This window comes from Acetoanaerobium pronyense (assembly GCF_017874355.1).
Taxonomy (GTDB): Bacteria; Bacillota; Clostridia; order Peptostreptococcales; family Filifactoraceae; genus Acetoanaerobium; species Acetoanaerobium pronyense.
Map to the genome: position 1 here is coordinate 1 of NZ_JAGGLI010000020.1, position 53,155 is coordinate 53,155.

General features: G+C 35.3%; 67 protein-coding genes and 1 pseudogene. 62 read left to right on the top strand and 6 right to left on the bottom strand.

What is annotated here, in order from left to right:
• The 33 genes from J2Z35_RS09005 to rplQ all read left to right on the top strand — a co-directional run.
• Positions 1-579: EF-Tu C-terminal domain-related protein (locus J2Z35_RS09005; protein WP_245330826.1), on the top strand; the 579-nt coding region annotated here is incomplete at its 5' end.
• A 361-nt stretch (positions 580-940) separates the two neighbouring features.
• Entirely contained in the window at positions 941-1,252 is a 312-nt protein-coding gene (gene rpsJ / locus J2Z35_RS09010) for a 30S ribosomal protein S10 (protein WP_013362411.1), read from the top strand.
• Positions 1,253-1,347: 95 nt separating this feature from the next.
• Entirely contained in the window at positions 1,348-1,974 is a 627-nt protein-coding gene (gene rplC, locus J2Z35_RS09015) for a 50S ribosomal protein L3 (RefSeq protein WP_209661074.1), read from the top strand.
• A gap of 27 nt (positions 1,975-2,001) precedes the next feature.
• A complete protein-coding gene (gene rplD / locus J2Z35_RS09020) occupies positions 2,002-2,625 on the top strand; it encodes a 50S ribosomal protein L4 (protein WP_209661075.1) in 624 nt (207 codons plus the stop codon).
• Positions 2,625-2,909, top strand: coding sequence for a 50S ribosomal protein L23 (gene rplW, locus J2Z35_RS09025; protein ID WP_209661076.1), 285 nt, complete (start codon positions 2,625-2,627; stop codon positions 2,907-2,909). Before rplD ends, rplW begins: the two co-directional genes overlap by 1 nt.
• Before the next feature lie 20 nt (positions 2,910-2,929).
• Positions 2,930-3,760, top strand: coding sequence for a 50S ribosomal protein L2 (gene rplB / locus J2Z35_RS09030; RefSeq protein ID WP_209661077.1), 831 nt, complete (start codon positions 2,930-2,932; stop codon positions 3,758-3,760).
• A 26-nt stretch (positions 3,761-3,786) separates the two neighbouring features.
• On the top strand, positions 3,787-4,068 hold the full coding sequence (gene rpsS / locus J2Z35_RS09035) for a 30S ribosomal protein S19 (protein WP_209661078.1): 282 nt from the start codon (positions 3,787-3,789) through the stop codon (positions 4,066-4,068).
• Between the two features lie 32 nt (positions 4,069-4,100).
• Complete coding sequence (gene rplV / locus J2Z35_RS09040) at positions 4,101-4,433, top strand: 50S ribosomal protein L22 (protein WP_209661079.1); 333 nt, start codon at positions 4,101-4,103, stop codon at positions 4,431-4,433.
• 21 nt (positions 4,434-4,454) lie between these two features.
• Entirely contained in the window at positions 4,455-5,240 is a 786-nt protein-coding gene (gene rpsC / locus J2Z35_RS09045) for a 30S ribosomal protein S3 (RefSeq protein WP_209661080.1), read from the top strand.
• A 27-nt stretch (positions 5,241-5,267) separates the two neighbouring features.
• Positions 5,268-5,711, top strand: coding sequence for a 50S ribosomal protein L16 (gene rplP, locus J2Z35_RS09050; RefSeq protein ID WP_209661081.1), 444 nt, complete (start codon positions 5,268-5,270; stop codon positions 5,709-5,711).
• A complete protein-coding gene (rpmC, locus tag J2Z35_RS09055) occupies positions 5,701-5,898 on the top strand; it encodes a 50S ribosomal protein L29 (RefSeq protein WP_209661082.1) in 198 nt (65 codons plus the stop codon). Before rplP ends, rpmC begins: the two co-directional genes overlap by 11 nt.
• 23 nt (positions 5,899-5,921) lie before the next feature.
• Complete coding sequence (rpsQ, locus tag J2Z35_RS09060; RefSeq protein WP_209661083.1) at positions 5,922-6,182, top strand: 30S ribosomal protein S17; 261 nt, start codon at positions 5,922-5,924, stop codon at positions 6,180-6,182.
• A 28-nt stretch (positions 6,183-6,210) separates the two neighbouring features.
• On the top strand, positions 6,211-6,579 hold the full coding sequence (rplN, locus tag J2Z35_RS09065) for a 50S ribosomal protein L14 (protein WP_209661084.1): 369 nt from the start codon (positions 6,211-6,213) through the stop codon (positions 6,577-6,579).
• A 19-nt stretch (positions 6,580-6,598) separates the two neighbouring features.
• Entirely contained in the window at positions 6,599-6,907 is a 309-nt protein-coding gene (rplX, locus tag J2Z35_RS09070; RefSeq protein WP_209661085.1) for a 50S ribosomal protein L24, read from the top strand.
• Positions 6,908-6,933: 26 nt separating this feature from the next.
• Entirely contained in the window at positions 6,934-7,476 is a 543-nt protein-coding gene (gene rplE / locus J2Z35_RS09075; protein WP_209661086.1) for a 50S ribosomal protein L5, read from the top strand.
• 16 nt (positions 7,477-7,492) lie between these two features.
• On the top strand, positions 7,493-7,678 hold the full coding sequence (locus tag J2Z35_RS09080) for a type Z 30S ribosomal protein S14 (RefSeq protein WP_209661087.1): 186 nt from the start codon (positions 7,493-7,495) through the stop codon (positions 7,676-7,678).
• A gap of 22 nt (positions 7,679-7,700) precedes the next feature.
• Positions 7,701-8,099: a 30S ribosomal protein S8 gene (gene rpsH, locus J2Z35_RS09085; RefSeq protein WP_209661088.1), complete on the top strand. Its 399-nt coding sequence runs from the start codon at positions 7,701-7,703 to the stop codon at positions 8,097-8,099.
• Positions 8,100-8,124: 25 nt separating this feature from the next.
• A complete protein-coding gene (gene rplF, locus J2Z35_RS09090) occupies positions 8,125-8,667 on the top strand; it encodes a 50S ribosomal protein L6 (protein ID WP_209661089.1) in 543 nt (180 codons plus the stop codon).
• A gap of 20 nt (positions 8,668-8,687) precedes the next feature.
• Positions 8,688-9,056, top strand: coding sequence for a 50S ribosomal protein L18 (gene rplR / locus J2Z35_RS09095; RefSeq protein ID WP_209661090.1), 369 nt, complete (start codon positions 8,688-8,690; stop codon positions 9,054-9,056).
• A gap of 17 nt (positions 9,057-9,073) precedes the next feature.
• Positions 9,074-9,580, top strand: a complete 507-nt coding sequence (gene rpsE / locus J2Z35_RS09100; protein WP_209661091.1) for a 30S ribosomal protein S5 — start codon at positions 9,074-9,076, stop codon at positions 9,578-9,580.
• 12 nt (positions 9,581-9,592) lie between these two features.
• On the top strand, positions 9,593-9,772 hold the full coding sequence (rpmD, locus tag J2Z35_RS09105; protein WP_209661092.1) for a 50S ribosomal protein L30: 180 nt from the start codon (positions 9,593-9,595) through the stop codon (positions 9,770-9,772).
• A gap of 20 nt (positions 9,773-9,792) precedes the next feature.
• On the top strand, positions 9,793-10,239 hold the full coding sequence (gene rplO, locus J2Z35_RS09110; RefSeq protein ID WP_209661093.1) for a 50S ribosomal protein L15: 447 nt from the start codon (positions 9,793-9,795) through the stop codon (positions 10,237-10,239).
• The gene (gene secY, locus J2Z35_RS09115; RefSeq protein WP_209661094.1) at positions 10,239-11,513 is read left to right on the top strand and encodes a preprotein translocase subunit SecY; all 1,275 of its coding nucleotides are present in this window, start codon (positions 10,239-10,241) and stop codon (positions 11,511-11,513) included. The genes rplO and secY overlap by 1 nt, the downstream gene beginning before the upstream one ends.
• 59 nt (positions 11,514-11,572) lie before the next feature.
• Entirely contained in the window at positions 11,573-12,223 is a 651-nt protein-coding gene (locus tag J2Z35_RS09120) for an adenylate kinase (RefSeq protein WP_209661095.1), read from the top strand.
• Complete coding sequence (gene map, locus J2Z35_RS09125; RefSeq protein ID WP_209661096.1) at positions 12,223-12,972, top strand: type I methionyl aminopeptidase; 750 nt, start codon at positions 12,223-12,225, stop codon at positions 12,970-12,972. The genes J2Z35_RS09120 and map overlap by 1 nt, the downstream gene beginning before the upstream one ends.
• A gap of 21 nt (positions 12,973-12,993) precedes the next feature.
• Positions 12,994-13,281 carry a KOW domain-containing RNA-binding protein gene (locus J2Z35_RS09130; RefSeq protein ID WP_245330827.1) on the top strand — a complete coding sequence of 96 codons (288 nt, stop codon included), beginning with the start codon at positions 12,994-12,996 and terminating at the stop codon, positions 13,279-13,281.
• Between the two features lies 1 nt (position 13,282).
• Positions 13,283-13,501 carry a translation initiation factor IF-1 gene (gene infA / locus J2Z35_RS09135; protein WP_209661098.1) on the top strand — a complete coding sequence of 73 codons (219 nt, stop codon included), beginning with the start codon at positions 13,283-13,285 and terminating at the stop codon, positions 13,499-13,501.
• Between the two features lie 17 nt (positions 13,502-13,518).
• Positions 13,519-13,632: a 50S ribosomal protein L36 gene (gene rpmJ / locus J2Z35_RS09140; protein ID WP_162324979.1), complete on the top strand. Its 114-nt coding sequence runs from the start codon at positions 13,519-13,521 to the stop codon at positions 13,630-13,632.
• Between the two features lie 110 nt (positions 13,633-13,742).
• Positions 13,743-14,111: a 30S ribosomal protein S13 gene (gene rpsM, locus J2Z35_RS09145; protein ID WP_209661099.1), complete on the top strand. Its 369-nt coding sequence runs from the start codon at positions 13,743-13,745 to the stop codon at positions 14,109-14,111.
• Between the two features lie 24 nt (positions 14,112-14,135).
• Entirely contained in the window at positions 14,136-14,534 is a 399-nt protein-coding gene (rpsK, locus tag J2Z35_RS09150) for a 30S ribosomal protein S11 (protein WP_209661100.1), read from the top strand.
• A 19-nt stretch (positions 14,535-14,553) separates the two neighbouring features.
• Positions 14,554-15,177: a 30S ribosomal protein S4 gene (gene rpsD, locus J2Z35_RS09155; RefSeq protein ID WP_209661101.1), complete on the top strand. Its 624-nt coding sequence runs from the start codon at positions 14,554-14,556 to the stop codon at positions 15,175-15,177.
• A gap of 63 nt (positions 15,178-15,240) precedes the next feature.
• Positions 15,241-16,182: a DNA-directed RNA polymerase subunit alpha gene (locus tag J2Z35_RS09160; RefSeq protein WP_209661102.1), complete on the top strand. Its 942-nt coding sequence runs from the start codon at positions 15,241-15,243 to the stop codon at positions 16,180-16,182.
• A 19-nt stretch (positions 16,183-16,201) separates the two neighbouring features.
• Entirely contained in the window at positions 16,202-16,543 is a 342-nt protein-coding gene (gene rplQ / locus J2Z35_RS09165) for a 50S ribosomal protein L17 (protein ID WP_209661103.1), read from the top strand.
• A gap of 303 nt (positions 16,544-16,846) precedes the next feature.
• Here the strand turns inward: rplQ and J2Z35_RS09170 are convergent, their stop codons facing one another.
• Entirely contained in the window at positions 16,847-17,734 is an 888-nt protein-coding gene (locus J2Z35_RS09170; protein WP_209661104.1) for a YARHG domain-containing protein, read from the bottom strand.
• Between the two features lie 265 nt (positions 17,735-17,999).
• On the opposite strand from J2Z35_RS09170, the gene J2Z35_RS09175 reads away from it, so the two are divergent.
• The 16 genes and pseudogenes from J2Z35_RS09175 (at position 18,000) to rsmI (ending at position 31,080) form a co-directional block, all read left to right on the top strand.
• Positions 18,000-18,830 (top strand): energy-coupling factor transporter ATPase, encoded by an 831-nt coding sequence (locus J2Z35_RS09175; RefSeq protein WP_209661105.1) that lies wholly within the window; start codon positions 18,000-18,002, stop codon positions 18,828-18,830.
• Positions 18,821-19,684, top strand: coding sequence for an energy-coupling factor transporter ATPase (locus tag J2Z35_RS09180; RefSeq protein WP_209661106.1), 864 nt, complete (start codon positions 18,821-18,823; stop codon positions 19,682-19,684). Before J2Z35_RS09175 ends, J2Z35_RS09180 begins: the two co-directional genes overlap by 10 nt.
• Entirely contained in the window at positions 19,677-20,480 is an 804-nt protein-coding gene (locus tag J2Z35_RS09185) for an energy-coupling factor transporter transmembrane component T family protein (protein ID WP_209661107.1), read from the top strand. Before J2Z35_RS09180 ends, J2Z35_RS09185 begins: the two co-directional genes overlap by 8 nt.
• A 4-nt stretch (positions 20,481-20,484) precedes the next feature.
• On the top strand, positions 20,485-21,252 hold the full coding sequence (truA, locus tag J2Z35_RS09190; protein ID WP_209661108.1) for a tRNA pseudouridine(38-40) synthase TruA: 768 nt from the start codon (positions 20,485-20,487) through the stop codon (positions 21,250-21,252).
• A gap of 223 nt (positions 21,253-21,475) precedes the next feature.
• Positions 21,476-21,904: a 50S ribosomal protein L13 gene (gene rplM, locus J2Z35_RS09195; protein WP_209661109.1), complete on the top strand. Its 429-nt coding sequence runs from the start codon at positions 21,476-21,478 to the stop codon at positions 21,902-21,904.
• Between the two features lie 25 nt (positions 21,905-21,929).
• Positions 21,930-22,322 carry a 30S ribosomal protein S9 gene (rpsI, locus tag J2Z35_RS09200; protein ID WP_209661110.1) on the top strand — a complete coding sequence of 131 codons (393 nt, stop codon included), beginning with the start codon at positions 21,930-21,932 and terminating at the stop codon, positions 22,320-22,322.
• A 132-nt stretch (positions 22,323-22,454) separates the two neighbouring features.
• Positions 22,455-22,937, top strand: a complete 483-nt coding sequence (locus J2Z35_RS09205; protein ID WP_209661111.1) for a MarR family winged helix-turn-helix transcriptional regulator — start codon at positions 22,455-22,457, stop codon at positions 22,935-22,937.
• Between the two features lie 84 nt (positions 22,938-23,021).
• Entirely contained in the window at positions 23,022-24,182 is a 1,161-nt protein-coding gene (locus J2Z35_RS09210) for an ArsA family ATPase (RefSeq protein ID WP_209661112.1), read from the top strand.
• Between the two features lie 45 nt (positions 24,183-24,227).
• Positions 24,228-25,397 (top strand): ArsA family ATPase, encoded by a 1,170-nt coding sequence (locus J2Z35_RS09215; RefSeq protein WP_209661113.1) that lies wholly within the window; start codon positions 24,228-24,230, stop codon positions 25,395-25,397.
• A gap of 74 nt (positions 25,398-25,471) precedes the next feature.
• Positions 25,472-26,182, top strand: coding sequence for a dTMP kinase (locus J2Z35_RS09220; protein ID WP_209661114.1), 711 nt, complete (start codon positions 25,472-25,474; stop codon positions 26,180-26,182).
• Positions 26,172-26,984 carry a DNA polymerase III subunit delta' gene (locus tag J2Z35_RS09225; RefSeq protein WP_209661115.1) on the top strand — a complete coding sequence of 271 codons (813 nt, stop codon included), beginning with the start codon at positions 26,172-26,174 and terminating at the stop codon, positions 26,982-26,984. The genes J2Z35_RS09220 and J2Z35_RS09225 overlap by 11 nt, the downstream gene beginning before the upstream one ends.
• On the top strand, positions 26,981-27,856 hold the full coding sequence (locus tag J2Z35_RS09230) for a PSP1 domain-containing protein (RefSeq protein WP_209661116.1): 876 nt from the start codon (positions 26,981-26,983) through the stop codon (positions 27,854-27,856). The genes J2Z35_RS09225 and J2Z35_RS09230 overlap by 4 nt, the downstream gene beginning before the upstream one ends.
• A gap of 157 nt (positions 27,857-28,013) precedes the next feature.
• Positions 28,014-28,169 (top strand): annotated as a pseudogene (locus J2Z35_RS09235) (IS607 family transposase); the annotation flags it as partial.
• On the top strand, positions 28,138-29,331 hold the full coding sequence (locus tag J2Z35_RS09240; RefSeq protein ID WP_334300525.1) for an RNA-guided endonuclease InsQ/TnpB family protein: 1,194 nt from the start codon (positions 28,138-28,140) through the stop codon (positions 29,329-29,331). The pseudogene J2Z35_RS09235 and the gene J2Z35_RS09240, both read left to right, overlap by 32 nt.
• A gap of 167 nt (positions 29,332-29,498) precedes the next feature.
• Positions 29,499-30,248: a tRNA1(Val) (adenine(37)-N6)-methyltransferase gene (locus tag J2Z35_RS09245; RefSeq protein WP_209661118.1), complete on the top strand. Its 750-nt coding sequence runs from the start codon at positions 29,499-29,501 to the stop codon at positions 30,246-30,248.
• Complete coding sequence (gene rsmI, locus J2Z35_RS09250) at positions 30,232-31,080, top strand: 16S rRNA (cytidine(1402)-2'-O)-methyltransferase (protein ID WP_209661119.1); 849 nt, start codon at positions 30,232-30,234, stop codon at positions 31,078-31,080. Before J2Z35_RS09245 ends, rsmI begins: the two co-directional genes overlap by 17 nt.
• A gap of 25 nt (positions 31,081-31,105) precedes the next feature.
• On the opposite strand, the gene J2Z35_RS09255 is transcribed toward rsmI, so the two are convergent.
• Complete coding sequence (locus tag J2Z35_RS09255; RefSeq protein WP_209661120.1) at positions 31,106-31,348, bottom strand: AbrB/MazE/SpoVT family DNA-binding domain-containing protein; 243 nt, start codon at positions 31,346-31,348, stop codon at positions 31,106-31,108.
• Positions 31,349-31,495: 147 nt separating this feature from the next.
• On the opposite strand from J2Z35_RS09255, the gene J2Z35_RS14685 reads away from it, so the two are divergent.
• Positions 31,496-32,914 (top strand): HD domain-containing protein, encoded by a 1,419-nt coding sequence (locus J2Z35_RS14685; RefSeq protein ID WP_209661121.1) that lies wholly within the window; start codon positions 31,496-31,498, stop codon positions 32,912-32,914.
• A gap of 49 nt (positions 32,915-32,963) precedes the next feature.
• Here the strand turns inward: J2Z35_RS14685 and J2Z35_RS09265 are convergent, their stop codons facing one another.
• Complete coding sequence (locus J2Z35_RS09265; protein WP_209661122.1) at positions 32,964-34,406, bottom strand: nicotinate phosphoribosyltransferase; 1,443 nt, start codon at positions 34,404-34,406, stop codon at positions 32,964-32,966.
• 201 nt (positions 34,407-34,607) lie between these two features.
• Here J2Z35_RS09265 and metG point away from each other — a divergent pair, with 201 nt between their 5' ends.
• The gene (metG, locus tag J2Z35_RS09270; protein WP_209661123.1) at positions 34,608-36,569 is read left to right on the top strand and encodes a methionine--tRNA ligase; all 1,962 of its coding nucleotides are present in this window, start codon (positions 34,608-34,610) and stop codon (positions 36,567-36,569) included.
• The gene (locus J2Z35_RS09275; protein WP_209661124.1) at positions 36,570-37,340 is read left to right on the top strand and encodes a TatD family hydrolase; all 771 of its coding nucleotides are present in this window, start codon (positions 36,570-36,572) and stop codon (positions 37,338-37,340) included.
• Between the two features lie 82 nt (positions 37,341-37,422).
• Here J2Z35_RS09275 and J2Z35_RS09280 read toward each other — a convergent pair whose 3' ends face one another.
• Both J2Z35_RS09280 and J2Z35_RS09285 read right to left on the bottom strand, forming a co-directional pair.
• The gene (locus tag J2Z35_RS09280) at positions 37,423-38,262 is read right to left on the bottom strand and encodes a hypothetical protein (protein ID WP_209661125.1); all 840 of its coding nucleotides are present in this window, start codon (positions 38,260-38,262) and stop codon (positions 37,423-37,425) included.
• Positions 38,263-38,312: 50 nt separating this feature from the next.
• A complete protein-coding gene (locus J2Z35_RS09285; RefSeq protein WP_209661126.1) occupies positions 38,313-38,792 on the bottom strand; it encodes a hypothetical protein in 480 nt (159 codons plus the stop codon).
• A gap of 219 nt (positions 38,793-39,011) precedes the next feature.
• On the opposite strand from J2Z35_RS09285, the gene rnmV reads away from it, so the two are divergent.
• Positions 39,012-39,557, top strand: coding sequence for a ribonuclease M5 (rnmV, locus tag J2Z35_RS09290; RefSeq protein WP_209661137.1), 546 nt, complete (start codon positions 39,012-39,014; stop codon positions 39,555-39,557).
• Entirely contained in the window at positions 39,550-40,428 is an 879-nt protein-coding gene (gene rsmA / locus J2Z35_RS09295; RefSeq protein ID WP_209661127.1) for a 16S rRNA (adenine(1518)-N(6)/adenine(1519)-N(6))-dimethyltransferase RsmA, read from the top strand. Before rnmV ends, rsmA begins: the two co-directional genes overlap by 8 nt.
• A 16-nt stretch (positions 40,429-40,444) precedes the next feature.
• Here the strand turns inward: rsmA and murC are convergent, their stop codons facing one another.
• Positions 40,445-41,827 carry a UDP-N-acetylmuramate--L-alanine ligase gene (gene murC, locus J2Z35_RS09300; RefSeq protein WP_209661128.1) on the bottom strand — a complete coding sequence of 461 codons (1,383 nt, stop codon included), beginning with the start codon at positions 41,825-41,827 and terminating at the stop codon, positions 40,445-40,447.
• A 189-nt stretch (positions 41,828-42,016) separates the two neighbouring features.
• Between murC and purR the strand changes: the two genes are divergently transcribed.
• From purR to J2Z35_RS09340, 8 genes are all read left to right on the top strand, one after another.
• The gene (gene purR, locus J2Z35_RS09305) at positions 42,017-42,844 is read left to right on the top strand and encodes a pur operon repressor (RefSeq protein WP_209661129.1); all 828 of its coding nucleotides are present in this window, start codon (positions 42,017-42,019) and stop codon (positions 42,842-42,844) included.
• A gap of 81 nt (positions 42,845-42,925) precedes the next feature.
• Positions 42,926-43,228: a septation regulator SpoVG gene (gene spoVG / locus J2Z35_RS09310; RefSeq protein WP_209661130.1), complete on the top strand. Its 303-nt coding sequence runs from the start codon at positions 42,926-42,928 to the stop codon at positions 43,226-43,228.
• A 186-nt stretch (positions 43,229-43,414) separates the two neighbouring features.
• Entirely contained in the window at positions 43,415-44,779 is a 1,365-nt protein-coding gene (gene glmU / locus J2Z35_RS09315; protein WP_209661131.1) for a bifunctional UDP-N-acetylglucosamine diphosphorylase/glucosamine-1-phosphate N-acetyltransferase GlmU, read from the top strand.
• An 18-nt stretch (positions 44,780-44,797) separates the two neighbouring features.
• Positions 44,798-45,757, top strand: a complete 960-nt coding sequence (locus J2Z35_RS09320; protein WP_209661132.1) for a ribose-phosphate diphosphokinase — start codon at positions 44,798-44,800, stop codon at positions 45,755-45,757.
• Between the two features lie 78 nt (positions 45,758-45,835).
• On the top strand, positions 45,836-46,396 hold the full coding sequence (gene pth / locus J2Z35_RS09325; RefSeq protein WP_209661133.1) for an aminoacyl-tRNA hydrolase: 561 nt from the start codon (positions 45,836-45,838) through the stop codon (positions 46,394-46,396).
• 21 nt (positions 46,397-46,417) lie between these two features.
• Entirely contained in the window at positions 46,418-49,813 is a 3,396-nt protein-coding gene (gene mfd, locus J2Z35_RS09330; protein WP_209661134.1) for a transcription-repair coupling factor, read from the top strand.
• A gap of 35 nt (positions 49,814-49,848) precedes the next feature.
• Entirely contained in the window at positions 49,849-50,850 is a 1,002-nt protein-coding gene (locus J2Z35_RS09335) for a peptidylprolyl isomerase (RefSeq protein ID WP_209661135.1), read from the top strand.
• A 194-nt stretch (positions 50,851-51,044) separates the two neighbouring features.
• Positions 51,045-52,634 (top strand): putative polysaccharide biosynthesis protein, encoded by a 1,590-nt coding sequence (locus J2Z35_RS09340; protein ID WP_209661136.1) that lies wholly within the window; start codon positions 51,045-51,047, stop codon positions 52,632-52,634.
• Positions 52,635-53,155: the final 521 nt, after the last annotated feature.

The window sequence follows — 53,155 nt, forward strand, 5'->3', positions numbered from 1 at the left end:
GAAAGAGATATAGACAAGCCATTCCTAATGCCTGTAGAGGACGTATTCTCAATCACAGGAAGAGGAACAGTTGCAACAGGAAGAGTAGAAAGAGGGATCGTTAAGGTTCAAGACGAAGTAGAAATCGTAGGACTTATAGACGAGCCAAGAAAAGTAGTAGTAACTGGAGTAGAGATGTTCAGAAAGTTACTAGATCAAGCGCAAGCTGGAGATAACGTTGGGGTACTTCTAAGAGGAGTAACGAGAGACGATATCGAAAGAGGACAAGTATTAGCGAAAGCTGGAACTATAAAGCCAAGAACTAAGTTCACAGCCGAAGTATACGTACTGAAAAAAGAAGAAGGTGGAAGACATACTCCATTCTTCAAAGGATATAGACCACAGTTTTACTTCAGAACAACTGACGTAACAGGAGACATCCAGCTTCCAGAAGGAGTAGAGATGGTAATGCCTGGAGATAACATCTCAATAACAGTAGAACTAATCACACCAATTGCGATGGAAGAAGGACTAAGATTCGCAATAAGAGAAGGTGGAAGAACAGTAGGTTCTGGAGTAGTTGCTACAATAGTAGAGTAATTTCTAGAAAATACTAAGACTTAATAATTTTATGACAGCTAAGACCGGCAGATAATTTCCTGCCGGTTTTTTATTTATGTTGTCTGATTATTTAAACTTTGAAAAAACCTTGAAAAAACTTAAAAAAAAGCTTGTATTAGTCTATCTATTGATATAAAATATAGTAGTGTGTTTTTAAGGATGCGATGATGTAAAAGGTTGCTGAGGAAACTTAGGTAATTTTTACGGAGTATGTCAACATCTTGAATGGGGCGACTAGACACTGAGGTAAGACTGTTTTTTTTAATCATGCACACGATACACCCGGAACAGTTTTCAGTGGTCGAGTCGTACGAATATCGTACGATAAGGAGGTAAAGAAATGTCAAAAAATCAAAAGATCAGAATCAGACTTAAGTCTTATGATCACAGAATCCTAGATATGTCAGCAGAAAAAATTGTTGAAACTGCAAAAGGGACTGGAGCTTCAGTTTCGGGACCGATTCCTCTTCCAACAGAGAAGCAGATAATCACTATACTAAGAGCTGTACACAAATATAAGGATTCTAGAGAGCAGTTCGAAATCAGAACTCACAAGAGACTGATAGATATCAGCAATCCTAGCTCGAAAACAGTTGATTCTCTAATGAGACTTGACCTGCCAGCAGGCGTTGATATCGAAATCAAACTTTAGTAGCTCACAGAAGTTAAGGTATTTAATATAGATTGATACCTTATCTTAGTATGATTGCAGATGCAATCCGCTGTAAGATTAATGGAGGTGTACTTATGAAAGGAATATTAGGAAGAAAAGTAGGGATGACGCAGGTTTTCGCTGAAGATGGAAGAATAGTTCCAGTTACAGTAATTCAAGCAGGCCCTATGGTAGTAACTCAAATCAAAAACAAAGAAACTGATGGTTATGAATCAGTTCAGGTTGCTTTTGGAGATGCAAAAGAAAAGAGAGTAAACAAGCCTCTTAGAGGACATTTTGCAAAAGCAGGAGTAGGCTTCAAGAAATTTGTAAGAGAATTTAAAGTTGAAGATATAGCTTCTTACAGCCTGGCTCAAGAAATCAAAGTTGATGTATTTGAAGCGGGAGAAAAAATAGACGTAACAGGAACATCAAAAGGTAAAGGGTTCCAAGGACCTATAAAGAGACATAATCAAAGTAGAGGACCAATGACTCACGGTTCAAGATACCACAGAGGACCAGGATCAATGGGAGCTGCTTCAGACCCTTCAAGAGTATTTAAAGGGAAGAAACTTGCTGGACACATGGGTGCAGAAAGAGTAACTATCCAAAATCTTGAAGTAGTTAAAGTAGATGCAGAAAAGAACATCATCCTAGTTAAGGGAGCTGTTCCAGGACCTAAAAAAGGCCTAGTTGTTATCAAAAAGGCTATAAAAGGTTAATAAAGAGATAGGAAAGGAGGAACAATAATGCCTAAAGTTGACGTATTAAATATAAACGGACAAAAGGTTGATGAAATAGAACTTTCAGAAAGCATATTCGGAATCGAAGTAAGCGAAAGTGCAGTATATGAAGTTATAAAGAATCACCTTGCAAATAAAAGACAAGGAACTCAGTCAGCTAAGACCAGATCAGAGGTAAGAGGTGGAGGAAGAAAGCCTTGGAGACAAAAAGGAACTGGTAGAGCGAGACATGGAAGTATAAGATCTCCTCAATGGATAGGCGGAGGAGTTGTATTCGCACCAAAGCCAAGAGATTATAGCTACAGCATACCAAAGAAAGTAAAGAGACTTGCTATGAAGAGTGTACTTACATCTAAGGTAAATGAAGGAAAAATCATAGTTGTGGATACTATCGAAATGGAAACTCCAAAGACTAAAGATTTTATAAAAATGCTTTCTGCTGTAAACGCAGGTAAGAAATCACTTGTAGTAACAGCTGAAAACAGCCCAGTAGTTGTAAAATCAGGAAGAAATATCCCTGGAGTAAAGGTTGCGTTTGCTAACGTTATAAACGTATACGATATAATGAATCATGAATCATTCATCATAACAAAAGATGCAGTTAAAAAAGTAGAGGAGGTGTACGCATAATGCTAGCTCAAGATATCATAAAAAAACCTGTAATAACAGAACAAAGTATGGAAGCAGCTGCAGACAAGAAGTACACTTTCGTTGTTGCTAAAACTGCTAACAAAACACAAATAAAGCAAGCTGTAGAACAAATATTCTCTGTTAAAGTAGCAAAAGTGAATACACTTAACTACGATGGAAAGAAAAAGAGAATGGGTAAGCACGTAGGGAAAACTTCTTCTTATAAAAAAGCAGTTGTTACCCTTACTGAAGGAAGCAAAGAAATAGAATTCTTTGGAGTTTAAGTAAAAAGGAGGGAAACTAAATGGCTATCAAAAAGTTTAGACCAATTACTCCAAGCTTAAGACATATGACTGTTCTTAAGTCTGACGAGATAACAAAGCAAGAGCCAGAAAAATCTCTTCTTGCTACTCTTAAGAAGAATGCAGGAAGAAACTCTCGTGGTTCGATAACAGTTCGTCACAGAGGTGGCGGAAACAAAAGAAAGTATAGAATAATAGATTTCAAAAGAGATAAGGACCAAATACCTGCAAAGGTTGCTGGAATCGAATATGACCCAAACAGATCTGCAAACATAGCGCTTCTTAATTATGCTGATGGAGAAAAAAGATATATTCTTGCTCCAAACGGACTTAAAGTAGGAGATGTTATATTTTCTGGAGAAGGTTCTGATATTAAAGTAGGTAACTGCCTAAAGCTTAAAAATATGCCAGTAGGTACAGTTATTCACAATATCGAGCTTAAAGAAGGAAAAGGCGGACAGATGGTAAGATCTGCTGGTGTATCTGCTCAGCTTATGGCTAAAGAAGGAAAGAATGCTCTTGTAAGACTACCTTCTGGAGAGACTAGATACGTAAACATAAACTGCAAAGCTACAATCGGACAGGTTGGAAACCTTGAGCACGAAAACGTGACAATAGGTAAAGCTGGTAGAAAAAGACATATGGGTATCAGACCTACAGTAAGAGGTTCTGTAATGAACCCTAACGACCATCCACATGGTGGTGGAGAAGGTAGATCTCCAATAGGAAGACCTTCACCAGTAACACCATGGGGTAAGCCGGCACTTGGATACAAGACAAGAAAGAAGAATAAAGCTTCTAATAAGATGATTGTTTCTAAGAGAAAGAAATAGTAAGCCTTGAAAGGAGGATTTCATAGATGGGAAGATCAGCTAAGAAGGGGCCTTTTGTACATAAAGGACTTTTCAGAAAAATAGAAGAAATGAACAAAGCCAACGAAAAGAAAGTAATCAAGGCTTGGTCAAGATCGTCAACTATATTCCCAGAGTTTGTGGGACATACAATAGCACTTCATGACGGAAGAAAACATGTTCCAGTATATGTTACTGAAGACATGGTTGGACATAAGCTAGGTGAGTTTGTTCCGACAAGAACATTTAAAGGTCATAAGGACGACGACAGATCGACAAAGAGGAAATAATTCCTTGATTAATGGAAGGAGGGCAAAAGCAAATGGAAGCTAAAGCAATAGTTAAATACGTAAGGACTTCTCCTAGAAAAGCTGGTTACATCTGTTCTCTAATCAGAGGAAAGAATGTTGACGAAGCTCTTGCGATATTGAAATTTATGCCAAACAAAAGTGCGGATATAATAGCAAAAGTTGTAAAATCAGCAGCAGCTAACGCTGAAAACAACATGAACATGGACAGCAAAAAACTCTATGTGTCTGAAGTTTATGCAAACCAAGGACCAACTCTTAAAAGATTTATGCCTAGAGCCCAAGGTAGAGCGACAAGCATAAGAAAAAGAACGAGTCATATAGGAGTTGTAGTTAGAGAAAGATAATAAGAGATAGGAGGGAAAAGAATGGGTCAAAAAGTAAACCCACATGGTTTTAGAGTAGGAATTAACAAAGACTGGGATTCGAAATGGTTTGCTAACAAGGGAGACTTCGCAGCTTTCCTACACGAAGACGCTATAATCAGAAAGCATCTAAAAAAGAAACTTAACCTTTCTGGCGTTCCTAAGATAGAAATCGAAAGATCAGGAAACAAGGTTAAGCTTAACATACACACTGCAAAGCCTGGAATGGTTATCGGAAAAGGTGGACAAGGTATAGAGGAAATCAAAGCTGATGTTCAAAAGATGACTGACAAGCAGGTATTTGTAAACATTATAGAAGTAAGAAACCCAGAAAAGGACGCTCAGCTTGTGGCTGAAAACATAGCACTAGCTCTTGAGAGAAGAGTTGCATTTAGAAGAGCTATGAAGCAAGCTATGCAAAGAGCTATGAGATCTGGAGCTAAAGGTATCAAGGTTTCTACATCAGGAAGACTTGGTGGAGCTGAGATGGCAAGAACTGAAGGATACTCTGAAGGAAACGTGCCACTACACACACTAAGAGCTGACATAGACTACGGTTTCGCAGAAGCTGATACTACTTATGGAAAGCTTGGAATCAAGGTTTGGATTTGTAAGGGAGAAATACTTCCAACAAGACAAGGACCTAAAAGAGAATTAGAAGGATTTTCAGCTTCTAGAGAAGACAAGAAAAAGCCAAAAAGAAGAGAATATGATTCAAATAGAAGAAATGATAGAGGACAAGGGAACGGAAGAAACTTTCAAAGAGCTTCAAGACCTTCAAGTAATTAGTCCTAGCTAAAGGAAGGAGGAATAAATATGTTAATGCCAAAAAGAGTAAAGCGTCGTAGAGTTCATAGAGGCAGCATGGCGGGTAAAGCTCAAAAAGGTAACACAATAACGTACGGAGATTATGCACTTGTGGCTATGGAGCCAGCGTGGATAACGTCAAACCAGATAGAATCTGCCCGTATAGCCATCAATAGATCGGTAAGAAGAGGCGGTAAAGTTTGGATTAAAATTTTCCCTCATAAGCCTGTAACTAAAAAACCAGCTGAGACTCGTATGGGTGCCGGTAAAGGTTCACCAGAATATTGGGTAGCAGTAGTTAAGCCAGGTAGAGTAATGTTTGAAATGTCAGGTGTTTCTGAAGAAAAAGCAAGAGAAGCGATGAGACTTGCTATGCACAAACTGCCTATCAAATGTAAGTTTATAAAGCGTGAGGAGATTGAAGTAAAGGGTGGTGAAGCTGATGAAAGCTAAAGAGTTAAGAGATATGACAAGTGCAGAGCTTGGAACAAAATTAACCGAACTTAAAGGTGAACTCTTTAACCTTCGATTCCAGCTGGCTACAGGACAGCTAGACAATCCAGTTAAATTGAGATTTGTAAGAAAAGATATAGCACGTGTTAAGACCATCCTTAACGAAAAAGCGAAGGCTGGAGCATAGGCCTTTTGGAAAGGAGGATATAAATGAAAAGAGATACTAGCAGAAAAACTAGAATTGGTTATGTTACATCAGATAAAATGGACAAGACAGTAGTAGTATCAATAGTTGAACTAGTTCGTCACCCTCTTTACGGAAAAGCTGTAAAGAAAACTGTAAAGTTTAAAGCTCATGATGAAGAAAACACATGCAAAACAGGTGACAGAGTAAAGATAATGGAAACTCGTCCTCTTTCTAAAGATAAAAGATGGAGAGTTGTTGAAGTAGTAGAAAGAGCTGCTGAATAATCTGTAAAGGCAGAGAGGAGGTATTGCAATGATACAACAAGAGAGTCGTCTTAGAGTTGCTGACAACTCTGGTGCCAAAGAGATACTTTGCATAAGAGTTCTTGGAGGATCTAAGAGAAGATCTGGAAATATAGGAGACATAATCGTAGCTACGGTTAAAAGTGCAACACCAGGTGGCGTTGTTAAAAAAGGTAAAGTTGTAAAAGCTGTTATAGTTCGTTCTAAGCATGGTCTTAGAAGAAAAGACGGAAGCTATGTTAAATTCGATGAAAATGCTGCTGTAATCATAAAAGACGATAAGACTCCACAAGGTACAAGAATATTTGGACCAGTTGCTAGAGAGCTTAGAGACAAGCAGTTTATGAAGATAGTTTCACTAGCACCGGAAGTTCTATAATTGAGGAGGTGTCATAGGAGTGCGTATTAAAAGTGGAGATACCGTTGTAGTAATTAGCGGAAAAGATAAAGGAAAAAAAGGTAGAGTGCTTGAAGTTTACAACGCAAAGGACAGAGTTCTTGTAGAAGGCGTAAACATGGCTACAAAACACCAAAAGCCTAACCAAAAAAACCCACAAGGTGGAATAATTCATATGGAACAATCAATCCACGTATCTAATGTTATGATTTTCGACGCTAAGGCTGGAAAAGGTGTTAGAGTTGGAATGAAGAAGTTAGAAAACGGAGAGAAAGTTCGTATTTCTAAAAAATCAGGAGAGCAAATATAAAATAAAGTTTGAAAGGAGGCAGAAACATGGCTTCAAGACTAAAAGTTAAGTACAATGAAGAAATAATAAAAGCGCTAATGGAAAAGTTCAATTACAGTAATGTAATGGAAGTTCCAAGACTTGATAAAGTTGTAATAAACATGGGGATTGGAGAAGCAAAAGATAACGCTAAAGTATTAGACGTAGCAATATCTGAGCTTGAAATCATAGCAGGACAAAAACCAGTTACTACTAAATCAAGAAAATCAGTTGCTAACTTTAAAATCAGAGAAAATATGCCAATAGGAGCTAAAGTTACTCTAAGAGACGAGAGAATGTATCACTTTGTTGATAAATTCGTTAACATAGCACTTCCAAGAGTTCGTGACTTCAGAGGAGTAAGCAAAGATTCTTTTGATGGAAGAGGAAACTATGCACTAGGAATTAAAGAGCAACTTATTTTCCCTGAGATAGAGTATGACAAGATAGACAAGGTTAGAGGTATGGATATCATATTTGTAACTACTGCAAAAACAGATGAAGAGGCTAGAGAGTTATTAACACTTATAGGAATGCCTTTCAGCAAGTAGTGAAGGAGGGAAAATCATGGCAAAAAAAGCAATGGTTCTTAAGCAACAAAAGAAACAAAAGTATCAAACAAGAGAATACACAAGATGCAATCTTTGTGGAAGACCTCACGCGGTACTTAGAAAGTTCGGAATTTGCCGTATATGCTTCAGAGAATTGGCATACAAAGGACAAATACCAGGAGTAAGAAAAGCTTCTTGGTAATAATGGAAGGAGGTAAAATATCATGACAATGACAGATCCAATTGCAGATATGCTGACACGTGTAAGAAACGCTAGCTCGGTTCACCATGACACGGTTGACGTACCTGCTTCAAATATAAAGAAGGAACTTGCTAGAATTCTTTTAGAAGAAGGTTACATTAAAGGTTATGATGTAATAGAAGATGGAAAGCAAGGACTTATAAGAATACAACTAAAATACGGAAAAACTGGCGAGAAGGTAATTACTGGAATCAAGAAAATATCTAAGCCAGGAATGAGAGTATATGCTGATAAAACTAATGTACCTAAGGTTCTTAACGGAATAGGTATATCTGTAATATCAACTTCTAAAGGAATTTTAACAGATAAGCAAGCTAGAGAGCTTGGCGTAGGTGGAGAAGTAATCTGCTACGTATGGTAAACTTGTGCAAAGGAGGTGCCTATAAATGTCAAGAATAGGACGTAAACCAATCACTGTTCCAAGTGGTGTGGAAATAAATGTTGATGAAAAAAATCTTGTTACTGTTAAAGGACCAAAAGGAACATTAACAGAGCAAATATCTCAAGATCTTACAATAACTCAAGAAGGCGAAGAGCTAACAGTTACTAGACCAACTGACAACAAGAAGCACAGATCTCTTCATGGTCTTTCAAGAACACTTATTAACAATATGATATTAGGCGTTACTGAAGGATATACAAAAAAACTTGAGGTTGTAGGTGTAGGTTACAGAGCTCAAAAACAAGGAAAGAAACTTGTACTGAACTTAGGTTTCTCTCATCCAGTAGAGATGGAAGATCCAGAAGGTCTTGAAATAGAAGTACCTACTCAAACAGAAATATTAGTAAAAGGTATCAACAAGCAGCTAGTAGGAAACTACGCAGCGAAGATAAGAGCTTGGAGAGAGCCAGAGCCATACAAAGGAAAAGGAATTAGATACTCAGGAGAGTATGTAAGACGTAAAGAAGGTAAGACTGGTAAGAAATAGATAGGAAAGGAGTGATATAAGTGTTCAAAAAGGTAGATAAAAATGCGAACCGTATTGCTAGGCACAAAAGAGTGCGTAAATCAGTAACAGGAACTCCTGAAAGACCAAGATTTAACGTGTTTAGAAGCACTAACAATATATATGTTCAAATAATAGATGATGTAAATAGAGTTACCCTTGTATCAGCTTCATCTCTTGATAAAGACATCAAAGGAAACGCATCCAACACTGGAAACAAAGAAACTGCAAAAAAAGTTGGAGAGTTAGCTGCTAAGAGAGCTCTTGAAAAAGGTATCGAAAATGTTGTATTCGACAGAGGTGGATACATCTATCACGGTAGAATTCAAGAACTAGCTGATGGAGCAAGAGAAGCTGGACTTAAATTTTAGTAAAAGGAGGGGATAAGATGCTTAAAAAGCCAATAGATTTTAGACAACTGGACTTAGAAGAAAAAGTTGTTGATATAAGAAGAGTTACCAAGGTTGTAAAAGGTGGTAGAAACTTCAGATTTGCAGCACTTGTAGTTGTTGGAGACAGAAACGGACACGTTGGAATGGGAACTGGAAAAGCTATGGAAGTTCCAGACGCTATAAGAAAAGCTGTTGAAGATGCAAAGAAAAACCTTATCAAGGTTCCAATGGTTGGAACTACAGTTCCTCACCAGATACAAGGTAGATTCGGAGCAGGAAACGTACTTATAATGCCAGCTAAAGAAGGTACTGGAGTTATAGCAGGAGGACCTGTTCGTTCAGTTCTTGAGCTTGCTGGACTTAAAGACGTTCGTTCTAAGTCACTTGGAACAAACAACGCAAGAAATATGGTTAATGCAACCATCCAAGGTCTTGCTTCACTTAGAAAAATTGAAGACGTAGCAAGCCTAAGAGGTAAAAAAGTAGAAGATCTTTTAGGTTAGGAGGCGAAACAAATGGCGAACTTAAGAATAACACTTGCAAAGAGTGTAATAGCAACTAAGCCAAATCAGAGAAAAACTGTTGCGGCTCTAGGCCTTACAAAGAGACAACAAACAGTTGAAAAGCCTGATAACCCTCAAATAAGAGGTATGATAGAAGTTGTAAAACATCTTGTGCAAGTAGAAGAAGTTTAAGAAAGAAGGAGGTGCAACACATGAAACTACATGAGCTTAAACCGGCAAAAGGAGCAGTAAAAGAGAAAAAAAGAATCGGTAGAGGTACTGCGACAGGACAAGGAAAGACAGCTGGTAGAGGACAAGACGGCCAATGGTCTCGTTCAGGTGGCGGAGTAAGACCTGGATTCGAGGGAGGTCAGATGCCTCTTTACAGAAGACTTCCAAAAAGAGGATTCAACAACTTTGAATTCGAAAAGAGATACTCTATCGTAAATATAGAGAAGCTAAACATCTTTGAAGACGGAACGGAAATCACTCCTGAACTTCTTAAAGAAACAGGTGTTGTGAGAAAAATAGAAAAAGATGGTATAAAGATACTTGGAAACGGCAGCATTGAAAAGAAACTTACAATAAAAGCAAATAAGTTCACTAAATCAGCTGCAGAAAAGATAGAAGCCGCTGGAGGAAAGGCCGAGGTGATCTAATGTTCAAGACCATACAGAATGCATTTAAGATACCTGATCTTAGGAAGAAAATAATCTTCACATCTTTAATGCTAGTGGTATTTAGAATAGGAACAGCGATCCCCGTGCCGGGAATAAATGTAGACATTATAAAGCAGATGGTAGAACAACAGGCAGGAATACTGTCTTTTTATGACATAGTGGCTGGTGGAGCTTTCAGTAACTTCACTATATTTGCCCTAAGCATAACGCCATATATTACGTCGTCAATCGTAATACAGCTTTTAACAGTAGGAATACCTGCTCTTGAGGATATGCAAAAATCCGGAGAAGAAGGCAGAAAAAAAATCCTACAGTATACTAGATATCTTACAGTTATACTTGCACTTGTGCAGGCTACAGCTATAAGTATCGGATTCTTTAATCAGGCTCTTGTATCTAGGTCTCCACTAAACATGATAAGTGTTGTTCTTACATTAACAGCAGGAACTGCATTTCTGATGTGGCTTGGAGAGCAGATTACTGAAAAAGGAATTGGAAACGGAATATCACTTATAATATTTGCAGGTATAGTTTCAAGACTTCCTGGAGCTACAATCCAGACTTTCAGATTAATGGGATCTGGAGAAATTAATCCACTACAAGTTATTGTTTTCCTTGTGATTTCGCTTCTTATAATAGTTGGAGTAATAATAGTTCTTCAAGGGGTAAGAAAAATACCAGTACAATATGCAAAGCGAGTTGTTGGAAGAAAAACTTATGGAGGACAGTCAACGCACATCCCTCTAAAAGTAAACCAAGCTGGAGTTATACCTGTAATATTTGCAACTTCGATGCTTGCTTTCCCTCAAACACTTACGATATTCATTACAAACCCAAGCTATCAAGCTTTTGTAGCTAGATGGTTTACACCAGCAGGAAGTCCAGGAGTGTATATATACACAGCATTAGAGTTTCTTATGATAATATTCTTCACATACTTCTATGTATCTATTACTTTTAATCCAGATGAAGTTGCGGACAATATGAAAAACTCAAGTGGATTTATTCCAGGAATCAGACCTGGAAAACAAACAGCTGAGTATTTATCTACAGTACTTAATAGACTGACACTTGCAGGGGCTATTTTCCTTGCTCTAATAGCATCCCTTCCAACACTAATATATAGTGTGACTAATGTTCCATTTAGATTTGGTGGAACTGCACTACTTATAGTAGTAGGGGTAGCCATAGAAACTATGAAGCAAATTGAAGCTCAAATGGTGATGAGACACTATCAAGGCTTTTTGAAATAAAACCTTGCTTTATTCATAATAACACCCTTAATTAAGGGGTAACCCTAGGAGATGAAAATATGAATCTAATACTTTTAGGACCTCCAGGGGCTGGAAAAGGAACACAAGCTTCTGGGATTGTTGATAAATACAATGTACCTCATATTTCAACAGGGGACATATTCAGAAAAAATATCAAAGAAAATACAGAGCTTGGCAAAAAAGCTAAGGAATATCTGGATAGCGGAAAACTAGTTCCAGATGAGCTAGTTGTTGCTATAGTTGAAGATAGACTTAAAGAAGACGATACAAAAAAAGGATTTTTGCTTGATGGATTTCCAAGAACAGTATTTCAAGCTGAAGCATTGGATAAATTCCTTCAAAGTATAGATTCCAAGATAGATGCAGTAGTTAATATAGAGGTAGATAAAGGCATTTTAGTTGGAAGAGCTGTAGGAAGAAGAATCTGCAAAAACTGCGGAGCTACCTTCCACATAGAGTTTAATCCGCCGAAAAAATCAGATATATGTGATGTATGCGGTGGAGAGCTTTATCAGAGATCTGACGATAATGAAGAAACTGTATCAAAGAGAATAGAAGTATATCTTAATGAAACGCAGCCTCTTATAGACTACTACAAAGGACAAAACATATTGCTTACTATAGATGGTGAGCAGGACATAAAAAAGGTGTTCCAAGACATTGTAGAGGCCTTGGGAAGTGAACTTTAATGATTATAATTAAATCGAAAAATGAAGTGGAGCTCTTAAAGGATGCTGGAAAAATTGTAGCAGAGACTCATGAGATATTAAAAGATGCTATAAAAGAAGGCATTAGTACCTATGAGCTAGACCAAATAGCCGAAAAAAATATAACCAAATATGGTGCGACACCATCTTTCAAAGGATATGGAGGCTTCCCTGGCAGTATATGCGCATCTCCAAATGAAGTAGTAGTCCATGGCATACCGTCAAAGGACATAATACTAAAAAACGGAGATATAATAAGCTTGGATATAGGAGCATATTATAAAGGATATCATGGAGACTCAGCCAAGACTCATGGAGTTGGTCACATTTCTCAAGAGAACATGAAGCTTATAGAAGTTACAAGACAAAGTTTTTATGAGGGACTTAAATGTGCGGTTGTAGGAAACAGATTATCCGATATATCTCACGCTATACAAGCTTATGCAGAAAGCTACGGTTATTCAATAGTTAGAGATTTCGTAGGACATGGCATAGGTAAGGAACTTCACGAAGATCCTCAAATACCTAACTATGGACCTCCAAATAGAGGTCCTAGGCTCCAAGAAGGCATGGTACTAGCAATAGAACCTATGGTAAATCAAGGCACATATAAAGTGAAGGTATTAAATGACGGCTGGACAGCTATCACGTTAGACAGAAGAAATTCGGCTCATTATGAGCACACCGTTGCCATCACAAGTGAAGCGCCTCTGCTTTTAACTCAGCTATAGATTATGAGGGGAGGAGCAGCCTTGCACAGCAAAGTAAATATAGGTCAAGTAGTAAAAAGCCTTTCAGGAAGAGATAAAGACAGATTCTTTCTGATATTAGATATCAAGGACTGCGATATGGTCCAGATAGTAGATGGAGAACTACGCAAACTCCAAAACCCGAAACTAAAAAAGTTAAAACATCTAATGATACTCAACAAAGTCTCGGAAAATATGGATAAAATAAATTACAACGACTTGCAAAGCCAAAACGCCTTTATAAGAAAAGAACTTGAGAGACTAGGATGCGGAAATAAAAAGGAGGTTTAATATGTCAAGAAAGGACATGATAGAACTGGAAGGGACGATAATCGACGCCCTACCTAATGCTATGTTTAAAGTTAAACTGGAGAACGATCATGAGATTATAGCTCATATATCAGGTAAGCTTAGAATGCACTTCATAAGAATACTTCCAGGTGACAAGGTAACGGTAGAACTTTCTCCTTATGATTTAACAAAAGGGAGAATTACTTGGCGAAAGAAGTAGCCTAAGGAGGGATTAAGATGAAAGTAAGGCCATCTGTAAAGCCTATTTGCGAAAAATGCAAAATAATTAAAAGAAAAGGCAAAATAATGGTTATCTGCGAAAATCCTAAGCATAAGCAGAAGCAAGGCTAAGGAATTATTTTGAAAAGATAGCTATTGTTTGGTATAATATAGAGTTGTTAATATTAATGGTTTCAAAAATTGAAACTACGCTTAAATTTTAAAGCAGGAGGTGTAAATACATGGCTCGTATTGCCGGTGTAGACTTACCAAGAGAAAAAAGAGTTGTTATTGGTCTAACATATATATTCGGAATAGGTAAAAACACTTCTGAAAGAATCCTAGAATCTACAGGAATCAGTCCTGAAACAAGAATCAAGGACCTTACAGAGGAAGAAGTTAACCTACTAAGAAAAGAAATAGACAACTATAACGTAGAGGGTGACCTTAGAAGAGAAATTTCCCTTAACATAAAAAGACTAAGAGATATCAGATGCTACAGAGGAATCAGACATCAAAAAGGTCTTCCAGTTAGAGGTCAAAAGACTAAGACTAACGCTAGAACAAGAAAAGGTCCTAAGAGAACAGTTGGACGTAAGAAGAAGAAATAATTTTTGAGGTAAGGAGGGAAAATAATGGCTAAGCCTAAAAAGAAGGTAACTCGTGTAAAAAGAAGAGAACGTAAAAATATAGAAAAAGGCCAGGCTCATATACAGTCGACTTTCAACAACACAATCATTACTCTTACTGATGTTCAAGGAAATGCTATTTCTTGGGCAAGTGCTGGACAGCTTGGATTTAAAGGTTCAAGAAAGTCTACTCCATTTGCTGCGCAAATGGCTGCAGAGCAAGCTTCAAAAGGAGCTATGGAACACGGTTTAAGAGCAGTAGAAGTATTTGTTAAAGGACCTGGGGCAGGTAGAGAAGCAGCTATAAGAGCTCTTCAAGCAACTGGACTTGATGTAACTATGATTAAAGATGTTACTCCAATTCCACACAATGGTTGTAGACCGCCAAAGAGAAGAAGGGTTTAATATAGGGAGGTGTAAATAAGTGGCAAGATATACAGATGCATCATGCAGACTTTGCCGTAGAGAAGGAATGAAATTATTCCTTAAGGGAGATAGATGCTACACAGAAAAATGTGGTATTTCTAAAAGACCTTATGCTCCAGGGCAACATGGTCAAGGAAGAAAAAAAGTTTCTAACTACGGAGAGCAATTAAGAGAAAAACAAAAAGTTAAGAGAATATATGGAGTACTTGAGACTCAATTTAGAAATACATTTGAAAGAGCAGAAAACATGCCTGGAATAGCAGGGGAAAACCTACTTAACCTTCTAGAGAGAAGACTAGACAACACTGTTTACAGAATGGGACTTGCTCAATCTAGAAAAGAAGCTAGACAGCTTGTAAGACACGGTCACTTTAACATAAACGGACATAAGGCTAATATCCCTTCAATGCTTGTACATGTTGGAGATGTAATCACAGTAAAAGAAACATCTAGATCATCAGCTAAAATCAAAGCACTTGTAGAGAACCATACTCGTGTTACTCCAAAGTGGATTGATGTAAACCTTGAATCAATGAGTGCTAAAGTGGTTGCAAACCCTACAAGAGAAGACGTTGACCTAGAAATAGCAGAACACCTTATAGTAGAGCTTTACTCTAAGTAATACCACGTTGGATTAGTACCCTCGGTGATCATTTTATTATTATTGTACAAGGAGGGTTTATAAGTGATAGAAATAGAAAAGCCAAGTATAGAAGTGTTAGAACTAAAAGACAGCTATGGCAAATTTGTAGTTGAACCCCTGGAAAGAGGATTCGGTATTACAGTAGGAAACTCTCTTAGAAGAGTCCTTCTATCTTCTTTACCAGGAGTTGCAGTTACATCTATAAAGGTAGACGGCGTTCTTCACGAATTTTCAACAATACCTGGTGTTAAAGAGGACGTAACTGAGATTATACTTACACTTAAAGAACTTTCCATGAAAATGGATTCTGACGGGTCTAGAACTCTAAGAATAGAACATAGTGGAGAAGGTGTAATTACTGCTGGGGATATAATTTGCCCTCCAGATATAGAAATCCTAAACAAAGATCTTCATATTGCAACTCTTTCAGAGGATGCAAAGCTTTATATGGAAATCAATGTAGATAAAGGAAGAGGTTACGTTTCTGCTGAAAATAATAAAACAGAAGATATGCCGATTGGTGTGATTCCTGTGGATTCCATTTATACTCCAGTGCAAAAAGTCAGCTACAATGTTGAAAGCACAAGAGTTGGAGTAAGAACAGACTTTGAGAAATTAATTCTTGAAGTGTGGACAGATGGAAGCATAGGAGCTCAAGAGGGAATCTCTCTAGGGGCCAAAATACTTGTAGAACATCTTAACCTGTTTATCAACCTTACAGACCATCTTGGCGAAGTAGAGCTTATGGTGGAAAAGGAAGAAGATAAAAAGGAAAAGGCTCTAGAAATGACGATTGAAGAACTTGACCTTTCGGTTAGATCATACAACTGTCTTAAGAGAGCAGGTATAAATACGGTAGAAGAACTGACTGAGAAAACAGAAGACGACATGATGAAAGTTAGAAACCTAGGAAAGAAATCCCTAGAAGAAGTAATTCAAAAGCTGGAAGAACTTGGATTTGGTCTTAAACCAAGTGAAGACTAGGGAAAAGGAGGGATAAATAATGGCAACTTACAGAAAGTTGGGAAGAGTATCTTCGCATAGAAATCTTATGCTAAGAAACCTTGCCACTGATATTCTTAAGCATGGAAAAGTTACTACAACTGAAATGAAAGCCAAAGAAGCTAAGAGAATGGTAGAGAAGATGATAACTCTTGGAAAAAGAGGAGACCTTCATGCTAGAAGACAAGCTATGGCTTACCTTATGGATGAAACAGTAGTGAAGAACCTATTTGATGAAATCGCTCCGAAATATAGCGAGAGAAAAGGTGGATACACTAGAGTTTTAAAGCTTGGCCCAAGACGTGGTGACGCAGCACCAATGGCTATTGTTGAGCTAGTATAAGTCTGGAGGGAATTAGGCAACAGCTTAATTCCCATTTTGCATGGAATAAATAAGGGGTAAAAGCTCCCCTTTTTTATTTTACAAAAAAGAGCCTAGCTGATAAATATTTTTATCTGACTAGGCTCTTTATATTTGTATAGATTAAAACCAATTATATCTATTTGAATATAGTTATCTTTGCGATAAGTAAACCCATGCTTATAATAAGAAGCACAAAAGAAAGTATAAAGAGAGATTTGTATAGTATTTTCATTGCTACACCCCCGGTTTGGTCTATAATATAAGACATAAATTAGTATTAGATTACTGATTTCTAAGACGTCTTTCTTGTGAAGCTAAGAATGCTAGATTTCGGTTTTCAAGATCTGAGAAGTTATTTACAACATCAGAAGCATCTCTTAGACTCTCGTCTGGAACATACCACTCCTGCTGATCAAAATATCTTTGATTTGCTCCACTTCCAAAATAATAACCATGTCTTGCATACATCTCATTAATAGCAAGTCTTATATCCTGACTGCTCATGCCTTCAATATCACTTAGAGTAAGCTCCTTAGAATGACTTGGAAGTATATAATTTGGTTCATTTTCATTATGGACATTTTCGTCAACTATTGGTTCATCTGAAGGTAGTTCATCAGTTTCCTCATCAGAATTAGAAGGAGTATCTATGCTCTCATCTGCCGAAGGTTCCTCTGCTATAGGACTTTCACCTGTATTTTTTTGGAAAAAGTTAGGCATAGAAAAATTTGGTAAACTAATGCTTTCAAAATTTACAAATGAAAAAACTAAAACTCCAATCAAAACAATAGCTACAGGTATTATTATTTTTAGCTTTCCTTGAATTTTCTTTTTTTGAATCCTATCATAAATATCTAAAAGTCGTTTATATTCATTTATTCCAACATGAACCTCAAGATAGCTTCTGTGCTTTTCAAATAGCTCTACAAAGGCATCAGTGTCCTTGTCCTTTGAGTAAGTGTCTTTAATCTTCCTATATAATGATATTGCATAATGCTTGTTTAAAAGAACCTGATGGTGCATATCAGCATTTTGCTGTAGATATGTCCTGTTTTCATCTATAAGCTCAAGAGCCCTGTCAAAGTCTTCTGACTTGATATAAGTTTCTATTTCCTTAAATATCTCTTCCACTTTTCTCTCTACACTAGTAGATGGGATATCACTATTCATAATCCTCACCTCTTTTCTATTTCCTTAAATAATATATTACACTTTAAAAGGCAGGTATACAAGTTCAGTTTCATTACAAATTGTGACAAAATAAGGAAAAATAAATATCTCAATAAGGGTTGTTCAAAAGAAATAAATTATATGGTAATATAGGTTTTAGGCAATTTAATAATAAGCAATAAAGGTATGATTTAGAGGCTTTTATAACCTTTAATTACAAAGATTAATCATATTTAAATACACGGTATTTAGTAGGGAGATATATATGGATAAAATGATAAGGATTGAAAATCTTACATTCGAATATACAGACGGAGACAGAGTAGTAAAGGCTATTGACAATGTCTCTCTAGATATAAAAAAGGGAGAGTTTGTAGCCATAATAGGCCATAACGGTTCGGGAAAATCCACCCTTGCAAAACATCTAAACGCCATACTGATTCCCACATCAGGAAAAGTATTCGTAGCAGATATGGATACATCAGATATTGAAAATACTTGGGCTATAAGACAAGTAGCAGGAATGGTATTTCAAAACCCAGACAATCAGCTTGTTGCAACAGTGGTTGAAGAAGATGTAGCCTTTGGACCAGAAAACCTTGGCATAGAGCCAAAAGAAATAAGGGCAAGAGTAGATGAAGCATTAAAAAACGTTAGAATGACAGAATTCGCAAAAAAGGCTCCTCATCTTCTTTCTGGAGGGCAAAAGCAAAGAGTCGCAATAGCAGGTATAATAGCAATGAAACCTCAGTGCATAGTACTTGACGAACCGACAGCCATGCTAGACCCTAGAGGACGAAAAGAAGTAATGGATACAGTATATAGATTGAATCAAGAAGAAAAAATCACAGTAATTAATATTACTCACTTTATGGAAGAAGCAGTAAATGCGGACAAGATTTTTGTAATGGAAAACGGCAGAGTAATAATGCAGGGAACCCCAACTGAAATATTTAAAGAAGTGAAAAAACTAAAAGAGCTGGGACTTGATGTTCCTCAGATGACCGAGCTTGCTTATGAGTTAAAAGAGGAAGGTTTGGACATAAGCTCAGAAATTTTAACAGTAGAAGAGATGGTGAACAAATTATGGCCGTAATAATAAAAGATTTAGTTCATATATATAACCCGGGATCTCCTTTTGAGAGTACTGCCTTAAATAAAGTCAACCTTGAAATAAATGACGGAGAATTTATAGGCCTTATAGGGCATACTGGCTCGGGAAAATCCACCTTGATTCAGCACCTAAACGGACTTTTGAAACCATCATCAGGAAAGATACTTATAAATGACCTTGATATCACAAGCAAGGACGTATCCCTTACAGAAGTAAGGAAAAAAGTTGGACTTGTATTTCAATATCCAGAATATCAGCTATTTGAAGAAACAATATACAAGGATATTGCCTTTGGTCCATCAAATCTTGGACTCAGTGAAGCTGAGATAGAAATAAGAGTTAAAGATGCTATGGAGATTACAGGTCTTAATTACGAGCTTCTTAAAGAAAGGTCCCCTTTTGAGCTTTCAGGAGGTCAAAGAAGAAGAGTTGCTATAGCAGGAGTACTTGCTATGAGACCAGATATTCTAATACTAGACGAACCTACAGCAGGACTAGACCCTAGAGGAAGAGATGAAATATTAAGAGAAATCAAAGAGATACACAAAAAACATAATACAACCATCATATTAGTATCTCACTCTATGGAAGACATATCAAAGCTAGTAGATAGAATAATAGTGATGAACAAGGGAGCAGTAGAATACAGCGGAACTCCAAGGGAAATATTCAGATATGGAAAAAGACTTACAGAAATAGGTCTTGGAGTGCCAAAGGTAGTAGAGCTTGCAATAAGCCTTAGAGAAAAAGGCATGCCTATAAAAGAAGATGTAATTACAATAGAGGAAGTAAAGAGTGAAATACTAAGGAATTTAAGGAGTAAAAAAAATGCTTAAAGATATTACAATAGGACAGTACTATCCTTCTGAATCCATAATACACAAACTAGATCCAAGGGTGAAGATTACTTTTACCTTTGCATTTATGGTGTCCCTATTTATAATAAATACATTTTTCCCTTACTTGCTTATAGCGATATTTCTTGTAGGGATTATAAAGCTTTCAAATATACCCCTAAAATATGTATTAAAAGGGCTTAGGCCTCTTTGGATACTTCTTCTTCTCACATTTTCCATAAATGCATTTTTGACCCCAGGAGAAGAGCTATGGTCCATTGGTTTTTTGACAATAACAAGAGAAGGATTAAACCAAGGTATATTTATGCTCCTTAGACTATCTTTTCTTATCGTTGGTACGTCGATACTTACCCTTGCAACCTCACCAATAGAGCTTACAGATGGAATAGAAAAAATGCTCAATCCACTTAGGGTTATCAAGGTTCCTGCCCATGAACTGGCTATGATGATGACTATAGCCCTTAGATTCATACCAACCCTACTAGATGAAACAGATAAGATAATGAAAGCTCAAATGGCAAGAGGAGCTGATTTTGAAAGTAAAAACGTAATAAAAAGAGCAAAGAGCCTCATACCCCTTCTTGTACCACTTTTTATAAGTGCATTTAGAAGAGCCGACGAACTTGCTATGGCTATGGAATCCAGATGCTATAGAGGGGGAGATGGAAGAACAAGGATGAAAGAAATATTTTTTGGAAAAAAAGACTATATTGCATCAAGCATCATAGGGCTTTATCTTATAGTAATAATAGGACTTAGAATAGTAGGGATTTAAAAAAATGAAAAATATAATGCTAGTAATAGAATATGATGGAACAAATTACTTTGGATGGCAGAGACAGCCTAAAAAAACCACAGTTCAAGGAGAAATAGAAAAAGCAATCAAAATAATCAGCAATGAAGAAGTGAACCTCATGGCTTCTGGAAGGACAGATGCAAAGGTGCATGCCTTTGGTCATGTAGCAAATTTTCACTTTAATGGAAGAATCCCACCACAAAATATATCAAAAGCACTAAACGCAATCCTTCCCGAAGACATTGCAATAAAGCTAAGCAAAGAAGTAGATATGGATTTTCACTCTAGGTATAGTGCAAGAGGGAAGACCTATATATATAGAATATATAACAGCGAGACAAAAAGCCCTGTAGAGCGCAATTACTCATATCATGTCAAAGATGAGCTTGATATGGATAAAATGATTCAGGAGAGCAAGAAACTGCTGGGAGAGCATGATTTTATAGGATTTTCCAGCACAAACAGTAGCATAAAAACAACCACAAGAAGAATACACGATATAAAAATAAGTAAAAAAGATAAGATAATTGAAATGGAAATTACAGGAAATGCATTTTTGTATAATATGGTTAGAATAATAGCAGGAACCCTTGTAGAAATTGGAAGAGGAAGGATTAAAGTCCCTATAGATGAGATTATAGCATCAAAAAATAGAGATATGGCTGGTCCTACCGCTCCACCTCAAGGACTTTTTCTAAAAAAAGTTAATTATTTAAATACAAAAAACTTTGATGAATTTATTGACATATAGGTGGTTTTAGTTTAGAATATAACGGTATGTGTAGATAAGTTGTCCATTAGCCCCGGACTTTAATTATACAGCCGTATTTTTTATAATACATAGGAAATTATATTCCTATTAAATTATGGACAGGTCATAATTTCCGTTATGTATTTCAACAAAGTTTTCATTTATTTTTCAAAGAAAAACTTTGTTTCAGATGATAATTATAATCTGTCGAGGAGGAAAAAGAATGAAGTCGTATATATCTAAACCTTCAGAAGTTACCAGAAAATGGTATATAGTAGATGCAGAAGGAAAAACACTAGGTAGAATTTCTACAGAAATAGCAAGAGTACTTAGAGGAAAGCATAAAGTAACGTTCACTCCACACGTTGATGGAGGAGACTTTGTAATAGTTGTAAACGCTGACAAAGTTGTAGTTACAGGGAACAAGACAGATGACAAAATGTATAGACATCATACAGGATACATTGGTAACATGAAAGAAACAAACTTTAGAAAGCTCCAACAAGAAAAGCCTGAAGAAATCATCAAGCTTTCTGTAAGAGGAATGCTTCCAAAAAATAAGCTAAGAGCTCCTATGATGAAGAGACTTAGAATATTTGCAGGACCTGAGCATACTCATACAGCTCAAAATGTTGAGACTTTAGACATATAAGGTTTAGAGAAGGGAGGATTTTTTCATGGCAAAAGTACAATACTTTGGAACAGGTAGAAGAAAAAGCTCTGTAGCTAGAGTTAGATTAATTCCTGGTGAAGGAAACATAGTAGTAAACGGAAGAACTCTAGATGAGTACTTCGGTTACGAAGTTCAAAAAAGAGAGGTAGTAAGACCTCTTACAATAACAGAAACTCTTGGAAGATATGATGTTATAATCAAAGTTCAAGGTGGAGGGTTCACAGGTCAAGCTGGAGCTATCCGTCACGGAATATCAAGAGCACTTCTTAAAGCAGATATTGAGTTAAGACCTACACTTAAGGCTGCTGGATTCCTTACTAGAGATTCTAGAATGAAGGAAAGAAAGAAATATGGACTTAAGGCTGCAAGAAGAGCGCCACAGTTCTCAAAGAGATAATATTAATAAAAATCAAGACCCCACAAACATTATGTGTGTGGGGTTTTTTAGTATTAAAAAATTCTCTTGACAAAAAAATACTTCGGGTATAGAATTAAATTAATTCTAATACAGAAATAGTTGGTGATAAGTATGACTAAAGAATATGATATAGAAAAAGCAATCGGAAATTATATGGATGATATAAGACTAATGCTCTCTCCAAAGATTTGGGAAAATCTGCTTTTAGACTGCACTAAAAATGAGCTATTTATACTCTGGCTTCTTTATAGATACAAGGAAGTAAACATGACTCAGATTGCAGATTACGTAAATGTGCCCCTTAATACTGCAACTGGAATCATAAGCAGGATGGAAAAAAGAAATCTAGTGCTAAGACAAAGAAGTATTGAGGACAAAAGAGTTGTAACTATACGGCTAGATAGTAAAGGAACTGAGCAAATAAATTCAATAATTAAAGAGGCAATGAGGTATTCCTCAAGTTTGATGAAAGCATTCACAAAAGAAGAGATAGAAGCATTTTTAGATATGTTGCAAAGAGCAGTAGAAGTCTTAAAGCAGGAAAGTCTTAAAGATAAAAACAAAAAGGCAATAAAGAAAATAAATATTGATTAATAGAGCCTTTAAAGGCTCTTCTATTAACACAAATACTTCGAGATGCGAACTATTCGAAACATGAATGAAAAGGCGGTGTTTTAATTGGCAAAGATATATATTTTCACAGGCAAAGGTGGAGTTGGGAAAAGTAGCGTGGCTACAGCTCATGCAATCAAGAGTGCAAAAGAAGGAAGCAGGACTATTTTAATCAGTACAGATATGGCTCACAATCTTGGAGATATTTTGGAATTTGAGGCCTCTAAAGAGCCAGTTAAAATAATGGAAAACCTAGATGTATATGAGATAGATCCGAATTATGTTATGGAAAATGATTTTGCTGACCTTTTAAAAAGCATAGATAAGCTAATTCCACAAGGGGATGGACATAGTATGAAGGATTTTGGAATAATACCGGGAATAGAGGAGTTATTTTCCCTTCTCAAGATTTCTCAGCTGTATAATGAGGGATTTTATGAAAGGATAATAGTAGACTGCGCACCAACTGGAGAGACTTTGTCACTTCTTAAGATGCCAGAGCTTCTTTCTTGGTATATGGAAAAAATGTTCCCTATTGGAAAGGTAGCTGCTCGTTTGCTTTCCCCAGTTTCCAAGCATGTATTTAAAGTAGAGCTTCCAAGCAAAGCTGGTATGAATGATATAGAAAAGCTTTATTTAAAATTAAATGAGCTTCAAGAGCTATTAAAAAACAGAGATACAACAAGCATCAGGCTAGTTACTATACCAGAAAAAATGGTTGTAGAAGAAACTAAAAGAAACTATATGTATATGAATCTCTATGATTTTAATGTTGATGCTCTTTACATCAATCGTATACTACCTAAGGATATAGAGAATCCTTTTTTTACAAACTGGAAGAAAATCCAGAGCAAATATATAAGTGAATTAAAAGAAAGCTTTGTGGCTTTAGAAATATATAATATACCTTGGTATGGAGAAGAACTGAGAGGAAGAGAGGCCATTGAAAAAATATGCAATGACTCATTAAAAAATAAAGATATATTTGATTTGAAAAAAGGGGAAGAAAGGGAAAGCTTCGAAAAAATAGGCGATGAGTATAGACTTTCTATTAAGGTACCTTTTAAAAGCAAGGCTGATATTGATTTGTTTCAGTCAAATACAGATATTGTAATAAAAATAGAAAATTTCAAAAGGAATATTCCCCTTCCAAACATACTTAGAAGCTACGAGGTGATAAGGGCAAAGCTTGAAGAGCATAAGCTTGAGGTTTATTTTAAAAAGTAAAAAAATTCAAAGGTGAAAAAAGTGGATATTAATTAGGAGGGTATTATGAGAATCATATTATATACAGGAAAAGGCGGAGTTGGAAAAACCAGCATGGCAGCAGCTACGGCCTGCAAGATTGCAAAGAGTGGAAAAAAAGTCATGATCATAAGCACGGATCAGGCTCACAGTCTTTCTGATGCTTTTGATATGAAAATTCAAAGAGAAAAAACAAAGGTGATGGACAACCTAGATGCAATGGAGGTAGATGCTATATATGAAGGTGAAAAAAGTTGGGGAAATCTCAAGGATTATATTAAAGAGATTTTAACTATAAGAGGTGAGGGTGGTATAGAGGTAGAGGAGCTACTTATATTTCCTGGTTTTGAAGAGCTATTTTCCCTTTTTAAAATTCTTGATATTTATGAAGAAGGAAAATATGATGTTCTTATTGTAGACTGTGCACCAACTGGTGAGACTTTATCTCTACTCAAGTATCCACAGAGGCTATCAGATCTTGTTTCAAGGGTACTTCCTATGAAAAGAAAGAGCGTGAAAGTAGCTGGCCCTGCCTTTGAAAAAATCACGAAGATGCCTATGCCAAAAGACGGTGTATTTGATGATATAGAGTATGTGATGGAAAGAATGCAGGCTCTGCAAGACCTTATGCAAAACAAAGAGATATTAAGCATCAGAATAGTTACAACTCCTGAAAAAATTGTGATTCTAGAGTCGAAGAGAAACTTTACCTGTATGTATCTTTATAACTATAACGTAGATGCAATAATCGTTAACAAAATATATCCAGATGAAGCTATGCAGGGGTATTTCAATAAGTGGATTAAAATGCAAAAAGAAGGGCTAAATGAGATTAACGAAAGTTTTTCGGAAGTACCAAAGTTTTATGTAAATCTTCAAAATACTGAGCTAAGAACGGTAAAAACCCTATGCACGGTGGGAGCTGAGATATTTAAAAAGGATAATCCAGAGAATGTACTGTTTTCTCAGGAGATATATAGATATGAAAAGGTAGAAGATAGCTTTATAATATATATCTATCTTCCTTTTGCAGAAAAAAAAGAACTAGAGCTTAATCAAACTGAAGGGGAGCTTATTTTAGGGATTAAAAACGAAGTAAGAAGGTTTCCAATTCCTATAGAGGCTCGCTCTAAAGAGATTAGCTCTGCAAGGTTTGAAGATGGATATCTTCAAATATCATATGCTCCTTCAAATTAAAGTATTAAAGTCTAAACAGTAAAGTGTTATAATGATTAGATACAATAAATCATTTATTTATGAAGGAGTAATATATGAAAGGAAAGCTTATAATAATAGAATCAGGTTCAGATGGAAGCGGTAAAGCTACACAATCTGAATATCTTTATAATAGACTTATAAAAGACAATACAAAGGTGAGAAAGGTGGAGTTTCCGAATTATAAAAGTGAGGCTTCTGCTCTTGTAAAGATGTATCTGAGGGGAGACTTTGGAAAGGACCCCTCAGATGTAAGTCCATATATTGCATCAACATTTTTTACAGTTGATCGCTATGCTTCTTACAAAAAGGACTGGGAGGAGTTTTATAAAGACGGTGGCATTATAATATCAGACAGATACACAACATCAAATATGGTCCATCAAGCATCCAAGTTTTCAACAAAAAAGGAAAAAGACGATTTTTTGGATTGGCTTTGGGATTTTGAGTTCAACCTTTATGGACTTCCTGTACCGGATAAGGTTTTTTTCTTGGACATGCCAGTAGAGTTTACTCAAAAGCTCACATTTAACAGGAAAAATAAAATAACAGGTGAAAAGGAAAAGGATATACATGAAAGCAACAGGAAATACCTTGAGACCACCTATGACAATGGCGTATATATAGCAAAGAAGTATGGGTGGGAAAGAGTCGAATGCATAGAAAATGACAAGGTAAAGACAATTAGAGAAATAAGTGACTTCATATATGATTCTGCAATCAGCTTAATAAATGACAATGGGGATGGGGATAAGCTTGGAAACTAAAAATCAATACAACTCAGTGACAGAGATGTTAATCTCAGGAGCAAAATCCGGACATCTAAGCCACGCCCTAATCTTTGAAGGTTCAAAGGATTCCCAAAAGCTAAGTCTTGCTATGGAACTAAGCAGGATTCTAATCGGGGGAGAAAATCTAGAAAATGAAATGGATTATAGTTTCATAACAAAAGATGAAATGAAAATCGAGACTATAAGAAAAATAAATCAAGATTGCATAAAAAAGTCCTATAGAGGCTCTAAGGTGTATGTTATAGAGGATGCAATGAAACTGAGCATTCCTATGCAAAATGCTTTTTTAAAGACCCTTGAAGAGCCCCCTCCCAATGTATATTTCATACTTCTTTGCGAAAACAGCATGCCTTTACTAGAGACTATAAAATCAAGGTGTGAAAAATATTATTTTCATAGTGAAGAGGAACTAAGGCAAGAGACAAAATACCTCTCTAAAATAGAAGATTTTTACAGAGTACTAAAAGAAAATGACACCTTAGGCGCTATAGGTTATATGGATCACCTAAAAGAAGCGAAGGATGATATTGAGCTTGTGTTTGATATGCTCCTTGATTATACAAGGGATATTCTTGTTACAAAAGAAAAAAGCGACTACCTTTCATATAGAATATCAGATAAAGACTTTACTGAAGAGATGGCTTCTTCTTTTACCCACTTTCAGCTTTTGTCCATTCTTGATATAATAGAAGATACAAGAAAAAAAATAAGCAGTAGATGCAATTATAATTTGACATGCGAAGCCATGGTTTTAAATATATTGGAGGTAATAAAGTGATAAAGGTGGTAGGAGTTAGGTTCAAAAAAGCAGGCAAGATATATTACTTCGATCCTATGGATCTTAAGATAAATCAAGACGAAAAGGTTATAGTAGAGACAGCAAGAGGTATGGAATTTGGGATGGCAGTGGTTTTAGAAAAAGAAGTTAAAGATGATGAGATAGTATCTCCTCTAAAGCCTATTTTAAGGATTGCAACTGAGGAAGATATATCCCAAAGCGCAGAAAATAAAATACTTGCCCATGAAGCATACAAGCTTTGCGAAGAAAAAGTAAAAGAACACAATCTGGATATGTTTCTTGTGGATGCTGAGTATACATTTGATAGAAACAAGCTTATATTTTACTTTACAGCAGAGGGAAGAGTTGACTTTAGAGACCTTGTAAAAGATCTTGCAGCTGTATTTAGAACAAGAATAGAGCTTAGACAAATAGGGGTTAGGGATGAAGCAAAATCTATAGGAGGACTAGGATGCTGCGGCAAGCCTTTATGTTGCTCTACTTGGCTTGGAGAGTTCCAACCTGTATCCATAAAGATGGCTAAAGATCAGGGACTTTCATTAAACCCTACAAAAATATCAGGAGTATGTGGAAGGTTATTTTGCTGCCTGAAATATGAGCACGAGACCTATGAGGCTGTGATTGAGGATATGCCTGAAGTATCTAGTATAATACAGACTCCAGATGGAGTGGGTAAGGTAATTGATACAAATGTACTTATGGAAGAAGTAAAGGTCCTTATGGACAATAAAGATACTGTAGACATAAGAAAATACAAGACTCATGAGATTAAGGTGCTTAAAAAGCCAAAAAGATCTCAAGATACAGAGTTAAAGGCACTTGAAAAAGAGCTAAAAAAATTAGAAGACTAATTAAAAGGGGCGTAAGCTCCTTTTTAATCGTAAAAATAGAATAATTAATATTGAGTTATGTTTAAGGAGTGCGACTTAGTTAATAAAAAAATTACAAATGTGTTTAAGTGTGATTAAATATACCCGAAATTGTTACATACACTAGGATTTCCACAAATTAATTGTAAACAATGAGTTTTTATCGCCACAAGAAGAACTTGTTCAAGACATTATATCAATTCTTCATGTTTTCAGTTGTCGCATCTATGGATTAAGGAAATACAAGAAGAAAATAGAGGAGGATGAAGATATTGCAAAGAGCATACAAAGTTGAATTAAAGCCAACAAAGCAACAGATACAGAAAATTAATCAGTCTTTAGGTATTTGTAGATGGCTTTATAATACTTATCTTGCTAAAAATCAATCTCTTTATCAAGACTTCAAAGATGGTAAGCTAGCTAAGAAAAAAGCCTTTATGTCAGCTAATGATTTTGATAAGTATATTAATAATGAAGTTAAAATCTTAGAAGAATATAAGTGGATTAATGATTGTGGTAGCAAGGCTAGAAAGAAAGCTATTTGTAACGCAGAAGTATCATTCAAGAAATTCTTTAAAGGCGAAGCACAATTCCCTAAATTTAAGAAAAAAGGTAAATCTAAAGTGGGATTATATTTCCCAAAGAACAATAAGACGGATTGGAAAATAGAACGTCATCGTGTCAATATTCCAACGCTTAAATGGGTACGACTTAAAGAGTTTGGTTATATAAAAACCCATGCAAAAGTTATTAATGGAACAGTTACAGAGCAGGCAGGGAGATACTATGTATCAATTGTTTGCGAAGTGAATGAAACACAGAATAACAAACCCAAGTCAGAGCCACTAGGCATTGATTTAGGGCTGAAAGATTTTGCAATTATGAGCAATCAAATAGCTAAGAAAAATATTAATAAGACTTTAAGAGTTAAGAAATTAGAAAAGAAGTTAAAGCGTGAGCAACGTAGACTTTCAAGGAAATATGAATGTCTAAAAGAACAAAATAAAACTAAAAAAGGAGAAGCTACTAGACAAAATATCCATAAACAAGTAGTTAAAGTACAAAGACTTCATCAAAGATTGGCTAATATTCGCACTGATTACATTAACAAATGTGTCGCTGAAATAGTCGAACAAAAACCAAGTTCGATTACTATTGAGGACTTAAATGTAAAAGGCATGATGAAAAATCGGCACTTATCAAAAGCAGTTGCACAACAAAAGTTTTATGAGTTCAGAGTAAAACTTACTGACAAATGTAGACAAAATAATATTGAACTTAGAGTAGTGGATAGATGGTATTCATCTTCAAAACTCTGTTCATGTTGTGGGAATATCAAGAAAGACTTAAAACTTTCGGATAGAGTTTATATTTGTAATGAGTGTGGTTTGATTATTGATAGAGATATACAGGCGAGTATTAATCTTAGAGAAGCGAAAACTTACAAGATAGCATAATCACGTTACTGTAAGTATGTACCCAAGGCTATTTGGGGAATTTACGCCCTCGGAGTGTCATATTAAATGAGAGTAGTGTATTGTTTACAATCACAAAATCAGACACGTTGAACAGGGAAAAATCTCGATATGGGTAGATTTGTCCATATTTTGAGTAGCAGAAGTAGATGCTTAAGGAAAATGAAAGAATAGATGATCTTCAAGTAAATGATTTAAAGATAATACAGCAAAAGGATGGGTTTTGCTTTGGTATAGATGCTGTCTTGCTTTCAAACTTTGTAACAGTGAAAAAAGGACATATAGGAGCGGACCTTGGGACGGGAACAGGTATTATTCCTATACTTGTGGCAGGAAAAAGCGAAATATCAAGCATTAAAGCTATTGAGATACAAAAAGAAGTTGCAGATATGGCAAAGAGGTCTGTAGAGCTAAACTCTATGGAAGAAAAGATAGAAATCCTCAACATAAACTTAAAGGAGGCTCTTGAACATATAGAGCCAAACTCTCTTAATTTTGTAACTTCAAATCCCCCTTACATGCACGGACAGGGTCTTACAAATGAAAATGAAAAAAAGAAAATATCAAGACATGAGATACACTGCAATCTCGAAGATGTAATAAGTATAGCCTCAAGACTCCTTATGCATAATGGAAGCTTTTTTATGGTTCATAGGCCTACAAGGCTTTGTGATATACTCACACTTGGCAGAAAATACAAGATGGAGCCAAAGATGCTTAGATTTGTCCATCCGAAGCCTTCCAAAGCTCCGAATCTAGTACTTGTAAAATTTGTAAAGGCTGCAAAACCTGAGCTTAAGATACTTGACCCACTTTATGTATATAAAGAAGATGGTACATATGATGATGAAATTACGAGAACTTATTCCATAAAGAAATTAGGTGAGTGCATTGTCTAAGCTTTATATTTGTCCAACCCCTATAGGAAACCTTGAAGATATAACCCTAAGAACTATAAGAATCCTAAAAGAAGTCGATGTAGTTGCAGCTGAGGATACTAGAAGGACAATAAAGCTCATGAACCATCTTGAGATAAAAAAGCCTCTAATAAGCCTTCGTGAGCATAATGAGGACGGAAAATCTGAAAGTATAATATCTATGGTCAAAGAAGGAAAAACCGTAGCCCTTGTATCTGATGCTGGAATGCCTGGAATATCAGACCCAGGAGAGATATTGATTAGAAAGGCTATTGAGGAAGAAGTGGAAGTAATAACCCTTCCAGGACCTTCGGCTTTTATAGTTGCCCTTGTAAATTCGGGTCTTAGTACTTCAAGATTTACCTTTATAGGTTTTTTGGATAGGACTTCAAAAAACAGGGTTAAGGAGCTTGAAGATTTAAAAAATAAAACAGAGACCTTAATCATATATGAGTCTCCCCATAGAATAAAAAATACATTAAAGGATATATATAAGATATTAGGAAATAGAAAAATCGTACTGGCTAGAGAGCTTACGAAAATTCATGAAGAGTATATCAGGATGGACATAAAGGATATGCTTGAAAACATAGACAGCTTAAATATACTAGGTGAGATGATTATCATACTCGAAGGGGCAGCTAAGAAAGAGGAAGATGAGCAGATAAAGGAAGAAGTACTGATTAAAGAGCTTTATGAGCTTATGGAAGAAGGATTATCAACAAAAGATGCATCAAAAGAGATAGCCAAAAAATATAATTTGGGAAAGAACCAGGTTTATTCTTTGGCATTAAAAAGCCCTAGAGATATCTAGGGTTGTATAATATGTATTGGTATTTTTAAAGCTTATTTAGCTTTTGAAGACAAACGCCGCATACATTTTTATTTTCAAACTCTTTTATTTCATCTTGGCTTGAACAAAAGACACATGAGGTTTCATATTTCTTTAATACAATGGAATCTCCTTCTACAAATATCTCTAGAGGATCTTTCACAGATATATTTTGAATTCTCCTTATCTCTATTGGTATTACAATTCTTCCAAGTTCATCTACTTTTCTTACTACTCCTGTTGATTTCAATGTTACCCTCCTGGTTTAGTTTTTAGATATAAGTACCTTTTTATAGAACAACCATATTAAATAGTATCAGCACTGTAATAAAATGTCAACAATAACAAAATTTTACAGAAAATTTATCCCATTTAAAAATCTTATGGAGGCGATTTTGTGATTAAGCTAGTAAAGCCAATGGAAATACTACGGGAAATAGAAAAAATCTCAGGGAGTAACCTGTATGTTGTAGGCTCAGGAATAAGGGAGCATCTATTTTCTAACCCTGTAAAAAGAATCAGGATAATGTCAGTGGCAGATCCTTTTATAATAGCCCAGGCGTTTTCTAAGGCTAGTGAAAGCCCAGAGATTTCAAAAAAAGAAGATGGAAGCTACGAGGTTTCTAAAGATGAAGAAATATCCTTTATATTTACCCTTATGGAGGAAGATGACATCGAAGCCCAACTTGGAAGAATGATATATTCTGTTGATGCAGTGGCGATGACTGTGGAGGATTATATAGATTTCAATGAAAGTCATATTATAGACCCTTATGAAGGGCTTGAAGACATAAAGAGCAGGATATTAAGGCTAGTGAGGCAGGAGAACCTAATAGCAAAGCCTATAGGATATCTTCGAGGAATCAGACTGATGGCCGAGCACAAACTGGATATTGACCCTATTACAGAATTGTTTATGAAGGAAAATGTAGAGGTGCTTGAGGGTATAAAAGGTGAGGAATACAGAAAAGAACTCTTTAGGATCCTAGATCAAAAGGAGAGCGCTTATTATATAAACCTTATGGATAGACATATAGGTATGCTAAAGTATATATTTCCTGAGATAGAGCCAATGAAATCAGTAGGGGAGTGTAAATATCATGTTGTAGACTCCTTTACCCACTCAGTCTATACTCTCAAGATTGCGGAAAAGGTAATCAACACAGAAGGTTTTTTTGAAAGGCATATAAAAAAGGCTTACGAAGAGCATATGTCTGAAATTATGGATTCTGGAATTAAGAGGCTATCTCTTTTAAAGCTAGGAGCGTTTTTTCATGATGTTGGAAAACCGGCAGCCAAGTTTATTGATGAAACTGGAAGGACTAGATTTAGAGGACATGAAATAGTAGGTGCCGAGATACTTGAAAAAATGGGAGAAAGACTAGGTTTATCCCAAAGAGAGACGAAAATATTAGCTGATTATTCAAAGCTTCATATGTTTCCCCTTGTAATATACAAAAACAATGACGTGTCGGGAGATACCTTATATAATATGTTTTCCCAAACAAAACGAGAGACTCTTGATATTCTTCTTATAGGTTATGCTGACATAGTATCAACTAGAAAGCTTTTGGACCCAGAAGAAGAGATGGGAAATTTCAAGGTATACATTGAATATATAGCAAACAATTATGTAACAAGATGTCTTCCAATTTTGGATTTTGAGAGTGTATTATCTTATGAAGAGCTTAAGACAATTACTAAAAAAGAAGATGTAGAGGATCTCTATGATACCATAAAAAAAGAGATATATATGGGAAGACTAGCTATGAAAAAAGAAAAGATTTTGGAGTTTATAAAAAAGCAAAATGCATAAAAAAATACTCAGCTATGGAAAGTGCTAGACTTTCGAGCTGAGTATTTTTTTAGTCTAAAGCAGGAGCTTTTTTCTTTTCAATTAATGTTGTTTTTAATTTCCAGAGCTTTTCAGATAAATCCACCTTATATCTTTCAGGAGAGGATATTCTTAGATACTGAGGCCAGAAGGAATCTTTTTCTTCTTCTACATGGGATTTTATCTCAGTAACGCTTCTTCTCTCTCTTTGAAGATTTCCATCTACAAATAAAGGCTCAAGGAGTTCTTTGATATAATAATTATGAAAAACCTTTGTTTTCCAAGTATAGGTAGGGTGAAATATTTTAAGGGGCTTATCCTCATTGATTATTTCTTCATCAAGAAGCAGTAAATCAGCCTCTGCTTTGCCTGTCGATTTATTGTATATTCTTACTAGTTTTTTGTATCCTGGGTTATTTATCTTTTGAGGATCTTCAGATAGCTTTATTTTAGGAACTATTTCACCATTTTCCTCAGCTGCTGCAAGCTTGTATACTCCACCAAGGGATGGCCAGTCACTTGAAGTGATGAGCTTAGTTCCAACACCCCATACATCTATCTTAGCTCCCTGGCTTTTTAGGTTTGCAATAGCATATTCGTCAAGGTCATTTGAGGCTGTGATTTTAACATTTGGATATCCAGCATCATCTAGCATCTTTCTTGCTTCCTTAGACATATATTCAAGGTCTCCTGAGTCGATTCTGATGCCTTTACCTTCGTAGCCTTCTTCCCTTAGCTCATCAAAAACTGTGATAGCATTTGGGATACCGCTTTTTAGAGTATTGTAGGTATCTACAAGGAGCATAGTCTTTTCAGGATATGATTTTGCATATGCTCTAAAGGCCTCTATTTCTGTAGGGAATTTTTGTACCCAGCTATGTGCATGGGTTCCTAGTACAGGGATATCAAACATCTTTCCGGCAAGGACGTTTGAGGTACCAATGCAACCTCCTATTACTGCTGCTCTTGATCCATAAAGTCCTGCATCTGGCCCTTGAGCCCTTCTAAGTCCAAACTCCATGACTGGATCTCCAGCCGCCGACATACATACCCTAGATGCCTTTGTGGCTATAAGAGACTGGAAATTTATTATATTAAGGATAGTAGTCTCTACAAGCTGAGCTTCGATAGCCTTAGCTTTTACCCTTAGTATAGGCTCGTTTGGAAACATTATAGTTCCTTCTTTTACTGCATAAATCTCTCCAGTAAACTTAAAGCCTTCAAGATACTTAAGGAAATCATCTCCAAAGAGATTAAGACTCCTTAGATAGCTTATGTCTTCTTCTGAAAAACCTATGGATTCAATATAGTCTATAACTTGCTCTATACCACAGGCTATGGTGTAGCCACCGCTGCTAGGATTTTTTCTGAAAAAAACATCAAAAACAAGAGTATCTTCAGAAATACCTGACTTATAATATCCATTCATCATTGTCAGCTGATAGAGGTCTGTCAGCATAGTCAAATTATTCATCCAAAAAACACGCCCTTTTATTTTAAAGTATTTAATCTCAAACGATACTTTAATTCTATCAGTATTTAACATAAAAACAATATATAAAAACATTGTTTTTTCTTTAACTAATTGAGCATATGCCTTTGATTGACATTAATTTGCCTGTATTGTATGATAAAACGTATAAATCAATGCATTTGAATACTTGGAGGGATAGCCTTGTCTAAAAAAACTTTTTATGTAACCACACCAATTTATTACCCAAGCGGAAGACTTCATATAGGACATACCTATACTACAGTAGCAGCGGATGCCATAGCTAGATATAAGAGATTTACAGGACATGATGTAAGATTTCTTACTGGTACAGATGAGCATGGAGAAAAAATACAAAAAACAGCAGATGAAAAGGGCATGGCTCCTATAGATTATCTAGATGACATAGTAGGAGATATCAAAAAACTTTGGCAGACTATGGAAATATCTTATGATGATTTTATAAGAACTACAGAAAAAAGACATGAAAAGGCTGTACAAAATATATTCCAAAAGCTTTATGACCAGGGAGATATATACCTTGGAGAATATGAGGGATGGTACTGCGTTCCTTGCGAAAGTCTATGGACAGATACTCAGGTAGGAGATGACCATAAGTGTCCGGACTGTAAGAGAGATGTTCAGAAAAAGAAGGAAAGCTCATATTTCTTTAAGCTTTCTAAATATCAGCAAAGACTAGTAGATTACTATAATGCAAATCCTGATTTTTGTTTCCCAGAGTCTCGTAAAAATGAAATGCTAAACAACTTTATAAATGCAGGACTTGAAGACCTTTCAGTGTCAAGGACTACCTTTGACTGGGGAATAAAGGTTCCTTTTGATGAAAAACATGTAATCTATGTATGGATAGATGCACTTTGTAACTATATTACAGCTCTTGGATACGAAGGTGAAGACTCTTCATTAATGGATAGATACTGGCCTTCAAATGTACAAATAGTTGGAAAGGAAATTGTAAGGTTTCACACTATAATTTGGCCTGCACTTTTAATGGCTCTAGACCTTCCTCTTCCTGAAAAAGTATATGGCCATGGCTGGATTTTATTTTCAGAAGACAAAATGAGTAAATCAAAGGGAAATATAGTATATCCAGAGCCTATAATAGAAAGATATGGGATAGATTCTTTAAAGTACTTCCTTCTTAGAGAATTTACATTTGGGCAAGATGGAAACTATACAAACAGAAACTTCCTTACAAGGATAAACTCAGACCTTGCAAATGACCTTGGAAATCTTCTTTCAAGAACGATATCCATGATAGAAAAATATAACGACTGTATAATACCTTCACCTAAAACAAGTGGCGGTTTCCATGATGAACTAAAATCTATAGCGGAAAGTATGTCAGCAAAGGTAGACAGTGCTATGGATAGACTTCAGTTTAATGAAGCCCTTGAAGAGGTATGGAAGCTAATAAGAAGAAGCAATAAATATGTAGATGAGACTATGCCTTGGGCACTTGCTAAAGATGAGTCTAAAAAGGATGAACTTGATACAGTTCTTTATAATCTAGCAGAATCATTAAGAATTGCAACTGTAATGATTAGTCCTATCCTTCATATCACTGCTGATAAGATATTTAATCAACTTGGAGTATCTGAGGATATAAGGACTTATGAAAGTAGCAAGGCGTTTGGACTTATAAAAGAGGGTACAAAAATCAATAAGGGAGAGATACTTTTCCCAAGACTTGACATAGATAAGGAGCTAGGCGTAATGGAAGAAATGTTTGGAAAGAAAAAAGAAGAAGTTAATGAGCTTCCGAAAGAGGAAATCAAAGAAGAGAAAAAAGGCAAAGAAGAAATAACAATAGATGATTTCGCAAAGGTAGAGCTAAAGGTTGGAAAGGTTTTAGAGGCAGAAAAGCATCCAAAAGCAGACAAGCTTCTTGTATTTAAGATAAAGCTTAAAGATGAAGTAAGGCAAATAGTGTCAGGTATAGCTAAGTTTTATGACCCAGCAGAGCTGATAGGCAGAAATGTTGTAGTAGTTACAAATTTAAAGCCTGTAAAGCTAAGAGGAATAGAATCCCAAGGAATGATACTTTCGGCTGCTACAGAGGATGATTCAAAGCTTGTTCTTATTTCCGCACAGGATATAGAAGATGGAGTAGAGGTGAGATAATTGCTTTTTGATACCCACGCTCATCTAGATGATTCTAGATTTGACAGTGACAGAGATGAGCTAATAGAAAAGATTCATAATGAGGGAATATCTCTGATTGTAAATCCAGGAGCAGACATTGACTCTTCCAAAAGAGCAATAGACCTTGCAGCAAGATATGATTTTATATATGCAACTGTGGGAGTACATCCCCATGATGCAAAGGATTTGAAAGAAGAAGACTTTGAAAAGATTGAGGAGATGGCAAAGGCTGACAAGGTAGTTGCAATAGGAGAGATAGGCCTTGATTATTATTATGATAATTCTCCAAGAGAAATCCAAAAACAAGTTTTTATTAGACAGATAGAGATTGCAAATAGACTGGGACTTCCAATAGTGATTCATAGTAGAGATGCATCACAGGATACCTATGACATAATAAAAAAATATAAAAAAGATGATATAGGATGTCTACTTCACTGCTATGGTCAGAGCTTAGAAATGGCTGAGCTTTATATAGAGATGGGCTGTTATATATCCTTTGCAGGTCCACTTACTTTTAAAAACAGTCATAAGCTAAAAGAGATTGCGAGAAGCATTCCCTTTGAAAAGATTCTGATAGAGACGGATACTCCATATCTTACTCCAGAGCCTTTTAGAGGAAAGCGAAATGACCCTTCAAAGGTTAGATATGTAGCACTAGAGCTAGCCAAGCTAAAGAACATAGACCCTCAGCAGGCAATGGAAATCACAATGAAAAATGGGCTTGAATTTTTTAGTATAAAGCTGTAATACAAATCAAAAATCAAAAAAAATAAAAATCTCCACAAAAGCTTATATAAAGGGCTTTTGTGGAGATTTTTTAATAAAAACTCTAGTTTTTTAAGTCTCTAACAGTACTAATTAGATGATAAAGATGCTCCTTGTTCTTTTCTTCAAATAAACCAAGGCTGTGCTTTACATTTGAAGAAGTGATTTCTAAAGAAACATAGTCATTGTCAGCATAATCCTTTATGTCAATCTTATCTATATTTGATAAAGAGACAAAGTTCCAAATGACGCAGAGCTTAGAAGGATTTGTTTTGTCAGGCTCTTCTTTTATATTTATAAGCTCATCATCTGTTAAAAATGTAATATGATTATATGTCATCTCTTTATTTTCTTTAGAGGATATAAATGGGTTTTGAAATAATAGATAACGAATGATGAAGCCTTCATCTAAAACGTCATTGATATAATTTTGAAACTTATAGTCAAGTTTTTTGATATCATAAGCTTCAGAGTAGTTTAATTCAACATGATGATTAGATTTATTTGAAAGCCTCACCACATCAATAAGATTTTTAAAAAGAGGCTCCATTACAGTATTGAAATCCATAAAAAGCCCATCGGAAAATTCATCTGGCGTCTTTAGTCTTAGCCAAGAATAAAGAAGTATCTTACCATGCTCTACTGAAAAAATATCCTTTGTATTTAAAGTAAAGGATTCTATTTTTCCGTTATCCAGTTCCTTTAAAAGGTAGATATTATCTGAATAAGAATAGATTATTTTATCAAGAGCTATATTTTCCTCGTTGGGATGCTGAGGCATATGAATCATAAGAGGAAGATTTTCCATTGAAAGTACATATGGGTCTATGTGGCCTATGAATTTTTTTGGTATTTCATTTTTTGATTTTATCTCCCTCGCCCATAAGGGGGTATCTGATGTCATACTCTCACCTCCACAAAATTTTTAATGATAACTAATAGAATTATCTTTAATTAATAGACTTTTAATTTTTCAGGAGAATACTTATCTATTATCTGTACGATTTGTTCCTTGGAATCAAGAGGGTTCTCTACTATTAATATAAGTTCTCCCCTTTCTTCTTTAAATGAAAGGTCTTTGGAAGAGACCTTGTCTAAAGCTGAAAGAACAAAAAGACCTATAAGCCCTCCTGATGCAGCACTTGCGATTATGATAAGGAGCATTGCTGCAAATGTCCCTATTGACGCAAATAGATTAATTTCTACAATTACTGCAAACAAGATACCAATAATACCACCAAGGACTACTCCTGCCTTCGTACTTATTTTGGATTTGTGTTCTCTAGACATGTTCTTAATTTGATGCTCAGGTTGATGGTATTCGTGTTGAGCCACAGTATAGGCTCTTGAATCATGAGGAAGGTTTTTTCTCACTTCCAATAGACAATCATGTGCATTCTTATTATCATTAAAAAAAGCTAAAATACTGGGCATAAACTCACACCCTTTCCTAGATTTGTTTATTTTATACCCTAATATTTGGAAAATATCACAGTAATTCCTCTAATGGTTATTGTTTTAAAAGGAGACTTTTTTATATTTGCATGATATTATAATAGAGTTGAATTTTTTTATAAGAAAACCGATGATTAAAAATTTAATTTATATTTACATTTAATAGATGATTAGATGTGGCTGAAAAGTGGTGGATTTATGATAAAAGAAGTAATAGTTGTTGAAGGTAAGGATGATATATCAGCTGTAAAAAGAGCTGTAGATGCAGAAGTCATAGCAACAAATGGATACGGCTTTCCAAAAGGGGTAAGAGAAAGAATAATAAAAGCAAATAATGAAAGAGGAATTATAATACTTACTGACCCTGATTATGCAGGAGAAAGAATAAGAAGCAAAATAGCGGCTATGGTGGATAATTGCAAGCATGCTTTTATTCCCCTAGAAGATGGAATGAAAGATGGAGATATAGGAGTTGAAAATGCTTCAAAAGAAGCTGTTATAAAGGCTCTACAAATGGCTAGATTTGAAGAGGTAGTGAAGAGGACGGAGTTTACAAAAAATGATATGATTAAATATGGTTTGTCGGGTTCAGATAGCTCCAGTTATAAAAGGGCATTTTTAGGAGAGAGGCTTGGCATTGGATATTGTAATGCAAAGCAATTCTTAAGAAGATTAAATAATTATGGAATCACGCGAAAAGAATTTGAAAAGGTAATTTCTGAATTGGAGGAGATTTATGGATAGGTTAGCATCCCATAAAGTCACAAAAGATATTGTTAGCAAGTATGGATTTAGATTTACAAAATCCCTTGGTCAAAACTTTCTTATAGATGAGGGAGTTTTAGAAAAAATTGTAGACGCAGGAGACATCACAAAGGATGATGTGGTAATAGAGATTGGTCCGGGGATTGGTACTTTAACTAAGGAACTGTCTTTAAGGGCAAAAAAAGTGGTTTCTATAGAAATAGACAAGATGCTCATTCCCATACTCAAAGATACTCTATCAGAGAGGGACAATGTTACTATAATCAATGAGGATATATTAAAAGCAGACATAAAAAGCATAGTAGATGAATATGCAGATGGAGAACCTGTAAAGGTTGTGGCAAATCTTCCTTACTATATAACGACTCCTATAATAATGAGGTTTTTGGAAGAGTATATACCTATGAGCATCATGGTTGTAATGATTCAAAAAGAAGTGGCTGATAGGATAAATGCAAAGCCATCCACAAAAGACTATGGAACCTTGTCAGTAGCTGTCCAGTATTACTGCAGTACTGAGATAGTTGCCAAGGCGCCAAAGGGAGCTTTTATACCTGAGCCTTCTGTGGATTCATCTGTCATCAAGCTTACTGTAAAGGAAAAAAGAGATGTGCAGCTCAAAGATGAGCATTTGTTTTTTGAAGTTGTAAAAGCCAGTTTTTCAAAAAGAAGGAAGACTCTTCTTAATGCCCTTTCATCATTTGGAACATTGGGAGAAAAAGATCAAATGAAATATGCCCTTGAAAAATCAGATATAGACCCTCAAAGACGGGGAGAAACTCTAGATATCTATGAATTTGCCAGACTTTCAAACGAAATATTTGAAATAAAAAAAGGATTAAAGGGATAAACCCTTTGATCCTTTTTTAAACTGCTGCATTTTCTATATTTGAGCTTAAAAGCTCAAGTAGGTAGTCCCCAACTGTATAGACATCCCCAGCCCCCACAGTGAAAATAATATCATTTTCTTTAAGTACTGTTGCTAGATATGAAGACACTTCGTTTAGATCTCCGATATAAATTGCATCTTTGCCGTGTTTTTTTATTTCTGCTACAAGATCTCTTGAATGAACTCCGAGGTTGTCTTTTTCTCTTGAAGCATAAATATCAGAAATAATAACAACATCTGATTCGAAAAAAGATTCTGCAAACTTATCCATAAGCTCTTTAGTTCTTGAATATGTGTGTGGTTGAAAAACCGTATAGAGTAAACTCTTTTGCAATCTGCTTGCTGCCTTTAGTGTTGCCTTTAGCTCAGTTGGATGATGAGCGTAGTCATCATATATCTTTATTCCATTTATTTCACCTTTGAGTTCAAATCTTCTGCCTACTCCACTATAAAGCTCTATACCTTCTTTTATATGACTCAAGTCAATGCCTGATACATAGGATGCAAGTATAGAAGCACAGGCATTATAGATATTATGTTCTCCTGGAACCTTTAGAGAAAACCTCCCTAAAATCTTGCCGTTTAGACTAAGTGTAAAGCTTGGCAATCCAAAGCCATCATATATTATATCTTCTATAATTCCATTGTTTTCATTTGATTGACCGAAATAAATAATATCCTTATCCAAATTATGTAGTGCGTTTCTTACATTTTGATCATCACCATTTGCGATTACATATCCATCTGGCTTGACCTGATTTGCAAAGCTTCTAAAAGAAGCCTCTATTTGAGCGATATCTTTAAAATAATCAAGATGATCCTCTTCTATATTGAGTATTACAGCAATTTTGGGATAGAATTTTAAAAAGCTGTCAACATACTCACAAGCCTCTGTAATAAAATACTCAGAATCTCCAATGCGTACATTTCCATCTATATCCTTGAGGTTTCCTCCAACTAATATTGTAGGGTCATTGTTTGAGACTTTAAATATTACAGAAGACATAGACGTTGTTGTAGTCTTTCCGTGGGTACCTGAGATGGCTATTGAATTTTCATATTTACTCATTACCTCACCAAGGAAGGTTGCTCTGTCCATTATATTAATACCAAGTTCTAAAGCTCTTTGAAGCTCTTCGTTATCTTTTTTTACTGCGGCTGTATAAACCACAAGATTTATGCTCTGATCTATATTATCTGCATTATGTCCTAGATGAATCTTTGCACCAAGCTCCTCTAGCTTTTTTATAGAACTGTTTTCGGCAGAGTCTGAGCCGGTAACCTGATACCCAAGATTAATACAAATTTGGGCTAGACCGCTCATGCTAATTCCGCCTATTCCGATAAAATGAATATGCATATATTTACACCCCTTAATATACTGCTCTCGACTAAATTATAATTATAGCATAAATTATATAAAAATTCCCAGGAAATTTCGTGTACCTACTTTTAAAAAGCTAACAAAAATGATATATTTATCTATAAATGTACGTCAATATCAAGAAAAAAATAGATAAACAATATAAGAATATGGGGAGATAACTATATGAAGCTAAAAAGAAACGAACGAATAGGGGCTATAGTAAAAATTCTTTCTGAACATCCCAACAAAACTTTCACTCTTAGTCATTTCACCGAAAAATTCAATACGGCAAAATCCACTCTAAGTGAAGATATAATGCTTGTAAAAGGAGTATTTGAGAAGCTTAACCTTGGAAAAGTAATCACTATTCCGGGAGCATCTGGAGGAGTAAGATATATCCCTTTTTTATCAAAAGCTGACTCTATGGAATTTCTTGAAGGAATAAGCAAAAAAATAGAGGATAAGGAGAGAATGCTTCCAGGCGGTTTTCTTTACCTTATTGACGTTATTTATGACCCAGATATAGTAGCCACTATTGGAAAAATATTTGCATCAATTATAGATTATTCCAAGGTTGACTATCTAGTAACTATAGAGACAAAAGGTATACCTATGGCTCTTATGACCGCGAAGGCTATGAATATACCTCTTTTAATTATAAGGAAAAACTCGAAAATATCTGAAGGCTCATCCCTTGGAATCACATATGTTTCTGGGACAAGTGGAGCAGTGCAGAGCATGAGTCTTCCAAGGAGAAATATAAAAGAAGGCTCAAAAGTCATACTTATAGATGATTTCATGAGAGGTGGAGGAACCATAAAGGGAATGCACGACCTCATGAAGGAGTTTAGAGCGGAAGTTGTTGCAACTGGAGTACTGATATCAACAGTAAAACCTAAAGAAAAAATGATAGATAATTATATCTCTTTACTTGAGATAGAAGAAGGCAATGGAGAAAATATAGTAAGACCTAGCATGAGCTTCCTTGAGAAAATTTCTGAAAATTTGTAATTAATTAGCAGGAATTTTCAGATTTTAGTAGAACTAAGACTATTAAGACTAAAATATCAAAGCTAAAAGGAGTGGATCCACATGGAAATTACAGATGTTAGGGTAAGAAAACTCTCTGAGGAAGGAAAAATGAGGGGGATAGTTTCTGTTACCTTCGACAATGCTTTTGTTGTCCATGATATCAAAATTATAGAAGGGCAGAGCGGACTTTTCATAGCTATGCCAAGCAGAAAAGTAGGAGAAGGTGAATTTAGAGATATAGCCCATCCGATAAACTCTGAAATGAGAAAATCCCTTCAAGATGACATCTTAAGAGCTTATGAAGAAGCGAAAGTAAGAATGGAAGTAGAAGAAGACACAGATTATATACCAGAAGAAGTATAAAACCTTTTCAATCAATAAAGATTAACAGGCGAGCCTTGCTTAAGGAAGATTTTTCATAAGCATAAGGTTCGTTTTTTTGCATATTATTATTTTATCTTTCTATACTTTTCTTATAAAAAGTGCTATCATATTACATGTAAAAGACGAATATAGCTATAAAAAAATAATATAAAGTGAGGGTATGTCATGAACTTGAAGGTAGTAATCCTTGCTGCAGGACAGGGAACTAGGATGAAATCCAAACATCCAAAGGTTTTGCACAAGGTAATGGGTAAAGCCATGCTTGATCACGTTATTGAGGAATGCAAAGACCTTAGTGATAGTAAACCTGTAGTTGTAATAGGTCATATGGCAGAAGCTTTAAAAGACCATCTAAAGGACAGTGCTGACACCGTGATTCAAAAAGAGCAGCTTGGAACAGGTCATGCCGTAATGATGGCTGTATCCCATATTAAAGATGAAGAACCTGTCTTGATACTATGTGGGGACACACCACTAATTAAAAAAGAGACACTATGTGCTATGGCTAAGCTAAAGGCCGAGGGATATAGTGCTGTTGTCATGAGCTCGATTATAGAAAATCCTAAAGGCTATGGCAGAATCCTAAGAGATACTGAAGGGGAATTTTTAAGAATCAAAGAGCAAAAGGATGCTGATGAGGAAGAACTTAAAATTAGAGAAATAAATGCAGGAATGTATATAATAGATGGAAAATCCCTAAAGGAAAATCTTCAAAAGCTAAGCTCAGATAATGCCCAAAATGAATATTATCTCACAGATGTGCTTGAGCATATTAAAAAAGAAAATAAGAAAATAGGGATTTTTATAGCAAATGAAAATGAGATACTTGGAGTAAATAGCAGAGTACAGCTTGCCCAGGCAGAGATGGAAATGAAAAAGAATATAAACACTTTTCATATGGAAAATGGTGTAACATTAATAGATCCAGAGAATACATATATAGATAAAGAGGCTGTTATAGGAAGAGATACAATTATTTATCCTAATGTTAGAATAATAGGAAAAACTATAATAGGTGAAGACGTAACTATAAGAGAAAATACTACAATAGAAAACTCTAAAATAGAAGATAATGTAGTAATAAAGAGCTCTACTATAACAGAAAGCGTTGTTGGAGAGAACTCTACAATCGGCCCTTATGCCTACTTAAGACCAAAGAGCATTATTGGAAAGAATGTAAAAATAGGGGACTTTGTGGAAGTGAAAAATGCTGTAATTGGAAATGGTTCAAAAGCATCCCATCTTTCATATATTGGAGATGCAGATGTAGGTCAAAATGTAAACATAGGCTGCGGAGTAGTGTTTGTAAATTATGATGGAAAAAACAAACATAGAAGTACAGTTAAGGACAATGCATTTATTGGCTCTAACTGTAACGTCGTAGCTCCTGTAATTATAGAAGAAAAAGCTTATATAGCTACAGGCTCTACTGTCACAATTGATATTCCAAAGGATTCACTGTGTGTAGCAAGAGCAAGAGAAGTAATAAAAGAAGGATGGACAAGTAAAAAAGGTATTCTTAGCAAATAAAATTAGGAGGGTATAATAATGAATACTAGTGGCAGTGAGATTAAAATTTTTTCAGGCAATGCTCATAAAGAATTAGCGCAAGATATAGCTAAAGAGCTAGGAGTTCCTATAGGTTCTGCTGAAGTAGGGAGATTTAGTGACGGTGAGATATCTGTAAATATAAGCGAAACAGTAAGAGGGGTAGATGCTTTTATAATCCAGCCTACATCATCTCCTGTAAATGGAAATATAATGGAACTTCTTATAATGATAGATGCTTTCAAAAGAGCATCCGCAGGAAGGATTACAGCTGTAATTCCATACTATGGGTATGCAAGACAAGACAGAAAAGCTAAGGCAAGAGATCCAATCACTGCTAAATTGGTTGCAAATCTTATAACTGCAGCAGGTGCTGATAGAGTTCTTACAATGGACCTTCATGCAGCTCAGATTCAAGGATATTTTGATATTCCTCTTGACCATCTTTTAGGAGTACCAATACTTGCCCAATACTTCAAGAAAAAAAATATAGAAGACCTTGTAGTAGTTTCTCCTGACCTTGGAAGTGTTACTAGAGCAAGATCATTTGCAGAAATATTAAATGCTCCTCTTGCTATCATAGATAAAAGAAGACCAAAGGCAAATGTATCAGAGGTTATGAACATCATAGGAGATATAGAAGGAAAAAATGTAATCATAATAGATGATATGATAGATACAGCAGGGACTCTGACAAATGGGGCGGAAGCTCTTATGAAATTTGGAGCAAAAGAAGTGTATGCTTGCTGCACTCATCCTGTACTTTCAGGACCTGCCATAGATAGACTTGAAAAATCCTGTATCAAAGAAGTAGTAGTACTTGATACTATACCTCTAGATGAAAGCAAAAAAATAGACAAAATAAAAGTAGAAAGTGTAGCTCCAATATTCGCATCGGCTATAAGAAAGATTTTTGACAATGAATCTGTAAGTAAATTATTTGCAGACCCGAAAAAATAAAAAACTTGTAACTACTAAGAGCCTAGTTTTAGGCTCTTTTTGGTCGTTTTAAAATTATTATACTTAGGAAGTGATTTTATGTACGTAATTGTAGGGCTTGGGAATCCAGGCAACAAATATGAAAGAACAAGACATAATGTAGGATTTATTGCTATAGATTTAATTGCAGCTAAGCATGGAATAAAGGTCAATAAGTTAAAGTTCAAGGCTCTAGTTGGTGAAGGATTTATTGGGAATGAAAAGGTGCTTCTTGTAAAGCCTCAAACCTTTATGAACTTAAGTGGAGAGTCTCTAAGGGAAATATGTAAATTTTACAAAGTAAAAAACGAAGAGATATTTGTCCTTTATGATGATATTGATCTTGATGTGGGACGCCTGAGAATTAGAAAAAAAGGAAGCTCTGGTACTCACAACGGAATGAAAAGCATAATATATAGCCTTGGTTTTGATGATTTTCCTAGATTTAGAATAGGAGTTTCAAAACCACAAAATGGTCAGGATTTGGCTAGCTTTGTACTGTCTAAATTCAGAGATGATGAAATCAAGGATATATCTAGGGCTATAGACAGTTCTGTAGAGGCTGTGGAAGTAGCTATCAAAGAAGGCATCGAAAAATCTATGAATTTGTTTAATATTTAAGAAACTCAAAGGAGAAACAATATGGAAGATATACTTCTTCTCAATCTAAAAAAACAAAAAGAGTTTTCTGCATTACTTGAAAACATAAAAAGTAAAAGATCTCCCCTTCTTGCAAATGGGCTTCTTACAGTTCAAAGAGCTCATATGGCATATTTTTTGAAGGAAAACCTCAATAAAAAAATAGTGATTGTAACTCCAAACGAAATAGAAGGGGAGAAGCTTTATGAAGATCTTTCTTTTTATACAAAGGGAAGAGCCCTTTTCTTAAAGAACGAGGAGACAAGGTTTTATTCTATTGAGGCAAAAGACAGAAAAGAAGAAACAAGGAGAATCAACACATTAATCACTTTAGCTTCAAATGATTATGATATCTTAGTACTTTCAGTAGAGACTGCTATGAGAAGGTATATACCTAAAGAGGTGTACCTTAACTCTATATTTAATATAACTCTAAGTGACGTTCATGAAATGGATGCACTAATCAAAACCCTTGTGAAAAACGGATATGAAAGAGAATCAAGAGTAGAGAGCAAGGGGCAGTTTTCTGTAAGAGGGGGAATACTTGATATTTTTACTCCAACTGAAGAGTTTCCTTTTAGAGTAGAGTTTTTTGGGGATGATGTGGATTCTATAAGGATATTTGACCCTTTGACTCAAAAGTCTCTAGATAAAGTAGAAAAAATTACAGTATCTCCTGCAAGAGAGTTTATAATGACAAAGGATTACAAAGAAGCAGGGGAAAAAATAAAAAAAGATTTAAAGGAAAACTCCAGCGAAGATATAACCTATGATATAGATAGAATAAGCCAGGGACATTATTTTGAAGGCATACAAAAATACATCAACTATATGTATGAAGGGAAAGACACCAGTATATTTTCATATATAGATAAAGATGCTATTTTTATAGTCAATGAACCAAATAGAATTATAGAAAAATCGATGAACTATTTTGAGGAGTTTATCGAAAACTATAAATCAGCCCTTGAAAAAGGATTTGCACTTTCAGGAGAAGGAAATCTCCTTTATACAATAGATGATTTGAGACATAAAATGGAAAGTCATTTTATAATACTCAATTCATTCCTTCCAAAATCTGTAAAGGGATTCAATACATCGTCTATAATAAACTTTGAAACTAGAGAGCCGATATCCTTCCAAGGGAAAGGACAGGCCCTTTCAGAGGAAATAGATTATCTAAAAAAACAGGGATACACGGTGCTTCTTGTTGAAAGAGATGAAGATACTGTGAGGAGTATTTATAAATCTCTACATGACTTTGGTATAGATGTAAAGTACTTTAAGGAAAGACAATCAGATATAGACTCAAATGTAGTGGGTCTTGTAAAAGGTAAGCTTTCAGAGGGTTACGTTTACTCTGCAAGCAAGCTAGCTGTTTTTACTGACAAAGAGATGTTTGGAGTATCTAAAAAAGGAAAAAAACAAAAAGCTGCAAAAAAATACAAAGGAAAAGCTATCGAAAGCTTTGTAGAGTTAAGTGTTGGAGACTATGTAGTTCACGAAAATTACGGAATAGGTAGATTTGCAGGTATAGAGCCTAAAAAGTTTGATGATATCAGAAAAGACTATATCAAAGTGGTTTATAGCGGAGGAGACGCTCTTTATGTGCCTCTTTCTCAAATGGACAAGGTTCAAAAATATATAGCTGGGGGAAACCAAGATACAGTAAAAATGAGTAGGCTTGGGACTCAAGAGTGGAAGAAGGCTAAGGCTAAGGTAAAAAAAGCAGTAGATGAGATTGCCCATGACCTTATTGAGCTTTATGCTCAGCGTAGAGATGCAAAAGGGTATAGCTTCCCTAATGATACAGTTTGGCAAAGAGAGTTTGAAGCACTTTTTCCATATGAGGAAACTAAAGATCAGCTAAAATCCATTGAAGATATCAAAAGAGATATGGAAAATATAAGACCTATGGATAGACTTATTTGCGGAGATGTAGGGTATGGAAAGACTGAGGTGGCTATAAGAGGAATATTCAAATCCTGCATGGCATCAAAACAGGTGGCGTTTCTTGTACCTACCACGATATTGGCCCAGCAACACTATAATACACTTAAAGAAAGATTTGGAAACTACCCTATTAGAATAGAGGTTGTAAGTAGATTCAAAACAAAAAAACAGCAAGAGCAGATACTGGAAGATGTGAGAAAGGGGCTTGTTGACGTACTTGTTGGAACCCATAGGCTTTTATCTAAAGATGTAAAATTTAAAGATTTAGGTCTTCTTGTTGTGGATGAAGAGCAAAGATTTGGAGTGAAACACAAAGAGGTTTTAAAGAAGATAAAAAATAATGTTGACGTAATTACTTTGTCTGCAACTCCAATTCCAAGAACTCTTCATATGTCTCTTTCTGGAATTAGGGATATGAGTCTTCTTGAAGAACCACCAGAAGATAGACATCCAATAATGACATATGTAACAGAAGCAAGAGAAGGAATAATTCAAGATGCTATAGAAAGAGAGATTGCAAGGGGAGGACAAGTATTTTTTGTATACAATAGAGTACAGACTATAGAAAAGATGGCTCAGCTTATTAAAAGACTAGTTCCAGATGCAGAGCTAGCGGTTGCTCATGGCCAGATGAGTCCAAGAAAACTAGAGAATATAATGTTGGGTTTCTTGGAAAAAGAATATGACATACTCTTAGCTACAACTATAATAGAAACTGGTATGGATATATCAAATGCAAATACAATGATAATATATGACTCAGACAAGATGGGTCTATCTCAGCTTTATCAGCTCAGAGGAAGGGTAGGAAGATCCTCAAGGCAGGCGTACGCATATTTTATGTACGAAAAGGATAAAGTTCTTACAGAAATATCTGAAAAGAGGTTAAAGGCTATAAAAGAATTTACAGAGTTTGGAAGTGGATTCAAAATAGCTATGAGAGACCTTGAAATAAGAGGAGCTGGAAACATCCTTGGAGAAAGTCAATCTGGACATATGGGAGAGATTGGTTATGACCTTTATGTGAAGATGCTTGATCAAGCTGTAAGAAAGCTACAAGGACAAGAAATCAAAGAAGAGATAGATACAGAAATAGAGCTTGATATAAATGCTTATATACCAGAGAGCTATATAGAAGATGAAATGACAAAAATAGAAATATATAAAAAAATTGCAGCTATAGAGAGTAAAGAGGATTATTTTGAAATAGAGGAAGAAATAGAAGATAGATTCTCTGATATACCTGATCCTGTGAGGAATCTTGTGATGATTTCTTATATCAAATCCATGGGCAAAAGACTTGGAATTAAAAAGATAAAACAGGAAAAGTCAGTAATCCATTTTATTGCAGAAATTCCTAAAGATAATATAAAACGTGACTTTAGAGAAAGTGAAGATTACAAGTTAGTTACAAAAATAGCTTCATTTTTAGAAATGATGTTATAATGACATTATTGAAATTTAGAGGAGTTGATTTAATAGTGAAAAAATTTTTAAGCGCAGTGCTTATGTTAGTTATATTAGTGACTGTAGCTGGTTGTTCAAATGAGAAAGCTGAAGAAAAGTATGTAGCAAAGGTTAATTCAGAGCAGATAAGCCTTACAGATTATGAGAAAAACCTTGCTATATTTAAAAAACAGATAGAAGCAACAGTGGGAGCCGACATATGGACGCAAGACGCTGGAGAAGGAAGGACTTACAATGATCTTTTCAGAGAGCAGATTCTTGAGAAGATGATAGAGGAAGAGGTTATAATACAAGATGCAGAGTCAAAAGGACTTTCTGTATCTGATGAAGAGGTAGAAACTCAGTTTGCAAACTTTAAAGAGCAAGTTAAAAATCTTCCTGATTATGATCAGTATCTAAAGGACAACAACATATCAGATGACTTTATAAAGATGCAGCTTAGAAAAGATGCCCTTATAAAGGTTAGCAAGGAACATTTTTTATCTGAAAATCCAGTTGAAGAAGCTGATGCACTTGCCTATTATGAAGAGAATGAAAGTGAGTTCAAATCTGAAGAAGTAGAAGCATCTCATATTCTTATTAAAACTGTGGATGACAATTTTGTAAGTCTTTCAGAAGAAGAAATTGCAGAGGCTAGAGCTTTAGCTGAAGATCTTTTAAACAGAGCAAGAGCTGGAGAAGATTTTAGTGAGCTTGCCCTTACTTATTCTGAGGACTTTGCATCTGCTCAAAATGGAGGCGACTTAGGATACTTCAAAAGAGGTGTAATGGTCAAAGATTTTGAAGATATGGCTTTTTCTATGGAAGAAGGTCAAATATCTGATTTAGTAGAGACTCAGTATGGGTTTCATATTATTAAAGTGACTGGAAAAAGAGTGGAATCTTCTGAGTTTGAAAGCGTTAAGGACATGATACTTAGCAGAATATCTGAACAAAGATATACTGAGTACGTTATGGCATTAAAAGATAGTGCAGAAATAGAAAAAAACGAAGAAGCCTTTAAGACTCAGGACTAAAGAAAATTTAAGATTAAATTTATTTAAGCTGAAGCTATTTTTTAAATGGCTTCAGCTTTTCAATATTATAAAATAAATTTCTGTGAAAGTATTTTGAAGTTAATATGTTCATTATATTGTAACTTTAATATAAGTGCTTTATTATGCTATAATCTTTAAGTTAAATAAAAGAAGAAGAATTAGGAGGAACAATCATGAGTAAGAACTCATTTGTGAAGGGAGCCTTTATACTAGGATCAGCTGGACTAGTTGTTAAGATTCTTGGAGCATTTTTCAGAATTCCATTAGGACGACTTATTGAAGGAGAGGGAATGGGTTATTACCAAACCGCCTATCCTATATATGTATTACTTTTAGCAATATCAACATCAGGATTTCCAATTGCCATATCAAAGATGGTTTCAGAAAGAAGAGCTCTTGGAGACTACAAAGGTGCCCATAGAGTTTTTACTATTACATTTAGAATATTGCTCGTACTTGGGATTGTAACATTTTCCATGTTTTTCTTTGGTGCTAATTTTATTGTTGGGACCTTATTTAAAAACCCAAAGGCATATTATTCCATGCTTAGTTTAGCGCCAGCACTCCTATTTGTTCCAATAATGGCGGCTTTTAGAGGGTATTTTCAAGGAAGAAATAACATGACTCCTACAGCGGTCTCTCAGATTATTGAACAGGGAGCACGTGTAGGATTTGGACTTGTTCTTGCATACATATTGATGCCAAGAGGAGCTGAGTATGCAGCAGCGGGAGGATCGTTTGGAGCCACTGCCGGAGCTATATTTGGTATGATTTTTATAATATTTGTATATAGACTCAACAAACCTAAGATAGACAAAGAATTAAAAAGAAGTGAACATTTTCCTGAGGAGCCAGTAAATGAAATTATTAAAAACCTTCTTATTATAGCAATACCTATAATTATTGGAGCTTCTGTGCTACCTATAATGAATATGATAGATGTGTCTATAGTAATGAGAAGACTTATAGCTTCAGGATATACTCAAGCAGAGGCTAACACTTTATATGGACAGCTTACAGGGATGGCGGCAACACTTATAAATCTTCCTCAGGTTCTTACAATGTCAATTGCCATGAGTATTGTTCCTATAATTTCTCAGTCACTTGCCGTTAATGACATAGACGAAGCCAGAAAAAATGCAAAGCTTGGAGTAAGGATGGCTATACTTCTAGGACTTCCTGCTGGTGTAGGACTTATGGTGCTTGCAACACCGATTATGCAGCTGCTTTATCCTTCAGAGCCTGCCTCGGTAGGTAAGATTTTATTTGTAATGTCAATTGGAGTAGTTTTTTTAAGTCTGATTCAGACATTAACAGGAATACTTCAAGGAATGGGAAAATCATCAATCCCTGTGATGAATCTCTTTATTGGTGCTATATTTAAATTTATTGCTACATATACACTTACATCTATTCCTTCTCTAAATGTAAGAGGAGCTGCTCTTGGTACGGTTATAGCTTATATTGTGGCTGGCGTACTTGATCTATACTGGGTTAAAAGGCTTCTAAAAATAGAATTTGAGATGGCTGACTTTGTAGTTAAACCTCTTATAACAGTATCTCTAATGGGCGTTGTAGCAAAAGTATCTCATATGATTCTAGTTTCTGCTTTAGGAAATTCATTAGCCACTGTGATAGCCATATCATTAGGGGCTATGGTTTATGGAGTGACCTTAGTATTAATTGGAGGAATTACTAAAGAGGAGATTGAAAGACTTCCAAAAGGTAAGAAAATAAGTAAATTTATTCCTGATAGAAAATAGGATTGCTATATTTTGGTTAAACCTATATATATGTATAAGTGAATTCATCTTTATGAAAGTAGAATATTTAAAATAAATTCTAAATAAATTATATAGTCTTAAAAATTAGGAGATTACTCAATTAAGAGTCTTTCTCCTATTTTTTATTGATAAAATGAAGTAATGATATTAAGGTATGAAGAAGAGCTTTACTTCTTTAACTAGTTACTTTTGCAAAAGAGTTATCAACAAGCGAATGTGGAAAAAAATGAATTACTTGCAAAAACACGGATTAGGGAGTTTTTTTATCTGTGGATAATGTGGATAGAAAAAAGCTTTGTTTTTTATAAAAACTTTTTTCAAAAAGTGTTGACGGTTTTTTATCCCCGTGATATATTAATACATGTCCTCAGCAGAGGAAAGCAAAACGGCCAAGCGGCCGAGAGTATGAACCTTGAAAACTGGATAGTAAACCATAAATAGCTTCTTAATTGAAGCAACACCATTTATGAAATAAGTCAGTTAATTTTAACTGAGTTTTA

What these genes read in the sequence shown, in the direction of transcription:
- rnmV (WP_209661137.1), top strand. Translation starts at nt 39,012, where the DNA reads ATGATAAAAGAAGTAATAGTTGTTGAAGGTAAGGATGATATATCAGCT.
- rplV (WP_209661079.1), top strand. Translation starts at nt 4,101, where the DNA reads ATGGAAGCTAAAGCAATAGTTAAATACGTAAGGACTTCTCCTAGAAAA.
- pth (WP_209661133.1), top strand. Translation starts at nt 45,836, where the DNA reads ATGTACGTAATTGTAGGGCTTGGGAATCCAGGCAACAAATATGAAAGA.
- J2Z35_RS09340 (WP_209661136.1), top strand. Translation starts at nt 51,045, where the DNA reads ATGAGTAAGAACTCATTTGTGAAGGGAGCCTTTATACTAGGATCAGCT.
- rplM (WP_209661109.1), top strand. Translation starts at nt 21,476, where the DNA reads ATGAAGTCGTATATATCTAAACCTTCAGAAGTTACCAGAAAATGGTAT.
- rpsJ (WP_013362411.1), top strand. Translation starts at nt 941, where the DNA reads ATGTCAAAAAATCAAAAGATCAGAATCAGACTTAAGTCTTATGATCAC.
- rpsS (WP_209661078.1), top strand. Translation starts at nt 3,787, where the DNA reads ATGGGAAGATCAGCTAAGAAGGGGCCTTTTGTACATAAAGGACTTTTC.
- rplO (WP_209661093.1), top strand. Translation starts at nt 9,793, where the DNA reads ATGAAACTACATGAGCTTAAACCGGCAAAAGGAGCAGTAAAAGAGAAA.
- purR (WP_209661129.1), top strand. Translation starts at nt 42,017, where the DNA reads ATGAAGCTAAAAAGAAACGAACGAATAGGGGCTATAGTAAAAATTCTT.
- J2Z35_RS09245 (WP_209661118.1), top strand. Translation starts at nt 29,499, where the DNA reads ATGCTTAAGGAAAATGAAAGAATAGATGATCTTCAAGTAAATGATTTA.
- rpmJ (WP_162324979.1), top strand. Translation starts at nt 13,519, where the DNA reads ATGAAAGTAAGGCCATCTGTAAAGCCTATTTGCGAAAAATGCAAAATA.
- rplE (WP_209661086.1), top strand. Translation starts at nt 6,934, where the DNA reads ATGGCTTCAAGACTAAAAGTTAAGTACAATGAAGAAATAATAAAAGCG.
- truA (WP_209661108.1), top strand. Translation starts at nt 20,485, where the DNA reads ATGAAAAATATAATGCTAGTAATAGAATATGATGGAACAAATTACTTT.
- rplB (WP_209661077.1), top strand. Translation starts at nt 2,930, where the DNA reads ATGGCTATCAAAAAGTTTAGACCAATTACTCCAAGCTTAAGACATATG.
- mfd (WP_209661134.1), top strand. Translation starts at nt 46,418, where the DNA reads ATGGAAGATATACTTCTTCTCAATCTAAAAAAACAAAAAGAGTTTTCT.
- rplD (WP_209661075.1), top strand. Translation starts at nt 2,002, where the DNA reads ATGCCTAAAGTTGACGTATTAAATATAAACGGACAAAAGGTTGATGAA.
- J2Z35_RS09185 (WP_209661107.1), top strand. Translation starts at nt 19,677, where the DNA reads ATGCTTAAAGATATTACAATAGGACAGTACTATCCTTCTGAATCCATA.
- rplN (WP_209661084.1), top strand. Translation starts at nt 6,211, where the DNA reads ATGATACAACAAGAGAGTCGTCTTAGAGTTGCTGACAACTCTGGTGCC.
- rsmA (WP_209661127.1), top strand. Translation starts at nt 39,550, where the DNA reads ATGGATAGGTTAGCATCCCATAAAGTCACAAAAGATATTGTTAGCAAG.
- infA (WP_209661098.1), top strand. Translation starts at nt 13,283, where the DNA reads ATGTCAAGAAAGGACATGATAGAACTGGAAGGGACGATAATCGACGCC.
- J2Z35_RS09280 (WP_209661125.1), bottom strand. Translation starts at nt 38,262, where the DNA reads ATGACATCAGATACCCCCTTATGGGCGAGGGAGATAAAATCAAAAAAT.
- rpsC (WP_209661080.1), top strand. Translation starts at nt 4,455, where the DNA reads ATGGGTCAAAAAGTAAACCCACATGGTTTTAGAGTAGGAATTAACAAA.
- rpsI (WP_209661110.1), top strand. Translation starts at nt 21,930, where the DNA reads ATGGCAAAAGTACAATACTTTGGAACAGGTAGAAGAAAAAGCTCTGTA.
- J2Z35_RS09080 (WP_209661087.1), top strand. Translation starts at nt 7,493, where the DNA reads ATGGCAAAAAAAGCAATGGTTCTTAAGCAACAAAAGAAACAAAAGTAT.
- rplQ (WP_209661103.1), top strand. Translation starts at nt 16,202, where the DNA reads ATGGCAACTTACAGAAAGTTGGGAAGAGTATCTTCGCATAGAAATCTT.
- J2Z35_RS09265 (WP_209661122.1), bottom strand. Translation starts at nt 34,406, where the DNA reads ATGAATAATTTGACTATGCTGACAGACCTCTATCAGCTGACAATGATG.
- rpsE (WP_209661091.1), top strand. Translation starts at nt 9,074, where the DNA reads ATGCTTAAAAAGCCAATAGATTTTAGACAACTGGACTTAGAAGAAAAA.
- J2Z35_RS09220 (WP_209661114.1), top strand. Translation starts at nt 25,472, where the DNA reads ATGAAAGGAAAGCTTATAATAATAGAATCAGGTTCAGATGGAAGCGGT.
- rpmC (WP_209661082.1), top strand. Translation starts at nt 5,701, where the DNA reads ATGAAAGCTAAAGAGTTAAGAGATATGACAAGTGCAGAGCTTGGAACA.
- glmU (WP_209661131.1), top strand. Translation starts at nt 43,415, where the DNA reads ATGAACTTGAAGGTAGTAATCCTTGCTGCAGGACAGGGAACTAGGATG.
- rplP (WP_209661081.1), top strand. Translation starts at nt 5,268, where the DNA reads ATGTTAATGCCAAAAAGAGTAAAGCGTCGTAGAGTTCATAGAGGCAGC.
- J2Z35_RS09120 (WP_209661095.1), top strand. Translation starts at nt 11,573, where the DNA reads ATGAATCTAATACTTTTAGGACCTCCAGGGGCTGGAAAAGGAACACAA.
- rplC (WP_209661074.1), top strand. Translation starts at nt 1,348, where the DNA reads ATGAAAGGAATATTAGGAAGAAAAGTAGGGATGACGCAGGTTTTCGCT.
- J2Z35_RS09285 (WP_209661126.1), bottom strand. Translation starts at nt 38,792, where the DNA reads ATGCCCAGTATTTTAGCTTTTTTTAATGATAATAAGAATGCACATGAT.
- spoVG (WP_209661130.1), top strand. Translation starts at nt 42,926, where the DNA reads ATGGAAATTACAGATGTTAGGGTAAGAAAACTCTCTGAGGAAGGAAAA.
- J2Z35_RS09240 (WP_334300525.1), top strand. Translation starts at nt 28,138, where the DNA reads ATGAAGATATTGCAAAGAGCATACAAAGTTGAATTAAAGCCAACAAAG.
- rplF (WP_209661089.1), top strand. Translation starts at nt 8,125, where the DNA reads ATGTCAAGAATAGGACGTAAACCAATCACTGTTCCAAGTGGTGTGGAA.
- J2Z35_RS09180 (WP_209661106.1), top strand. Translation starts at nt 18,821, where the DNA reads ATGGCCGTAATAATAAAAGATTTAGTTCATATATATAACCCGGGATCT.
- rplW (WP_209661076.1), top strand. Translation starts at nt 2,625, where the DNA reads ATGCTAGCTCAAGATATCATAAAAAAACCTGTAATAACAGAACAAAGT.
- J2Z35_RS09205 (WP_209661111.1), top strand. Translation starts at nt 22,455, where the DNA reads ATGACTAAAGAATATGATATAGAAAAAGCAATCGGAAATTATATGGAT.
- rpsH (WP_209661088.1), top strand. Translation starts at nt 7,701, where the DNA reads ATGACAATGACAGATCCAATTGCAGATATGCTGACACGTGTAAGAAAC.
- map (WP_209661096.1), top strand. Translation starts at nt 12,223, where the DNA reads ATGATTATAATTAAATCGAAAAATGAAGTGGAGCTCTTAAAGGATGCT.
- J2Z35_RS09215 (WP_209661113.1), top strand. Translation starts at nt 24,228, where the DNA reads ATGAGAATCATATTATATACAGGAAAAGGCGGAGTTGGAAAAACCAGC.
- murC (WP_209661128.1), bottom strand. Translation starts at nt 41,827, where the DNA reads ATGCATATTCATTTTATCGGAATAGGCGGAATTAGCATGAGCGGTCTA.
- rpmD (WP_209661092.1), top strand. Translation starts at nt 9,593, where the DNA reads ATGGCGAACTTAAGAATAACACTTGCAAAGAGTGTAATAGCAACTAAG.
- secY (WP_209661094.1), top strand. Translation starts at nt 10,239, where the DNA reads ATGTTCAAGACCATACAGAATGCATTTAAGATACCTGATCTTAGGAAG.
- rpsQ (WP_209661083.1), top strand. Translation starts at nt 5,922, where the DNA reads ATGAAAAGAGATACTAGCAGAAAAACTAGAATTGGTTATGTTACATCA.
- J2Z35_RS09175 (WP_209661105.1), top strand. Translation starts at nt 18,000, where the DNA reads ATGGATAAAATGATAAGGATTGAAAATCTTACATTCGAATATACAGAC.
- J2Z35_RS09170 (WP_209661104.1), bottom strand. Translation starts at nt 17,734, where the DNA reads ATGAATAGTGATATCCCATCTACTAGTGTAGAGAGAAAAGTGGAAGAG.
- J2Z35_RS09320 (WP_209661132.1), top strand. Translation starts at nt 44,798, where the DNA reads ATGAATACTAGTGGCAGTGAGATTAAAATTTTTTCAGGCAATGCTCAT.
- rpsK (WP_209661100.1), top strand. Translation starts at nt 14,136, where the DNA reads ATGGCTAAGCCTAAAAAGAAGGTAACTCGTGTAAAAAGAAGAGAACGT.
- rpsM (WP_209661099.1), top strand. Translation starts at nt 13,743, where the DNA reads ATGGCTCGTATTGCCGGTGTAGACTTACCAAGAGAAAAAAGAGTTGTT.